56 protein-coding genes and 1 other RNA gene (1 of these 57 running past the window's edge) are annotated in these 57,671 nt (G+C 34.4%); 27 read left to right on the top strand and 30 right to left on the bottom strand.

Going from position 1 to position 57,671, the window contains the following annotated elements; all coding sequences use genetic code 11:
• A partial coding sequence (locus tag KCG49_RS02115) for an Ig-like domain-containing protein (protein WP_218544539.1) occupies positions 1-3,918 on the bottom strand: 3,918 nt, incomplete at its 3' end.
• Positions 3,919-4,303: 385 nt separating this feature from the next.
• On the opposite strand from KCG49_RS02115, the gene KCG49_RS02120 reads away from it, so the two are divergent.
• The 4 genes from KCG49_RS02120 (at position 4,304) to KCG49_RS02135 (ending at position 8,388) form a co-directional block, all read left to right on the top strand.
• Entirely contained in the window at positions 4,304-4,792 is a 489-nt protein-coding gene (locus KCG49_RS02120) for a SixA phosphatase family protein (RefSeq protein WP_218544540.1), read from the top strand.
• Positions 4,789-6,837, top strand: coding sequence for a polyphosphate kinase 1 (ppk1, locus tag KCG49_RS02125; RefSeq protein WP_218544541.1), 2,049 nt, complete (start codon positions 4,789-4,791; stop codon positions 6,835-6,837). The genes KCG49_RS02120 and ppk1 overlap by 4 nt, the downstream gene beginning before the upstream one ends.
• 6 nt (positions 6,838-6,843) lie before the next feature.
• Positions 6,844-7,749 carry a Ppx/GppA phosphatase family protein gene (locus KCG49_RS02130; RefSeq protein ID WP_218544542.1) on the top strand — a complete coding sequence of 302 codons (906 nt, stop codon included), beginning with the start codon at positions 6,844-6,846 and terminating at the stop codon, positions 7,747-7,749.
• Positions 7,750-7,857: 108 nt separating this feature from the next.
• The gene (locus KCG49_RS02135) at positions 7,858-8,388 is read left to right on the top strand and encodes a porin family protein (RefSeq protein WP_218544543.1); all 531 of its coding nucleotides are present in this window, start codon (positions 7,858-7,860) and stop codon (positions 8,386-8,388) included.
• A 54-nt stretch (positions 8,389-8,442) separates the two neighbouring features.
• Here KCG49_RS02135 and KCG49_RS02140 read toward each other — a convergent pair whose 3' ends face one another.
• The 3 genes from KCG49_RS02140 to KCG49_RS02150 all read right to left on the bottom strand — a co-directional run bounded on the left by KCG49_RS02140 (position 8,443) and on the right by KCG49_RS02150 (position 11,434).
• Positions 8,443-9,024 (bottom strand): MiaE family protein, encoded by a 582-nt coding sequence (locus KCG49_RS02140; RefSeq protein WP_218544544.1) that lies wholly within the window; start codon positions 9,022-9,024, stop codon positions 8,443-8,445.
• A gap of 2 nt (positions 9,025-9,026) precedes the next feature.
• Positions 9,027-9,596 carry a hypothetical protein gene (locus tag KCG49_RS02145; RefSeq protein ID WP_218544545.1) on the bottom strand — a complete coding sequence of 190 codons (570 nt, stop codon included), beginning with the start codon at positions 9,594-9,596 and terminating at the stop codon, positions 9,027-9,029.
• A gap of 101 nt (positions 9,597-9,697) precedes the next feature.
• Complete coding sequence (locus tag KCG49_RS02150) at positions 9,698-11,434, bottom strand: DNA polymerase III subunit gamma/tau (protein ID WP_218544546.1); 1,737 nt, start codon at positions 11,432-11,434, stop codon at positions 9,698-9,700.
• A gap of 101 nt (positions 11,435-11,535) precedes the next feature.
• On the opposite strand from KCG49_RS02150, the gene rnpB reads away from it, so the two are divergent.
• Positions 11,536-11,873: RNase P RNA component class A (gene rnpB / locus KCG49_RS02155), an RNA gene on the top strand.
• Positions 11,874-11,915: 42 nt separating this feature from the next.
• Here rnpB and KCG49_RS02160 read toward each other — a convergent pair.
• The 4 genes from KCG49_RS02160 to KCG49_RS02175 all read right to left on the bottom strand — a co-directional run bounded on the left by KCG49_RS02160 (position 11,916) and on the right by KCG49_RS02175 (position 14,905).
• Positions 11,916-12,686, bottom strand: coding sequence for a hypothetical protein (locus KCG49_RS02160; RefSeq protein WP_218544547.1), 771 nt, complete (start codon positions 12,684-12,686; stop codon positions 11,916-11,918).
• 144 nt (positions 12,687-12,830) lie between these two features.
• Positions 12,831-13,370: a 16S rRNA (guanine(966)-N(2))-methyltransferase RsmD gene (rsmD, locus tag KCG49_RS02165; protein ID WP_218544548.1), complete on the bottom strand. Its 540-nt coding sequence runs from the start codon at positions 13,368-13,370 to the stop codon at positions 12,831-12,833.
• A complete protein-coding gene (locus KCG49_RS02170; protein WP_218544549.1) occupies positions 13,370-14,176 on the bottom strand; it encodes a DUF3822 family protein in 807 nt (268 codons plus the stop codon). Before KCG49_RS02170 ends, rsmD begins: the two co-directional genes overlap by 1 nt.
• Positions 14,177-14,179: 3 nt before the next feature.
• Positions 14,180-14,905 (bottom strand): PH domain-containing protein, encoded by a 726-nt coding sequence (locus KCG49_RS02175; RefSeq protein ID WP_218544550.1) that lies wholly within the window; start codon positions 14,903-14,905, stop codon positions 14,180-14,182.
• A 145-nt stretch (positions 14,906-15,050) separates the two neighbouring features.
• Between KCG49_RS02175 and KCG49_RS02180 the strand changes: the two genes are divergently transcribed.
• The 5 genes from KCG49_RS02180 (at position 15,051) to KCG49_RS02200 (ending at position 19,707) form a co-directional block, all read left to right on the top strand.
• Positions 15,051-16,493 (top strand): ATP-dependent DNA helicase, encoded by a 1,443-nt coding sequence (locus KCG49_RS02180; RefSeq protein WP_218544551.1) that lies wholly within the window; start codon positions 15,051-15,053, stop codon positions 16,491-16,493.
• Positions 16,494-16,605: 112 nt separating this feature from the next.
• Positions 16,606-17,334 (top strand): 3-deoxy-manno-octulosonate cytidylyltransferase, encoded by a 729-nt coding sequence (gene kdsB / locus KCG49_RS02185; protein WP_256259834.1) that lies wholly within the window; start codon positions 16,606-16,608, stop codon positions 17,332-17,334.
• A complete protein-coding gene (locus KCG49_RS02190; RefSeq protein WP_218544552.1) occupies positions 17,325-18,038 on the top strand; it encodes an HAD family hydrolase in 714 nt (237 codons plus the stop codon). Before kdsB ends, KCG49_RS02190 begins: the two co-directional genes overlap by 10 nt.
• 36 nt (positions 18,039-18,074) lie before the next feature.
• A complete protein-coding gene (locus tag KCG49_RS02195) occupies positions 18,075-19,157 on the top strand; it encodes an iron-containing alcohol dehydrogenase family protein (RefSeq protein WP_256259835.1) in 1,083 nt (360 codons plus the stop codon).
• Between the two features lies 1 nt (position 19,158).
• Positions 19,159-19,707, top strand: a complete 549-nt coding sequence (locus KCG49_RS02200; RefSeq protein WP_218544553.1) for a 1-acyl-sn-glycerol-3-phosphate acyltransferase — start codon at positions 19,159-19,161, stop codon at positions 19,705-19,707.
• 219 nt (positions 19,708-19,926) lie between these two features.
• On the opposite strand, the gene KCG49_RS02205 is transcribed toward KCG49_RS02200, so the two are convergent.
• From KCG49_RS02205 to KCG49_RS02225, 5 genes are all read right to left on the bottom strand, one after another.
• The gene (locus tag KCG49_RS02205; protein WP_218544554.1) at positions 19,927-20,400 is read right to left on the bottom strand and encodes a nuclear transport factor 2 family protein; all 474 of its coding nucleotides are present in this window, start codon (positions 20,398-20,400) and stop codon (positions 19,927-19,929) included.
• A gap of 128 nt (positions 20,401-20,528) precedes the next feature.
• Positions 20,529-20,981 (bottom strand): hypothetical protein, encoded by a 453-nt coding sequence (locus KCG49_RS02210; RefSeq protein WP_218544555.1) that lies wholly within the window; start codon positions 20,979-20,981, stop codon positions 20,529-20,531.
• A 51-nt stretch (positions 20,982-21,032) separates the two neighbouring features.
• Entirely contained in the window at positions 21,033-21,995 is a 963-nt protein-coding gene (locus KCG49_RS02215) for a sodium-dependent bicarbonate transport family permease (protein WP_218544556.1), read from the bottom strand.
• 57 nt (positions 21,996-22,052) lie between these two features.
• Positions 22,053-22,364 carry a hypothetical protein gene (locus KCG49_RS02220; RefSeq protein ID WP_218544557.1) on the bottom strand — a complete coding sequence of 104 codons (312 nt, stop codon included), beginning with the start codon at positions 22,362-22,364 and terminating at the stop codon, positions 22,053-22,055.
• A gap of 27 nt (positions 22,365-22,391) precedes the next feature.
• Positions 22,392-22,619, bottom strand: coding sequence for a hypothetical protein (locus tag KCG49_RS02225; RefSeq protein ID WP_218544558.1), 228 nt, complete (start codon positions 22,617-22,619; stop codon positions 22,392-22,394).
• Positions 22,620-22,726: 107 nt separating this feature from the next.
• On the opposite strand from KCG49_RS02225, the gene KCG49_RS02230 reads away from it, so the two are divergent.
• The gene (locus tag KCG49_RS02230; RefSeq protein ID WP_218544559.1) at positions 22,727-23,650 is read left to right on the top strand and encodes a LysR family transcriptional regulator; all 924 of its coding nucleotides are present in this window, start codon (positions 22,727-22,729) and stop codon (positions 23,648-23,650) included.
• Here KCG49_RS02230 and KCG49_RS02235 read toward each other — a convergent pair.
• A complete protein-coding gene (locus KCG49_RS02235) occupies positions 23,647-24,738 on the bottom strand; it encodes a heparan-alpha-glucosaminide N-acetyltransferase domain-containing protein (RefSeq protein WP_218544560.1) in 1,092 nt (363 codons plus the stop codon). The two genes, KCG49_RS02230 and KCG49_RS02235, sit on opposite strands and share 4 nt — an antisense overlap.
• 427 nt (positions 24,739-25,165) lie before the next feature.
• Here KCG49_RS02235 and KCG49_RS02240 point away from each other — a divergent pair, with 427 nt between their 5' ends.
• The 13 genes from KCG49_RS02240 (at position 25,166) to KCG49_RS02300 (ending at position 39,852) form a co-directional block, all read left to right on the top strand.
• Positions 25,166-25,990, top strand: a complete 825-nt coding sequence (locus KCG49_RS02240; protein ID WP_218544561.1) for a hypothetical protein — start codon at positions 25,166-25,168, stop codon at positions 25,988-25,990.
• A gap of 109 nt (positions 25,991-26,099) precedes the next feature.
• The gene (locus KCG49_RS02245; protein WP_218544562.1) at positions 26,100-27,479 is read left to right on the top strand and encodes an alanine/glycine:cation symporter family protein; all 1,380 of its coding nucleotides are present in this window, start codon (positions 26,100-26,102) and stop codon (positions 27,477-27,479) included.
• Positions 27,480-27,573: 94 nt separating this feature from the next.
• Entirely contained in the window at positions 27,574-27,993 is a 420-nt protein-coding gene (locus tag KCG49_RS02250) for an IS1/IS1595 family N-terminal zinc-binding domain-containing protein (protein WP_218544563.1), read from the top strand.
• Positions 27,994-28,204: 211 nt separating this feature from the next.
• Positions 28,205-29,446: a hypothetical protein gene (locus KCG49_RS02255; protein WP_218544564.1), complete on the top strand. Its 1,242-nt coding sequence runs from the start codon at positions 28,205-28,207 to the stop codon at positions 29,444-29,446.
• A gap of 12 nt (positions 29,447-29,458) precedes the next feature.
• Positions 29,459-29,719 carry a DUF4212 domain-containing protein gene (locus KCG49_RS02260; RefSeq protein ID WP_218544565.1) on the top strand — a complete coding sequence of 87 codons (261 nt, stop codon included), beginning with the start codon at positions 29,459-29,461 and terminating at the stop codon, positions 29,717-29,719.
• 24 nt (positions 29,720-29,743) lie between these two features.
• On the top strand, positions 29,744-31,510 hold the full coding sequence (locus tag KCG49_RS02265; RefSeq protein ID WP_218544566.1) for a sodium:solute symporter family protein: 1,767 nt from the start codon (positions 29,744-29,746) through the stop codon (positions 31,508-31,510).
• 140 nt (positions 31,511-31,650) lie between these two features.
• Entirely contained in the window at positions 31,651-31,845 is a 195-nt protein-coding gene (locus KCG49_RS02270; RefSeq protein WP_218544567.1) for a hypothetical protein, read from the top strand.
• The gene (locus tag KCG49_RS02275; protein ID WP_218544568.1) at positions 31,838-34,528 is read left to right on the top strand and encodes a sensor histidine kinase; all 2,691 of its coding nucleotides are present in this window, start codon (positions 31,838-31,840) and stop codon (positions 34,526-34,528) included. The genes KCG49_RS02270 and KCG49_RS02275 overlap by 8 nt, the downstream gene beginning before the upstream one ends.
• A 20-nt stretch (positions 34,529-34,548) precedes the next feature.
• Positions 34,549-34,911, top strand: a complete 363-nt coding sequence (locus tag KCG49_RS02280; RefSeq protein ID WP_218544569.1) for a response regulator transcription factor — start codon at positions 34,549-34,551, stop codon at positions 34,909-34,911.
• Between the two features lie 67 nt (positions 34,912-34,978).
• Entirely contained in the window at positions 34,979-35,206 is a 228-nt protein-coding gene (locus tag KCG49_RS02285) for a hypothetical protein (protein WP_218544570.1), read from the top strand.
• Positions 35,203-37,116, top strand: a complete 1,914-nt coding sequence (locus KCG49_RS02290) for an acetate--CoA ligase (protein WP_218544571.1) — start codon at positions 35,203-35,205, stop codon at positions 37,114-37,116. The genes KCG49_RS02285 and KCG49_RS02290 overlap by 4 nt, the downstream gene beginning before the upstream one ends.
• The gene (gene acs, locus KCG49_RS02295; RefSeq protein WP_218544572.1) at positions 37,109-39,016 is read left to right on the top strand and encodes an acetate--CoA ligase; all 1,908 of its coding nucleotides are present in this window, start codon (positions 37,109-37,111) and stop codon (positions 39,014-39,016) included. Before KCG49_RS02290 ends, acs begins: the two co-directional genes overlap by 8 nt.
• 179 nt (positions 39,017-39,195) lie before the next feature.
• Positions 39,196-39,852 carry an HAD family hydrolase gene (locus tag KCG49_RS02300; protein WP_218544573.1) on the top strand — a complete coding sequence of 219 codons (657 nt, stop codon included), beginning with the start codon at positions 39,196-39,198 and terminating at the stop codon, positions 39,850-39,852.
• 24 nt (positions 39,853-39,876) lie between these two features.
• Here the strand turns inward: KCG49_RS02300 and KCG49_RS02305 are convergent, their stop codons facing one another.
• Complete coding sequence (locus tag KCG49_RS02305) at positions 39,877-41,355, bottom strand: helix-turn-helix domain-containing protein (RefSeq protein ID WP_218544574.1); 1,479 nt, start codon at positions 41,353-41,355, stop codon at positions 39,877-39,879.
• Between the two features lie 119 nt (positions 41,356-41,474).
• Between KCG49_RS02305 and aceB the strand changes: the two genes are divergently transcribed.
• On the top strand, positions 41,475-43,073 hold the full coding sequence (gene aceB / locus KCG49_RS02310) for a malate synthase A (RefSeq protein ID WP_218544575.1): 1,599 nt from the start codon (positions 41,475-41,477) through the stop codon (positions 43,071-43,073).
• 128 nt (positions 43,074-43,201) lie between these two features.
• Positions 43,202-44,833 carry an isocitrate lyase gene (locus KCG49_RS02315; protein WP_218544576.1) on the top strand — a complete coding sequence of 544 codons (1,632 nt, stop codon included), beginning with the start codon at positions 43,202-43,204 and terminating at the stop codon, positions 44,831-44,833.
• Positions 44,834-45,131: 298 nt separating this feature from the next.
• On the opposite strand, the gene KCG49_RS02320 is transcribed toward KCG49_RS02315, so the two are convergent.
• From KCG49_RS02320 to KCG49_RS02385, 14 genes are all read right to left on the bottom strand, one after another.
• Positions 45,132-45,794, bottom strand: coding sequence for a 3'-5' exonuclease (locus KCG49_RS02320; RefSeq protein WP_218544577.1), 663 nt, complete (start codon positions 45,792-45,794; stop codon positions 45,132-45,134).
• Position 45,795: 1 nt separating this feature from the next.
• Entirely contained in the window at positions 45,796-47,685 is a 1,890-nt protein-coding gene (locus KCG49_RS02325; RefSeq protein ID WP_218544578.1) for a DUF294 nucleotidyltransferase-like domain-containing protein, read from the bottom strand.
• Positions 47,686-47,790: 105 nt separating this feature from the next.
• A complete protein-coding gene (locus KCG49_RS02330) occupies positions 47,791-48,162 on the bottom strand; it encodes a hypothetical protein (protein ID WP_218544579.1) in 372 nt (123 codons plus the stop codon).
• On the bottom strand, positions 48,159-48,662 hold the full coding sequence (locus KCG49_RS02335; protein WP_218544580.1) for a thermonuclease family protein: 504 nt from the start codon (positions 48,660-48,662) through the stop codon (positions 48,159-48,161). Before KCG49_RS02335 ends, KCG49_RS02330 begins: the two co-directional genes overlap by 4 nt.
• Positions 48,663-48,755: 93 nt before the next feature.
• On the bottom strand, positions 48,756-49,664 hold the full coding sequence (locus KCG49_RS02340; protein ID WP_218544581.1) for a hypothetical protein: 909 nt from the start codon (positions 49,662-49,664) through the stop codon (positions 48,756-48,758).
• Between the two features lie 5 nt (positions 49,665-49,669).
• Positions 49,670-50,932: an ABC transporter permease gene (locus tag KCG49_RS02345; protein ID WP_218544582.1), complete on the bottom strand. Its 1,263-nt coding sequence runs from the start codon at positions 50,930-50,932 to the stop codon at positions 49,670-49,672.
• 2 nt (positions 50,933-50,934) lie between these two features.
• The gene (locus KCG49_RS02350; protein WP_218544583.1) at positions 50,935-51,327 is read right to left on the bottom strand and encodes a hypothetical protein; all 393 of its coding nucleotides are present in this window, start codon (positions 51,325-51,327) and stop codon (positions 50,935-50,937) included.
• A gap of 6 nt (positions 51,328-51,333) precedes the next feature.
• Positions 51,334-51,636 (bottom strand): excalibur calcium-binding domain-containing protein, encoded by a 303-nt coding sequence (locus KCG49_RS16385; protein WP_256259836.1) that lies wholly within the window; start codon positions 51,634-51,636, stop codon positions 51,334-51,336.
• Between the two features lie 4 nt (positions 51,637-51,640).
• Positions 51,641-51,889, bottom strand: a complete 249-nt coding sequence (locus KCG49_RS02360; protein WP_218544584.1) for a DUF4236 domain-containing protein — start codon at positions 51,887-51,889, stop codon at positions 51,641-51,643.
• Between the two features lies 1 nt (position 51,890).
• Positions 51,891-52,349: an SH3 domain-containing protein gene (locus KCG49_RS02365; RefSeq protein WP_218544585.1), complete on the bottom strand. Its 459-nt coding sequence runs from the start codon at positions 52,347-52,349 to the stop codon at positions 51,891-51,893.
• Positions 52,350-52,439: 90 nt separating this feature from the next.
• On the bottom strand, positions 52,440-52,622 hold the full coding sequence (locus KCG49_RS02370; protein WP_218544586.1) for a YegP family protein: 183 nt from the start codon (positions 52,620-52,622) through the stop codon (positions 52,440-52,442).
• Positions 52,623-52,719: 97 nt separating this feature from the next.
• Entirely contained in the window at positions 52,720-53,388 is a 669-nt protein-coding gene (locus KCG49_RS02375; protein ID WP_218544587.1) for a response regulator transcription factor, read from the bottom strand.
• Positions 53,389-53,397: 9 nt separating this feature from the next.
• Positions 53,398-55,038 (bottom strand): tetratricopeptide repeat-containing sensor histidine kinase, encoded by a 1,641-nt coding sequence (locus KCG49_RS02380; protein ID WP_218544588.1) that lies wholly within the window; start codon positions 55,036-55,038, stop codon positions 53,398-53,400.
• Between the two features lie 71 nt (positions 55,039-55,109).
• On the bottom strand, positions 55,110-55,304 hold the full coding sequence (locus tag KCG49_RS02385) for a hypothetical protein (RefSeq protein ID WP_218544901.1): 195 nt from the start codon (positions 55,302-55,304) through the stop codon (positions 55,110-55,112).
• Between the two features lie 354 nt (positions 55,305-55,658).
• Here KCG49_RS02385 and KCG49_RS02390 point away from each other — a divergent pair, with 354 nt between their 5' ends.
• Complete coding sequence (locus KCG49_RS02390; RefSeq protein WP_218544589.1) at positions 55,659-56,345, top strand: hypothetical protein; 687 nt, start codon at positions 55,659-55,661, stop codon at positions 56,343-56,345.
• A gap of 12 nt (positions 56,346-56,357) precedes the next feature.
• Here the strand turns inward: KCG49_RS02390 and KCG49_RS02395 are convergent, their stop codons facing one another.
• Positions 56,358-57,671, bottom strand: partial view of a TonB-dependent receptor gene (locus KCG49_RS02395; protein ID WP_218544590.1) — the 3' portion only. The gene runs 1,170 nt beyond the window's last position; the window shows 1,314 of its 2,484 coding nt (coding positions 1,171-2,484); its start codon lies off the right edge, out of view; it ends in the stop codon at positions 56,358-56,360.

Consider the following 57,671-nt stretch of genomic DNA (forward strand, 5'->3'; position numbering starts at 1 on the left):
TGTGTCCTCAACGGTAATGGTTTGTATTGTTGTTGCAGTATTGCCACAATTGTCAGTTATTGTAAATGTTCTTGATACTGTGATTGGACAATCATTAACAGACGTAATTACATCTACGTAAGTTATGCTTTCAATATTAAAGTCATCTGTTGCATTGTAATCAGGATTTAAATCAAAAACTGTTTTTACGTCATCAGATTGTGTATTGCTGTATGCAAATACAGCATTAGAAGTTATAATATCTAAAACCGAGCAGCCTTCAATAGTTATAGTTGAGGGTACTGAAATTTCAGGACTTTCAGTGTCATCTGTATCAATAGTTCCATCCACTCCAAAGGTACATCCGTTGGCATCAGTAATTAAGATCGTATAGTTTCCAGCGGCTAAGTTTTCAAAAAGTCCACTAGCTTGAGACGTAGCTCCGTTATCAATAGAATAGGTGTAAGGCGGAATTCCACCTGAACCTTCTGCTGTTAAACTACCAGTACTTTCGCCTAAGCATTCAACATTTACTATACGTATCATTGATCCGGCTACTACTTCAGCAGGTTCTTGAACAGTAGATTGATTGGTTGCTGTACATCCATTTGCATCTGTTATTGTAACAGAATATGTACCTGCAACAACATCAATTAAATCTTCAGTTGTATCGCCAGTATTCCATAAATAAGTGTAAGGTGAAGTCCCTCCATTAACTGTTAAATCGACAGAACCAGTACTGTCTCCTCTACATAAAATATTTGTCACTGCTATACCAGTGCTTAAGGCATTTGGTTCGTTTACAGTAATAGTTGTACTCTGTGTGCATAATGTTGTTTGATCTGTAACTGTCACTGTATAGCTTCCTGCTGGCAGGTTAGAAACACTCGGAGTCGTATCCGATAAAGTATTCCAAGCATAAGTGAATGGGCCAGTACCATTTGATACTACAGCTGTTACGCTACCATTACTTTCTCCATTACATATAACTGGAGTTGATGTACCTGAGATTGATAAATTGTTACATGTTCCAGGGTTAACCGTTACCGTAGCAGTATCTGTACATCCATTTGCATCTGTTACTGTTACCATGTATGTACCAGCCGATAGTCCGGATATGTTTTGAGTGGTTTCGCCATTCGGTGACCATAAGAACGTGTAAGGCTCTACGCCACCAGTAGCTGTAGCACTAGCAGTTCCGTCATTTGTATTTGGACCAAGTTCGTCTGTAGAAGTTGCTGTTATGTTTAAAGCATTGATTGGTTCTGTAATAGAAATTGTTTCTTCTACGGGTTGACATACCGTACCATCAATAGTTACACTAACATCATAAACACCAGCAGTAACTCCAGATAAAGTACTAGATGTAACTCCAGTATCCACTTGACCATTACTCCATGTGAATGTAAATGTAGCACCAGGATTAGCATTAGAATTTGCCGATACGATACCAGAACCTGTTGCATCACCGACGCAAAGTACGTTAGTAATAGTTTCGATTGTAATTTCTGCATCACAAGTATTTACACAGACGATTACAATGCTTTGAGTAAGCTGACAGCCATTTGCATCTGTTACAGTTACAGAATGAGAACCAACAGGAAGGTCGGTAGCTGTAGCTGCAGTTTGATTATTAGCAGAAGCACTCCATAAGTATGTGTAAGGAGCTGTTCCACCAGAAACATTTGCTGTTGCTTCACCATTTGTACAACCTTGGGCTGTGTTAGCATCAACTTTACTAATATTTAAGCTCAATGGACTAGCTGGCTCTGAAATTGTTGCATTTGCAGATACTGAACATCCATTGTCATCCGTAACCGTGACTGTATATGAACCAGCCAACACGTCAGTTAAATTCTGACTTGTAGCGGAATTACTCCAGGAGTAGCTGTAAGGTTCCGTACCGCCTGTAACGGTAATGGCAATATCTCCAGTAGCTTCACCAGAACAATCTACATTGTTCACATTTGCTATAGATACTCCAAGTGTATTAGGTTCTGTAACTGTTGCTTGTAACGTAGTTATACAATTATTATCATCAGTTACCAAAATATCATAAATACCTGCTGCTAAATTTTCGAACAGTCCAGCACCTTGATTTGTAGAGCCATTATCTAAAGAATATTGATATGGACTGGTACCATTAGAAGCTTCTACTGTAATACTTCCTGAAGAGTTTCCGTTACAATCTACGTTAGTAATATTGGTAACATTTGCAGATAAAGCTTCAGTAGGTTGATTTATAGTTGTTTGATTTGTTGTTGTACAGCCATTGGCATCTGTAATAGTGACATCGTAGTCTCCAGCAGCTAAATCTGATAAATCTTGATCAGATGAGCCGTTGCTCCATAATACTGTATAAGGTGCCGTACCACCAGAAATGGTTAGGTCTATAGCACCAGTATTCTCTCCATTACATAGTACATCTGTTGTTGCGCTAATTGTGGATGTTAATTCTTCTGAAGGTTGATTTATTGTAAAATCACGGGATATGCTACAACCATTAGCATCAGTAACAGTAACAGTGTATGTCCCTGAAGCACTATTTGTTAAATCTTCATCAGTAGTTGAGTTACTCCATGTATAAGTGTAAGGAGGTTCACCACCAGATACTGTGATATCAATAGACCCAGATTCATCAGGATTACATAAAACATCAGTAACATTTCCTGTTAACTCTAAATTATCTATAACAAACGCTGTTGGGTTTGTGTTTTCACATCTGGTGAATGAACTTCTAACTGATAATATATAAGAACCTTCAGATAAATTATTAAAATCTGGTGAACTTTGGTAAGTACCATTATTAATGGAATATTCAAATTCTGCACCTAAAGGACTGGTTACAGATATGGTAAAATCATCGCTGTTTGAGTCACAACCAATGCTAGCTTCGGGTATAGATGGTAAATCCACAAAACTTATGGTTGCAGTCGCTCTATCACACACAGAAGTGTTTGGTGCTGGTAAACAAACTTCATACTGAAATATTACATCACCAGTATAATCATCGGCTGGTACGTAGCTATATGTTCCATCAGAGTTTAATGTAAAAGATTGCCCTGCTGGTGAAGGACCAGATACTAAACTATAAGTTGAACTGTCAGGGACATTATTGTTAATGCTTAAATCTCCACTGTATTTTGTATCAACACAATTTAAGTTTTGTTGGTCTACAGCATATTTTTGAAGTATAAAAAATTTACCGTCACCATGATCTCTGGTAGCGGCAATAAATTCAATTCTGGTTATTTGTGAACCAGTTGGTGCAATATCATCCAAATAAAATAAACCAATAGCAATCGTTTGTCCATTTTCATTACAACGTCCGGATTGCCAATAATCAGAACCAGCTACAGGAGGCGCAAAAACACAATTTCTGTAGTTACCAACGTTTCTAACAAAAGTTTCTCCCAACTTTTGTTCTGCACCACCACCAGCAGGTATTCCCCATACTTCAATATAGAAACAGTTGTTACCACCTCTTTCGGTAACCGCTAATACAGCACCTTCATTTGAAGGAATTGCAGGGCTATAAAAAATGGTTTGCTTTTGAGCATCAGTTGTTGATGCTGCACCAAAGTTTGAACAAATATTTCTACCATTAGGGTTAGCAGTGAAATAATGATTTAAGTTTTTATCCTGAAAAGCCGCAGTGGCATTAGTAATCCAATTAGCTTGTCCGCTATTACCACCAACATTGCCTCCATTCTGACGAATTCTGTTTGGGGTATGGCCGTCTGGTCCCAAACGCGTCATCTCATAACTTGTAGGTACAACAAAAGTATTGTAAAGTGTCCCGCCTATAGTTACAGATTGAATAGTTGCCGGCTGATTATTATTGGCTTGCGTATCTGACCACTGAAAAGTCACACCAGTTTGTATTGAAGGTGATTGCTGAGCCATTAGCATATTAGAAAGCATAACAAATAAAGCCATAACTATAGCTTTTGTTATTCTTACGACTGAAATACAATTGTATTTGTTTTTCATATTGTACATGATAACTTATAATATCTTCAATGCTGTTAAATCGTAAATGTTACAATACCTTTAATTATATGGTATTGAGAATCATTTAGCACATAACAACATTTTATATTCGTTAATTGCAAAAAAAATAGAGGGAAATATTATTAAAGTAAATGAAAAAATGGATGTCTTAATATATTTTTGATTTGGGGTCATTTACATTAATTTTACAAAAACAAAAGAACTTATAACTAAAATTTTATACAAACATTAGAGTTAAAGTGGCAAAATAATCGTTAAAACGGAGATATGCAACATTTTATCGAAAAAAAATGTATTTAATCGAAAAAATATGAAAACAATTACACTCGTAAGACACGGAAAATCTTCATGGGAATATGATGTTTCAGACAGAGAAAGACCTTTAAAATCTAGAGGAAGAAATGATGCTAAATTAGTTGCAAATCAATTCATTAAGAGCAATACTGTGCCAAAGAGAATCTTTTCTAGTCCAGCTAGAAGAGCTTTTGAAACCTGTAAAATTTTTATGGAAGTATTTGATTTATCAGAAAACGCTGTTGCAATTGAGGAGAGTTTATATGATTTTGGTGGTAATGATGTTATTAATTTCCTGAAAAATTTACCCGATAAAATTAACGATGCAATGATTTTTGGACATAACCATGCATTTACTTCAATCACTAATATATTTGGTGATAAATTTATAGATAATCTTCCTACAAGTGGTTTAGTAAAGCTTAATTTTGACATTAAGAGTTGGCAAGATTTAAAACCAGGACAAACAGAACTTATAATTATTCCAAGAGAGCTAAAAAAATGACCAAAGAAAAAAATGTATACATAAACAGGGAACTGAGCTGGTTACAATTTAATGCACGTGTATTGCAAGAAGCTGCAGATGAAAACGTTCCATTAATTGAGCGCTTACGATTTTTAGGTATTTTCTCTAACAATTTAGATGAATTTTTTAAAGTTAGATATGCTACTATAAAGCGAATTTATGATGCTGGAAAAGGAGGTAAAAGTGAATTGGGAGGTATAAAAGCTGGGGAATTGCTCGAAGAGATTACCAAGGTTGTTATTGACCAGCAGAGTGAAAGCGTAGATATTTTAAATGGTATTGAAAACGAGCTGGAGAAAGAGAACATACATATCATTAACGAGACCGAAATAGATGAAGATCAGCATCATTTTATCAAAAATTATTTTTATCAGGAGGTCAGTCCGGCTTTGGTAGTCATTTTTCTAAGCGAAGATGTCGATCTACCCGAACTCAAGGATAGCTCTGGTTATTTAACTGTGAAGATGTCTAACTCTAATGGCTCAGATCAATATGCGCTTATTGAAATATCCAAAGCCATGGATCGCTTTATCGTACTGCCCCAAAAAGGGGATGCTAGTTTTATCATTATGGTCGATGATCTTTTACGATATTGTTTGGATGATATTTTTAACATTTTTAGTTATGACAGTATATCTGCTCACATGGTAAAGATTACAAGAGATGGTGAGCTCGATTTTGACAGTGATTTAAGTAAGAGCTTTATAGATAAACTATCTGAAAGTGTAAAGGATAGAAAAAGTGGTGATCCGGTACGTTTTGTTTACGATAAGAGTATTGATGATGATACTCTAAACTTTCTTTTAGAACGTATGGAAATTGATTCGAAAGATAGTATGATACCAGGAGGGCGCTATCATAACAGAAGAGATTATATGGATTTTCCAAGTTTGGGGCGTACTGACTTGTTATATAAAAAAATAAAACCATTAGCAGTAAAAGGTCTAAGTTTTGAAGAAAGTATATTCAAAACCATTGCTAAAAAAGATTATTTGGTTTACACACCCTATCATGCATTTTCCTATATCGTAAAGTTCTTAAGAGAAGCTGCACTAGACCCAAGTGTAAAGACTATAAAAATTACGATATACCGACTGGCACAAATCTCGCACGTAGCCAGTTCATTAATAAATGCTGCTAAAAATGGTAAAAAGGTCACCGTGTCTATTGAGCTTAGAGCACGTTTTGATGAAGAAGCCAATATCAATTACGCAGAGCAAATGCAAGATGCCGGAGTAAATATGCTTTTTGGTGTGCCAGGTTTAAAAGTACATTGTAAAATGTGCGTTATCGAACGTGAGGAAAATGACAAATTAGTCCGCTATGGGTTTGTAAGCACTGGTAATTTTAATGAGTCTACTGCAAAAATTTATACAGATTTTACTTTATTGACAGCAAATTCAAAAATCTTAAAAGATCTCAATAAGGTATTTAACTTTTTTGAAGTCAATTATAAGGTCAACAGATACAAGCATATCATTACTTCACCTCATTATACCAAGACAAAACTTTTTTCATTGATCGATGATGAAATAGATAATGCCAAAAACGGAAGACCTGCTTATATTAAGTTAAAAATGAATAGTATCAGCAGTTATAAAATGGTAGATAAACTCTACGAAGCCAGCAGAGCTGGTGTAAAAATACAAATGATAGTTAGAGGACTGTGCTGTTTGGTGCCAGGGGTTAAGGATATGAGCGAAAATATAGAAATTATAAGTATTATTGATAAGTTTTTAGAGCATACTAGGCTCTATATTTTCTGTAACAACGAAGATCCAAAAATTTATATTTCATCAGCAGATTGGATGACAAGAAACATTGATAATAGAGTAGAGGTAAGTTGCCCAATTTATGACAAGGATATAAAACAAGAGCTACAACGTTTGTATGATATTTGTTGGAACGATAACGTAAAAGCTCGGATAATTAATGAAACCCAAGATAATACCTATCGAAGGAATGATTTACCCAAAGTGAGAGCTCAATTCGATACCTATAACTATTACGCAAATAAATTATAAAGATTCATGCTGAAAATTCAGAAATATGCAGCCATAGATATTGGGTCTAATGCCGTTAGATTATTAATATCCAATATTATAGAGCAAGATAACGAACCTGTAATTTTTAAGAAAAACTCTTTGGTTAGGGTTCCGATTAGATTAGGGGCAGATGTTTTTATTAATGGGGATATATCTGAATATAATCAATTGCGAATGATAGATACTATGCAGGCATTTAGTTTGCTAATGAAATCCCATGGTGTAGTGCGTTACAAAGCTTGTGCCACTTCTGCAATGCGAGAAGCAAAGAATAGTCTGCCACTTGCCAAGAAAATACTGGACACTTGTGGAATAAATATCGACATTATTGATGGTGAGGAAGAAGCAGCAATAATTGCAGAAACAGATCTTCACCGGTTTATCGATCCCAATAAAACATATCTCTATGTAGATGTGGGTGGCGGCAGTACAGAATTTTCGATTATTAACAATGGAAATAAAATTAAATCTAAATCCTTTAGAATAGGTACGGTAAGACTGCTTAATGATATTGTTAAAAATGAAACTTGGGTTGAACTCGAGCAGTGGATAAAAGAAAACACCAAGCAATATTATAAGATTGAGTTGATAGGTTCTGGTGGAAACATTAATAAGATCTTTAAAATATCTGGTAAGGATATAGGTAAGCCATTGACTTATTTTTACTTAACTAGCTATTATAAAATGCTGCAAAACTACTCGTACGAAGAGCGTATTACCAAATTAAACCTTAATCAAGATAGAGCAGATGTTATTATTCCTGCTACTCGAATATATTTATCGGCAATGAAATGGAGTGGTGCAAAAGATATATATGTTCCAAAAATTGGTTTGTCCGATGGCATTATAAAAAGTATCTACCATGAAACCGTTTCTAGCGTAATGGTATAACTATAACATATTAAAACTTTCGTTAATCGGGTTTTTTCGTACAAAAAACGGTAAATTAATGTTTAGTTTACAATTAAAAATTATATTCGCTATCTCAAATTTATGATTATGAAAAAGTTTTTACTTGCTTCTGTATTTATTGCTATGGCCTTGGTTGGCTCGGCACAAGATATAAAATATGGTGTTAGAGGTGCACTGAATATTTCAAACCTAGATTTTGATCCAGATGCTACTTTTGAAAACAAGCATCGCAATGGTTTCGCTTTTGCAGGTTTTGTCGAATTTGGTTTTTCTGAAGAGCTATCGCTTCAAACCGAGCTACAATGGTCTGCTGAAGGTGGAAAAGATGAAAGTATTAGAGCAGATTATATTCATTTACCCATTATGCTTGAGTTATCTATATCTGACCGCTTATCCTTTGGTGCAGGACCACAAGTTTCATTAAAAACATGGCAAAATGAAGATGCATTTTCAACCTTTGCTTTTTCTGGTGTGGTTGGTGCAGAATATATGATTACCAGTGAGTTGTTTGTTGATGCCAGATTCTCTTATGGATTGACTAATATCTTAGATGAAGATTTAACCGATGTTGAAGCCAAAAACCATGTCTTGCAATTTGGTTTTGGTATTAAGATCTAAAAGAAAACTCTATAATATATTAAAAGCTTCAACTCATGTTGGGGCTTTATTTTTTTAACCATGTACGGTTTCCTTATTCCCTAGTCCTTTAATTATTTCAGCTTCATAATCAAGGAGTTGCTGCCATTTTTTATCAACTTCTTTTCGTTCCCCATATTGGCGTGCAAAGTTTAAAAACATGGTGTAGTGGCTTGCTTCGCTAATCATTAGTTTTCTATAGAATTTGGCAAGTTTTTTATCTTCAAGCTCTTCAGAAAGCAGTCTAAAACGTTCACAACTTCTGGCTTCAATCAATGCTGCGTATAAAAGGCGATGCACTAATTGTGTGGTTCTGCTGCCTCCTTTTGGAAAAAACTTCAATAATGCAATTACATAATCATCTTTGCGATCTCTGCCGAGTATCCAACCACGTTCAAGAATAAGATCGTGTACCATTTTAAAATGGCTCATTTCCTCGTTGACAAGCTCTATCATTTCCTCAACAAGTTCTGTGTACTCAGGGAAACTAACAATTAGAGAAATTGCTGTACTGGCTGCTTTTTGCTCACAATACGCATGATCTGTGAGGATTTCTTCAATATTTTTTTCTACGATGTTTACCCATCTTGGGTCAGTAGGTAATTTTAATCCCAGCATATTTAGTTGGTTTCTATACGTTCTACTTTTAAGGTTCCTTTATTGTCAATAGATAGCGAATGTAATGATGTTTTATCTGTTTCGGGAATAGTATACATGACTTCTATTTTAACCCTATCAGAAAAAGATAGATCATCATTGATTTCTATTGATTTTAAAACTCCAAGTTCATCAAAATTATAATCTTTTATAGTATAAAATTTAAAGAAAGAATTTACCTTGTCTTTATTAAAGTACTGATCAAAAATGCGCTTACCGTTTTTTTCTATGAGAATATCAAACCTAAAGTTTCTATAGTAAGTTTGATAGTTAACTGTATCTTTAATTTTGGTGAAAAGTACAGCGTTATCCATGTCAGAGTAAGTTTTTATTTTTACTCTGTAACCATTGTGCAATAACGTATCCACCTCACGTTCCATATAAGTTTCTGGCTCATAAACAATTTTTTCAACTTTAACTTCCTTTTTAAACTCTTCTATGTCCTCAGATAAAGCCTGACTTTGCGTTTTACGACCTTCGCAACTCGTAAAACCTATGATTAGAATAGCCAATAAGCACAACAGTTTTTTCATCTATTTAACTTTTTTTTATTCATCCGTTTTTTTAATCATATTGTTATGTCAACTGGTTTTGACTATTGTCTGCCAAATGCTCAATATGGGCTTTCTTGATTTTAGATATCTAAGCCAAAGGTTTTTTTAAGTAATTCTATATTTGGATTTTTCTCTTTTAATTTTTCGTATTTCTCTTTAGGCGTAAATGCATACTTTTTTGCAACTTCTTCATTTACTGTTATATCCAAGTGTAAGTCAAAATTTTTAAGTGCTTTACGCAGATACGCCAATAATGGATATTGGGCGCGCTCAAGTTCAATTTTATTAGTGTTGTTGGAGTAGGTGAGATGTATCGCTGTACCTCTTAATTTGGGTTTATCCATTTGCAATATGGAAGCCATTATTTTTTCGCCCTTTTTATCCATTGCATTGGTATAGGCATTCCAAGCTTCCGTTAAAGCTTCTTGTGTAACAGGTTCTTTTGGTAAGTCTTCTTCATCAATAACAACATCTAGTTGACGAATTTGGTGTTCTTTTTTCTCTTTGATGCTTTTTAGAGATAAGCCAGAAGTTGATTTCTTTGCAGTGTCAATCGATATTTTTGGAATTCTTACCGGTTTAGGTTCAGCAACTGTACTAACAGTCTCTTTTTCTACAATAGTATTTGTTTTTTGGGTTGTAGCTTCTACTTGAGTTGCTTGTAGTTGTTCTTTAGGTTTTTCAACTGGAATAGGCGTAATACCTTTTGTTTTAAAGTAAGATGGTGGAATTATGAAGTGCTTACTGTTTTTTTTTTCTCCATCAAAAGTGATAGAGGCTAATTGCATAAGTGTTAATTCAACAAGTAAGCGTTGATTTTTACTGGTTTTATACTTTAGATCACAGTCATTGGCAAGTTGAATGCCTTTCATTAAAAACGCATTGGATGTTTTTAGGCATTGCTCAACATACTTCTGTTTCGTTTCTTCACCAACCTCTAGCAGTTCTATCGTCGCTTGGTTTTTACAGACCATTAAGTCTCTAAAATGAGATGCCAAACCAGCAATATAATGGTGGCCATCGAAACCTTTTGACAATATAGAATTGAATTGTACCAACAACTCAGGTATTTTATTCTCTAAGATTAAATCCGTACTTTCAAAATAAGTTTCATAATCGAGGACATTAAGGTTTTCGGTAACAGCTTGCCGTGTTAGGTTTTTTCCAGAAAAGCTTACTACACGATCAAAAATGGAAAGTGCATCACGCATGGCACCATCTGCTTTTTGTGCAATGATATGAAGTGCATCATCTTCAGCAGTAATACCTTGTTCTTCAGCAATATATTTTAAATACTCTTTGGCATCAGAAACAGTAATGCGCTTAAAGTCAAATATCTGACAGCGCGATAAAATTGTTGGAATAATTTTATGTTTTTCTGTAGTAGCCAGGATGAAAATACAATGTTTGGGTGGCTCTTCCAAGGTTTTGAGAAATGCATTAAAAGCCGCTTGCGATAGCATATGTACCTCATCTATAATATAGACTTTATATTTGCCAACTTGAGGTGGAATTCTAACCTGATCGGTTAAATTTCTTATGTCATCAACAGAATTGTTTGATGCGGCATCTAGCTCAAAAATATTGAAGGCAAAGTCTTCGTCTTCACTTGTATTGCCATCGCTATTTATCATTTTAGCCAAAATACGAGCACATGTGGTTTTACCTACCCCGCGAGGCCCTGTAAACAACAAGGCTTGTGCCAAGTGATTATTTTCAATAGCATTAAGCAAAGTATTTGTAATGGCTTGTTGGCCTACAACATCCTTAAAGGTTTGTGGTCTGTATTTACGTGCCGATACTACGAAGTGTTCCATTGAAAAATAACTGAATTACAAATTTAATAATAACCTCTAAATAGCCATTTGTGAAGCCTGAAATTTAATAGGAGTTATTAACAATTTGATTACTTTTGTCGAAAGTAAATCGCCTTATCGATTCTAATTTTAGAGTAGGAAAGTCCGAACACCATAGTGCAATCATAGTGGTTAACAGCCACCAGTCGCAAGGCTAGGAAAAGTGCAACAGAAAGTATGTACAGGTAATGCTGTAGTGAAATCAGGTAAACTCTATGTGGTGCAATGCCATGTAAACTAACGTTTGAGCGTGCACGCGCGATTGTTAGAGGGTAGGCAGCTAAAGTTTGCTGGTAACAGTAAACGCAGATAAATGATAAGGGTATTTTGTTCTTGTTATGAAGAGATTCTAAAACAAGTTCAGAATAAACAGAATTCGGCTTATAGATTTGCTTAAATACAAAAAACCCTTTACAATTTCTGTAAAGGGTTTTTATTTTATTTAGTTGGGATAGTAACTTAGGTCTGGTCTAACGCTGGCTTCTAACTGATCGTATTTTGTGGTCAGCTTAATGACATTCCAGAATGTAGCATCTTTCTCATCGCCTAAGATTTTGTCATTTTCCTCACCGCCTTGAGCAATATCCATTTCGGATGATCCCGCTATGGATACCATATAGTAACTTTCTTCACTACCAAAGCCACTGTGATATACTTCGTAACCATTTTTGACACCTTTGGTTTTAAACATTTCTTTTACTTTGGCCATAGCTTCACCCATTTCTTTACCATTTTTTGGCGAGTAATAAAGAAAATGGTATTCTCTTTTGTTTTTGCCTTGGGTACTATAGTCTTCTGGCATATAAGAAAGTTCTGGCATAAAATGAACAATGGCATCGCTATGAGAATCATAACATTCATCCATGCCATCAAACATTTTGTTCATTTCTTCTTTACCTACTTTTTTAGCCAAAGATTCCATAGGATTTTTATCTAAGTCTGCCATACTAGATATTGGGCTTACATAAACGTAGCGACCATCTTCCACACTAATAGTTGTCCAAGTCATATCTTTAATATCGTTCTCTTCACATACGGTTTTAAATTTCTTGCTTATCTCTTCGTACTTGGGCATCATTTCAAATTTTACATTGTCCGTATGTACAACAAACATTGTTGGTTGTGTCTCTTCTTCCTTTTCTTGTGAATTGGAAAAGTTGACAGCAAATAAAGAAGTTAATAGAATTAGAATTCCTTTTTTAAAAATTTTCATAATTGTTTGGTTTTGGTTAATAGCTTTATTAACCATATCAAAAATAGAAGTGCAAAACTTGTAGAAATAAAACAGAGGAACTCTGCAAAGGCTTATAAAGATAGTGAAAATATTTTATTCGGAATTAACTTACAATACTGTTGATCAGTTTTTTACAAAAAAACTAAATGCATTTCCTCCATAATTTTTTGAATATGAATAATATTCTAAATGACTTAAGTCTGTATGCTTTGAGTGTTCGACTACAAGAGTTCCTTCCGCTTGCAATAGTTTGTTTTTAAACACTAACTCCGGAATCTTAGCAAATAGGCTCACTTCAAAATTATAAGGCGGATCAGCAAAGATAATAGTATGTTGTTGTTTAGAATTTTCTAAAAACTTGAATACATCACTTTTAACGGTATTTATCGGCATTTTAAAAGCTTCAGAGGTTTCGTTTATAAACTTAATGCAGCCATAATTGGCATCAACAGCAGTTATTTGTTCTGTACCCCTGGATGCGAATTCATAACTTATGTTTCCGGTTCCAGAAAACAAGTCTAAGACCGAAATATCATCAAAATAATATTGATTATTAAGTATATTGAACAGGGCTTCTTTGGCCATATCTGTGGTTGGCCTTACAGGAAGCTTTTTTGGTGCCTGTATTTTTCTGCCTTTGTATACACCAGAAATAATACGCATTAAAATGAGTTTAAGATTAAAAAGTGATGATGAAGGTTTTTGTCTTTAATGATTTCTGAAAACTTATAATTAAAATCTGTGCCGATGATATCTACATGTCTTACATAGGTATAAAGCATTTGGTACAACTCGTCGTCTTTTTCTATACGGCCACTTAGTTTAATTTCAGTAGTTTCTACATCTAATTTTAACTGCTCGAAAACAAATAGAACGTAATAGATAAAATCTTCTTTACTGCGATATTCAAAAACATTAAATAATTGTAATTGGCCTTTGTCTAAAACCAGTACTTCTATTGTAGAACTGTTGACTTGTACGTAAACTTTTGTCTTTTTATCGCTACCATTTTTTTGTAAAATAGTATCAATTAATAAGGTTGAGGAATGCTTGTATGTAAACTCACCAAAGGTTTCGAAAATATAGTTGTTGATGTTTACATAAGGTATATAGACATTTACGCTATCGTTGATTAATATTTCATCGTGCGTAATAAAATCGGTCTTTAAAATTTTAGCATTAAACTTTAGGTAATCTGCTTTTAGGTTTTCGCTATAGAGTGCTTTTGGAATAAGTGTAGCCAATTCGTTTTGATGAATAACTACAACAGAATTAAATTCGTCAGAAAAAACCGTATTACTGCTCATCTCGGCCTTGATACGGTTGAGCGTATCAAAAGGTGTGAGTTTTTGCTCAAAGGCAATATGCTTAAGAAACTCAATAGTATTCGAAGTTCTATTTAGAATACAAAAAGAAAGCCCATTCAAATTTACTTGAATGGACAATGCTTTAATATTGTTTTTGGTCAAAACTTACTCTTTTTTTGAATAGTTTTTAGGCCAGTTACCTGTAGTATTAACTTCTTCTAGAGAGCCCACTTTTAAAGTTGGTCCGTTAACACCGTCTACAGAAACAACTTGCTTTTCTTTTTTTACTAAGTACTTATCTTGATCGTGTAAAATAACTTCCTTATCTACTGTGACTTCAAAAACTGATATATCATCTAATTTATCTGTCTTTAAAGAAAATTTCGCACCTTCTTCACCAATACCAACATCTGCCATATTTTTATAGCGATTATCACCTTTAAATATAGAATCCTTAACAGTATAATAACTTAAAGTATCAATAAGAGTAATGGTTTTCATGGTTTCAACACCCCCAAAAGCAAGTGTTCTTTCTTTATCCAATACCAATGTGTCACGTCTTTGTGTGATTGGTACTTGTCCATTTTCAACAAAGTCAATTAACTTGTCAAAATCACCTGCATATTCGCCGTGTACTTCTTTATATGCCAATTGCGAGTCTCTAATATCTATTAAACGATCAATAACAACTTCATAACGTTTAACTTTTAGTTTGTTAAACTGAATTTCTTTATAAACAGACATAAACGTTATATAACCCAAATAAACAATCAATCCCCAAAGCACAAGATGTATAACTGGCTTTAATTTCTTTGGTACAAATTTGTCAATTAACCAAACAATGGCTATGGTTAAGATAATAATAACTACAACTGCAATAATTATGTTCATATCGATGATTTATTAATTAGGTCTCTCGCAAATCTACAATTTTTTTTTGTTGGTAAAAACTATCTAAATAAAAAATAAAGAAGCGAGTTAAATTATCCATTACAAAATACAGAATAATGCTATATTGCTTCATATTTGTTTCTGTATGATCACCAATGCTTCTGCATTCTATTCGTTATTAAAATCCAAGTTTCCGTTTCAGCCCACTTCTAAACAAGATATGGTGCTGATGCAGTTGTCGGAATTCATTTTCAATAAATCATCTAATTCTATTTATTTGCTTAGAGGTTACGCTGGTACTGGTAAAACTAGCATTATCGGAACCATAGTTTCTAATTTGTGGCAAGCTAAAAAAAGTGCCGTACTACTTGCACCAACAGGAAGGGCGGCTAAGGTAATTTCCAATTATTCAAAAAAAGAGGCTTTTACAATTCATAAGAAAATATACTTTCCAAAAAAGGATAGAGGAGGAGGTGTTAAGTTTGTGATGCAGCCCAATAAACATAAGAACACCATTTTTATAGTGGATGAAGCTTCTATGATACCAGACTTACCTTCAGATTCTAAACTATTTGAAAATGGCTCACTCTTAGATGACTTAATGCAATATGTGTATTCTGGCCATAACTGCAAATTATTACTCATAGGTGATAAAGCGCAATTGCCACCTGTGAAGTCTGATTTAAGTCCTGCATTGGACAAAGATAAACTCAGTTTAAACTATAATAAAGATGTTACAGGTATAGAACTTGATGAGGTGGTTCGCCAAGAACAAGACTCCGGCATCCTGGAAAATGCTACAGAGCTGAGGGCCGTTTTAGAAACTAGCTTTTATGAGAGCTTTAAGTTCAATGTTGATGCCTATAAGGATATTGTAAGACTTGTTGATGGTTATGAAATCATGGATGCAATAAACGATGCTTACAGTAATGAAGGTTATGAGGAAACAGCCATTATAGTGCGTAGTAATAAGCGTGCCAATCAATATAACAAGCAGATAAGACAGCGTATATTATTTAATGAAAGTGAATTGTCTTCCGGCGATTATTTAATGGTAGTTAAGAATAACTATTTTTGGGTAAAACCAACAACTGAAGCAGGTTTTATAGCTAATGGAGACATTATTGAAGTTCTGGAGATATTTAGCATAAAAGAGCTCTACGGTTTTAAATTTGCCGAAGTAAAAGTAAAAATGGTAGATTATCCTCGTATGCGACCTTTTGAAACCGTTTTGTTACTCGACACAATTGATGCAGAAAGTGCCTCTTTGAGCTACGAAGAATCTAACCGTTTATATCAAGAAGTATCTAAGGATTATGCAGATGAAACTTCAAACTACAAGCGTTTTTTAGGTGTAAAGAACAATACCTTTTTTAATGCACTACAAGTAAAGTTTTCGTATGCCATAACATGCCACAAATCGCAAGGTGGACAGTGGAATACTATTTTTGTAGAACAGCCTTACTTGCCAAATGGCATGGATAAAGATTATATACGATGGCTTTATACGGCTGTGACTAGAGCCAAAGAAAAGTTATATTTAATAGGATTTAAAGATAATATGTTTACAGAAAATACTTTAAATTAGAAGCATCACAATGAAACCAATTTCAGATAAATGCTTCAGATATAAAAAACTGTAATCTAAAACCTATAAATCATCCTAAAACCGTATTTTTGAGATGGTCTAAACTAAATACATGAAGATTATATCCATGATACCTGCACGCTACAGTGCATCACGTTTTCCAGGTAAGCTCATGCAGAACCTAGCAGGTAAATCTGTTATTCTAAGGACTTACGAAGCCACCGTAGCCACAGAACTTTTCAGTGAAGTCTATGTGGTTACAGATAGTAAAATTATTTATGATGAAATTGCAAATAATGGAGGTAAGGCCATAATGAGTAAAACTGAACATGAATCGGGTAGTGATAGGATTGCTGAAGCCGTTGCCGATGTAGATTGTGATATTGTTGTAAATGTACAAGGTGATGAACCGTTTACAGAACGTGAAAGTTTATATAAAGTTTTGGAAGTCTTTAAGGATGATGTCAAAAAAGAAATCGATTTGGCTTCTTTAATGGTAGAAATTACAGATTGGGAGGAAATCAACAATCCCAATACAGTTAAGGTCATTGTAGATCAAAATAATTTTGCGTTATACTTTTCACGCAGCCCAATTCCATTTCCAAGAGACAAGGAAGCTGGCGCACGTTATTTTAAGCACAAAGGCATATATGCTTTTAGAAAAGAAGCTTTGCTGGATTTTGCTGTATTGCCAATGCAGTTTATTGAAGCCACTGAGAAAATTGAATGTATTCGTTACTTAGAATATGGTAAACGTATAAAAATGGTGGAAACAGAAGTACAAGGTGTAGAAATAGACACGCCTGAAGATTTAGAAAGAGCAAAGCGTTTATGGAAGTGAATTACAAAAATGTAAAGGTGATTGGCTTTGATGCAGACGATACGCTTTGGGTCAATGAAACCTATTTTCGTGAAGCAGAGGAGGAAGTAGGTCAACTATTGTCACATTATGAAACACCAAATAAAATAGACCAAGAGTTGTTTAGGATGGAAATAAAAAACCTACCAACTTATGGATATGGCGTTAAAGGGTTTGTACTTTCTATGGTAGAGTTGGCGTTAGAATTATCCAACGGAACAGTTTCCAATGCTATCATTGGAAAGATGCTTCAAATAGGTAAGGACATGATTAATAAGCCCATAGAGTTGCTCGATGGTGTAGAGGATGTCTTGAGTACTTTGTCAAAGGATTACAGATTAATAGTTGCGACCAAAGGAGATTTGTTGGATCAAGAACGGAAGTTAGAAAAATCGGGTTTATTACAGTATTTTCATCACATTGAGGTACTAAGTGAAAAACAAGAAGCCAATTACAAGAAGCTTCTAAAGCATTTAGATATAAAGCCATCAGAATTTTTAATGGTAGGTAACTCATTAAAATCCGATATTTTGCCATTAGTAAATATTGGTGCTAAAGCTATCCATGTGCCATTTCATACTACTTGGCAGCACGAAAGGGTGACTAAAAAAGATACAAATGGCGCAGAATATAGAACCGTAAAAAATTTAAATGAAATTTTAAATTATTTTAAAACTAATAAATAAACTAAGTTTTTATTTTTGTTAAAGATTACTGAGTAAATGATATATAAGAATTATCCAATGGTGTCCAGAGTTGTATTCGGGCGCGGCAGTTTCAATCAATTAGATGAAATACTCGCACCTAAGCGTAAGGGACGTAATGCACCATTTATATTTTATGTTGATGATGTTTTTAAGGGCAATCATTGGTTAACTTCGAGAATAACTTTGTCTTACAAGGATAAAATCATTTACGTGCCAACCAAGGAAGAACCAAAAACTTCACAAATTGACCAATTGGTCGAAGATATTATACTAGAGCATAGCGAATTGCCATCTGGTATTATAGGTATTGGCGGAGGAATAGTTATGGATATTGCTAAGGCAGTATCGTTAATGTTGACCAATAAAGGTGAATCTAAGGATTATCAAGGTTGGGATTTAGTTAAACACCATGGTATATATCATGTGGGCATACCTACAATTTCTGGTACAGGGGCTGAAGTGTCTCGTACCACAATATTAACAGGGCCAGAACGTAAATTAGGAATCAATAGTGATTATACGCCTTTCGATCAGGTTATTCTGGATCCTGAATTGACTAAAGATGTGCCAAAAGATCAATGGTTTTATACTGGTATGGATTGTTTTGTACATTGTATAGAATCGCTTAATGGTACATTTTTAAATGCATTTAGTCAGAGTTATGGAGAAAAGGCATTTGAGCTGTGTAAAGAAATTTTTCTTGAAGATACCTTAACGAAAGAAGATGCGCAAGATAAATTGATGATGGCATCTTGGCATGGTGGAATGAGTATAGCCTATTCGCAAGTAGGTGTTGCACATGCTATGAGTTATGGCTTAGGGTATTTATTGGGAATAAAACACGGTATTGGCAACTGTATTGTTTTTGATCATTTGGAAGAATATTATCCAGAGGGAGTAGCCATGTTTAAGGCAATGAAAGCTAAGCATAACATTCAGCTACCTCAAGGCCTATGTGCAGATTTAGATGGCCATCAATTTGATGCTATGATAGATGTTGCCCTGAGCTTAGAGCCTCTGTGGGAAAATGCTATCGGAAAGAACTGGAAATCTGTAATTACACGTCAAAAATTGCTAGAGCTCTACCAAAAGATGTAAGATGCACTGGTTAGCTAAATTCATTTACTTTAGACTTCTGGGTTGGAAAATTGTAGGAAATACAAATTTTTCAAAAGACACAATTAAAAAGGCTGTATTTATTGCTGTACCACACACGAGTTGGCACGATTTCTACATCGGTATTCTATTGCGAAAAGTCACAAGAGTTAAAACTAATTTTGTCGGAAAAAAAGAATTATTTATCTGGCCTTTTGGCTATTATTTTAGGGCAGTGGGAGGAAAGTCTTTAGACAGAACCTCTGGGCAGAACAAAGTAGAAGCCATTGCTAAATTATTTGATGGTGAAGAAGAATTCAGACTTACCTTAGCGCCAGAAGGCACACGTAAAAAGGTAGAAGAATGGAAAACGGGTTTTTACTATATTGCTAAAGCAGCCAATGTGCCTATTATTATGTTTACGCTAGATTTTAAGAATAAACAAAATAAGGTATCCGAACCGTTTTATATAACGGATAATAAGGAAGCTGATTTTAAATTTATGAAAGCATTTTATAAAGGAGTAGAAGGCAAAGTGAAAGCTTACAGTTGATTTAACCGATGGTTTTTTCCTGTTATAGTGTTTCCGCTTATCTCATCGTACTTTTTTGCGGATAAAGAGAATAAATTTTCCATCGCTTGCTAATAGCTTAAATTTATAGAACAACTCTTGGCATAAGAATTGTATTTAATCTAAATGCAATGAAACATAAAGTAAACTTATAAGTCCCTAAAAAGAAACATTGCAATTATAAAAAAAGCTATCTCAGCATTAACTAGATAGCTTTTTTTCTATGTACATGTTCAATAGTCTGTTGGTTTGTGACCTTAGTTTATTTTTAAAATAACGTGTTCTGCCCAAAACCATGCCTTTAAAACCAAGAGCTTGTTTAGACCAGCTATGTAGATTGAAACTATCAATATGACTAATAATTAGACCATCTTTAAATTTAAATTCCGCATCGATTTTATTATGCACTTCCCTACCTGTTTTGCTGAAAGTATAAAAAGCTTCCCAGTGAGCAGAACCCTCATTTTCATTGGCTTCAATATTTGAAACCTCGATTTTAAAGTCTTTTCCATTTTGTGATTCGCAAAGCATTTGCCACATGGCTTTAGCTCTAATTCCCTTTAACACCCCAAACGCAGGATCCTCAAAGATTATATCATCATGGTAATAAGAAGTCATTGTATTGGCATCTAAATCATTAAATGCTTTGTAAAAATTGATAATAATATTCTTCATCTTAAAATAAATTTGAAATTATAAAGTCATAGAGCAATGCAGATAATTTCTGTAATTCATCAATTATATTAGGGTTAAATCAGTGGTTAGCTATAAAAGCAAAAGACTTCCTTTGAGGGAAGCCTTTTTTATTCCAAAATAATTTTATTTCTAAAACCTATATCTGTACGATCATCAAATTTAAAATCAAAATAACCAGCATCATCTTTTTTGCCACTAACATTTGCTTTTGCTCTACCGATTTCAAGACCGTTTTTGTTATAGGCTTTTGCTGTAACATCACTATCAAAATCTTCATTGAAGATAAGATATATTGTTAATTTATTGTTCTTTCCAATAGGTTGATTTTCAATATTGTAAATACCATTTTTCAAACCTTTGATTAAAAGGTTTTCGGACAGCACAATTTCACATTCAAGTGTTTTATCTACGCCTTCAGAAACACCTTCAAAAAATTCAGTAGCGGTTTCGCCTACAACTTCGCCACCTTTGTTAATACCTTCCTTGGTTTTATTGGCTACTCCATTGCATGATACCAATACTAAACATATCATGCACAGGATCCATATATTTAATTTCATTTTTTAATATGCTAATAATGCATTATAAAAATACATTAAAAATCAATAAGATCAGCACATTTGAATGACACATAAATATAAGGGCATTCCCAGAGTAATGTTAAATGGAAACGTAATTGCCAATGCCATTGGCAAATACAAACTCGGATTCGCCTTTGGTACAGCCAGGCGCATTGCAGCCGGTACAGCGATGTAAGATGCACTAGCGGCTAATATGGCAAAAAGCAATCGATTACCAACACTTTCCGTAAATGTTGAGCTTATAAAAGCAACGGCAATACCGTTAATAATTGGTACCACTATGGCAAATACAAGTGCAAACCAACCTTTTTTGAGAAAGGCACCCAGCTTTTTTCCGCTAGTGATTCCCATATCCAGTAAGAAGACAGCCAAGAATCCTTTAAAGAGGTCGGTTGTAAATGGCTTAATACCTTGCGCTTGTTCTTCACTTGCTAAAAAGCCAACAACTAAGCTCCCTAAAATTAGTAATACACTTCCGTTGGTGAGTGCGTGTTTGGCAACCTTGCCCATAGATATTTTAACAGGATTGTCTTTGTCGTATATTGATATTAAAAGTAGCCCAACGATAATAGATGGGGCTTCCATCAATGCCATAACAGCCACCATATGGCCACCAAACGTTATTTGCTCAATTTCTAAAAAGGAAATGGCCGTTACAAATGTTACAGCACTAACAGAACCGTAAGCCGCAGCAATGGCCCCTGCATTTGCGACACTAAATTTTCTTCTCAAAATGTAGTATGAATAAATCGGTACTACGACTGCCAGTAAAATCCCAAATAAAAGCGACCATAAAATTTCTAAATTTAGGTCGCTATGAGAAAGCTCTTGCCCACCTTTAAATCCTATTGATAATAGTAGATAAAGGGAAATAAATTTTGAGGAATTGGGGGGGATTTCTAAATCACTCTTAAGTTGTACTGCGATAATACCCAGAAAAAAAAACAGGAGGGCTGGGTTAGTTAAATTATCAACTAACAAATGTAAATCCATATGTTATAAGTCTAGATTGTAATAGGGTTGGTTAGATATTAAGTAAGCTTCTGATTCTTACTTTTTAATAAACGTAATGTCTAAAGTACCGTTAATAACGATTTCGTAGTTTTCACGTCGTGCAGTATCAATATACCCTTTGGCTACTTCTTTTTCCTGCTTTAATTCTTGTATACGTGAATTTTCGTAAGTAGTGTCACAGTTTTCATTACCTTCACACAGACTTAGACGCTGTATTTTGTGATAGTTTATTTTTTGATCTATCAGAGCATTTATAATGTGAGAGGCCTCAGAAGGCTTAAACATACCCTCAACTAGATTAATTTTTTGTTCGGTCTTTTTTTCGACTTGCTTTACAGTATTTTTCATAATTCTATAGTTTTAATAAATGTTGTTTTATCTTTGATTAGTTTCCATTAGTTTAATGATTGCGATGCACATAATTATAAAAGCACATATAGCAATATGTTCTATAAAAACGTTGTCATTCATGTAAGAAAGTGTGAGTAAACCCGAAACTCCTAACAAAGTTAATGCTGCCCAAACCTTATTTCTTAAAGTAGATTGCTCAGAGTCTGTATCTCTTAATCTTTTGATTGTAGTATTAGATTCTAATCTAGCCATATTTAAATTGTATTATTAATTATTATAATTTATTCACAGTGCAAAGTTGAAACAAAAAATTTATTTATTTTTATATATATTTTTTATCATACATATAAATATTATTTATGAACTATACTTTGCATCAACTACAAATCTTCTTGAAAATCACGCAGTTAAAGAGTATTACCAAAGCATCGGAAGCGTTATTTTTGAGTCAACCTGCAGTTTCAATCCAGTTAAAAAAGTTTCAAGATCAGTTTTCAATACCATTGACCGAAGTTGTCGGCAGGCAGCTTTACGTTACAGATTTTGGTTGGGAAATAGCAGAAGCGGCAGAGAAAATACTTAATGAAGTTCAGGCCATTAACTACAAAACGATGTCATTTAAAGGCCAGGTAGCAGGACGCTTAAAAATTTCGGTTGTTTCTACAGGAAAGTATGTTATGCCTTATTTTTTATCAGATTTTATAAATAAAAATAAAGGGGTTGATTTGGTAATGGATGTTACTAACAAAGGAAGTGTTGTAAACAGCCTTGAGAAAAACGAAGTAGATTTTGCCTTAGTTTCTGTAGTGCCTAACCAATTGAATTTAGACCGCATTGAGCTTATGGAAAATAAGTTATTTCTAGTGGGTGGTACCAATTTAAAACTAAATAAAAAGACATCTCCCAAGAAGCTATTTGAAACTTTTCCATTGATTTATAGAGAAGACGGATCTGCAACCAGAAATGCCATGGAAGCTTATATTGCAAGTCACGATATTTCAACCCGAAAAAAAATGCAACTCACTTCCAACGAAGCTTTAAAACAAGCTATCGTAGCTGGACTTGGGCTTTCTATAATGCCGTTAATAGGTATTAAAAACGAACTTAAAAATAACGATCTGCAAATTATTCCGTTTAAAGATCTGCCAATAGTGACCAACTGGAATTTGGTATGGCAAAAATCAAAAAACCTCTCACCAGTTGCCATGGCTTATTTAGAGTTTTTAAAATTTGAAAAAGATAGGATTATTAAAGAAAATTTCGACTGGTATGAAGAGTATTAAATACGCTTAATCTTATCTATAATTTTACGTATACCGGAATACACAAATGCATTCGTCCTAGCATAGTAAAACGAAATAAAGCATACAGTTGTGAGAAATGTTAAAGCACCAATTAATGCCTGCCAAGGAGTAAGCGTTTTTCCTACAAGTTGATGCAAGCCAATACCAGTGAAACTGCCGTAGATGACTATGAAATGAATCACGTATATGGATAGCGTCTTTTGTCCTATCCGTAAGATTAAAGGTTGTTTGATGTACTTCTCCAGGAGATAGAATACAGAAAATAAGATTAAAACATTGCCAAGTCTAATAAATAGATAGTTGTAATAAGCAACATCCTCAAAAAGCTTAACATTAAGCAAATAATAGAGCTGATTAAATAGCCAAGACGATTTAAAAATTAAAAACAAACCACAGACAAAAAAACCAATGACAATAGCCAATTTAAAACGTGGTCTCTCTAAATATCTATAAAATAAAGTAGATATAAACGCCCCAAAAGCCATATAGCCAAGCCATGGTAAAATGGTAAATACAGAACCGTTTGCTTTAGTTAAATAATTTGAAAACAACACTGGTACGTTTGGGTATTCTAAATATCTATATAATGGTTCGGTCAAAAAAATTGATAAACCAAGCACTAGCATTAAGATTGAAAACACCAAGGTTTTCTTTAATGTTAGTTTATAAATAATTACAATTATTATTAATGATATACCTATGCATTGTAGCACATCTACAATTAAGAAATAGCTACTAAACTTTCCAATTAACCACTTAAAAATGGGCACACGCAATAAGTAACCTATGCCTATGAGCATTAAGCCTCTATTAAGACCTTTACGCATACGTTGCTGTAGGTTTCCGTTATTTTTTGCACGTATTAATAAGTAAGAAAATATAAGTCCAGAAATAGTAAAAAATGTTGGAGCTGTAATTCCTCTAAAATACTTCCATATCCAAAAAATAGTTTTGGATTCGTCTCTGTAAGATACATCCAATAAGGTATCTATAAAGTGCCCTTGCAGCATCATTAATATGGCAAATGCTCGGATTGCATCAATAAAATATAGACGTTTTTTATTCAATTTAGAGAATGGGTTGGTATACAAATGTACTCTTTAGAGCATAAATATTTAGAAGAAGTCTTAATTCTATTTGTAAATACTAATGCTATTTTCATTAAAAAGGCATGTTATACTTCAATCTTTTTGCATAGACATCTATGGTTTTCTTTATCAAAATCTAAAAAAATGCATAACGATTATAAGAAAAAATCTTAGTAATTATTACATATTCTTACTAAGAATATCGCCATATAGCTCTTAATCAATGACTTTAATCGAATAAATAATGCTAACTGAGGTATTTTTAATTATTTGTCGGTCTATTATTGCAATTTGTATAATAGTGAATTCATTGTGTTATGTATTATTTGTATCAAAAATCTAAAACACCTACAGTACAATATAAGCATGCGCTGATAATGATAAAACAATTAAACCAAATCGAACCATGACCATTTCTGATAAATTTAAATTCTCTTTGCTTAAAAGTCGCTTGGGCAGACTCATAAGGGATATTGAAAGTAGGCTAATAGTACTGAAAATGATGTTTTCTAATTCAAAAAAAGCCAACCGAAAGACTGTTTATTGTATTTCTCCCTACAAAACCGGCACTACGTATTTATCAAGTTCTTTTAACCCAGAAATATCTCAACACGAACCCATACATTATACATCTTACAAAGTCTTGGATAGGGATTTCGACAAGTATTTTGCCAAACGATTAAATTACTTGGACTTAAAACTAGAATGTTCTGGATCGTGGAGTGCTTATATTGAAGAGATGGCAAACAATAAAGTTGCCAAGGATTTAGAATATATATGTGTTTTGAGATCTCCTTCATCATGGATAACTTCAGTAATTAACTATTGGAATAAAACCAACATGCTAAAGTTTCATTTCGATATACCTCTCGAATTCTTTTGGAAACATAAAGTAGGTGTAGATTTACGTGCTTTTGATTTTAAGAAGGACAATAAAGAGAATCAAGAAATTATAGATAAACTGATTAAGTTTTATTTTGATTTTACTGAAAAAACTAAATTGCTAAAAAACGTAACCTACATTGATTTAAAAGATATCGGCGATAGTATACCCAAGGTAGAGGAATTAATAGACGAGAAAGCTGCCGTTAAGGATAGCTGGAAAAGAGAAAATAAAAAGAAGCAATTTATTTATAAAAACGATTCTATAGACGAAGCTTATAATCAACTTACTGCTGGTCTTGTGGAGAAAAAAAAACATGAGCCAATGGTAAGACGGCTTGTGTCTTAGCTTAAATGAACTAATGAAGACTAAATAGAAAGCTATAATTCACTTTTCAATTTTTTAAAACTGCTATAAAATTATCATAAGTTTCATGGGTTTAGTACATTTATAACCTATGGAGTTTCTTAATCAACTGCTCAAAGACTTTTCTGCTTTAGCTTGGAGTTTCCCATTCATGATATTGTTCATTGGTGGTGGGTTATACTTACTTATTCGTTCTCGGTTTTTGCCATTTCGATATTTGGGGCACGCCATTTCTGTATTGAGAGGAAAATACGATGACCCAAATGATCCAGGGCAGATTTCACACTTTCAAGCTTTAACTACAGCTTTATCTGCAACTGTTGGCATGGGCAATATTGCTGGTGTGGCTGTGGCTATATCTATAGGTGGTCCTGGAGCGGTATTTTGGATGTGGATAAGTGCAGTCGTTGGTATGTCCACTAAATTTTTTACCTCCACATTAGCAATACTATACAGGGGAAAAGATAGTGCTGGTGAAATTCAAGGAGGACCAATGTATTTTATTACGGAAGGGTTGGGTAAAACATGGAAACCTTTAGCCATATGCTTTAGTATTTGTGGGTTAATTGGTGCGTTGCCTGTATTTAATGTTAATCAATTAACCCAAGCTTTAAATGATATTTTACTAATACCCAATGGTTTTGAAGTAAGCTTTACATCTAATCTTTGTATAGGTTTAGTATTGATAAGTGTAACGGCTATAGTTATTTTAGGCGGAATAAAACGTATTGGTAATGTAGCATCACGCTTAGTACCTAGTATGGTTGTTCTTTACTTTGTTTTGGTCATCATAATTTTAGTGGCCCATAATGATGTTCTACTACATTATTTAGAACTTATAATTACGGATGCATTTGCGGCGAACTATTATCAAAAAGATGATACTATTTTTGGGGGAGTTCTTGGAGCCTTGATATTACATGGTGTAAAGCGTGGTGCGTTTTCTAACGAAGCTGGTATTGGCACCGCACCAATGGCACATGGTGCTGCAAAAACAGACGAACCCGTAAGAGAAGGTTTGGTGGCAATGTTGGGACCTGCGATAGATACTTTAATAGTATGTACATTAACGGCATTGGCTATTTTAGTTACTGGTGTATGGGAAACTACTTCAGATAATGGTGTGAGTCTTACGGCTTCTGCATTCGGAAGCGTTATGCCTTCTTTTGGTAAATACGCTTTATTGATCTGCATTGCGGTATTTAGTATGAGTTCTTTATTTTCATATTCGTATTATGGCACAAAATGCATGTCGTTCCTTTTTGGTGCAGATAAGAAGCACTACTATAACTATTTCTATATTCTAAGTATTTTGATTGGTGCTACAACTAGCCTCAGCATGATGATTAATCTCATTGATGGTGTTTTTGCAATGATGGCAGTTCCAACAATGACCGCTACAATAATTTTAGCTCCAAAAGTCATTAAAGTTTCTAGGATTTATTTTCAAAAGCTTAAAAACAATAACTAGATTTTGTTTAGCAGGTTTTAACTATTAATCAAACAAAACGACTTCATTTGTATATATTATGCTAAATTGATATATTTATGCTAAATTAATATATATGAAGATTGATCTTTGCCCTAATTGTAATTCAGAAGACTATATAAAGAGTGGTATAGTGAATGATAGGCAGCGTTACAAGTGTAAATCCTGTAACTATTATTTCACCGTTAACAAGCTGGGCAAGAAAATTGATGATTATTATGTTAATAAGGCTTTGCAGTTATATTTAGAAGGTCTAACCTATCGTGAGATTGAACGAATTCTGGGAGTCTCTCATGTTAGCATTATGAACTGGGTGAAAAAATATAATATTAAGCGGCCATACAACTCAAAGTATCACCCCACGTATAAAATTTTAAATGCTGAAGAGCTTTCTCGTTTCTTTTCAAATGCTGAAAATTTATCAGGAGCTGGAGCTTTGGTTACAGAACTTGGCGATAAGTTCATGCTAATTAAATGGGAACGTTTTAGGGATTAGTCATATTGGCTAATCACTGTTATTGCTTCTGTTACCTGCTTCATTTTACCTTGAGTTCTGCATCAGTTTTTAAATTGATTCTTTAGAGTTTATAGATCAAAACTATAATAATTTAACAAAAAAATATATTAACTTTTTTTTAAGGCTTACTTTTTTAGAGTTTAGTAGTGCACACAAAACCAATGTTTAACTAACTAAATCTCTAATTTTTATGAAGAAAACAGGTCTCATGCTGATAGGATTATTCTTTTCTTGTCAGCTTTTTTTTGCCCAAGGTGCCCCTGATTACACAGGAGGTATGAAGGTAAAACTAAATGAAGACGGTACAAAGTATTTTCGTATCATCTCTTGGGCTCAATTTTGGGCACAACACAATTCTGACCGTCCTGCAGATGAAAACGGCAACGATCAGAGCGACACTAACTTTAGTATAAGACGCGCTCGTGTTTTAATGTATGCGCAACTAAACAAAGATTTTTTAATCCTTACACATTTTGGACTCAACAGCTTAAATGCAGATAACATGTCTGCCATAGGAACTGGAGATAGATCACAATTGTTCTTTCATGATGTTTGGGGACAATACCGATTAAGTAACGACCACGCCATAGGTGGTGGTTTGCACTATTGGAATGGTATATCTCGTGCCAACAACCAGAGTACACTTAATATGATGACCTTGGACAATACCCGTCAGGCTTGGGCTACAATTGGTCTATCCGATCAGTTTGCACGTCACATGGGGGTTTATTTAAAAGGTAAATTCGGTAAACTTCAGTACAGAGTTTCTGTAAACGATGCCTTAACTGATAATCTACAAAGTTCTGCAACACCAATTAATGGTGGGGCGGCTATTTATTCTGGTAGAAGATTGCTGGGTTCTAAAGATGCCGGTAGGGTTTATGCAGGTTACTTCGATTATAACTTCTTGGATCAAGAGTCAAACTTTTTACCTTATAAAGTCGGAACATACCTTGGTGGTAAAAAAGTGTTTAATGTGGGTGCTGGTTTCTTTTTGCATCCTAAAGGCTCTGTTTCAGCTGATAGCTCTGGTGAGCTTTCTGGAGAAGATGTTTCAATCTTTGCGGTAGACGCTTTTTATGATGCTCCACTTGGGGATAATGGATCTGCAATAACGGCTTATGCTTTAGCGCAGTTCAATGATTATGGCGAAGATTTTACACTGGGTCAAACCTATGAAACAGGTTCTATGCTACATGCACATGTAGGCTACGTGCTTCCAGGCGGAAACAAAACAAAGTTTCAACCTTATTTGCATTATACCAATAGAAGTATAGATGCTATAGATGATAGTGCCAACCAATTCGGAATTGGTGGTAACGTTTACTTCAGTGGTCACCACTCAAAACTAACCTTGGAATATCAGAACACGAAATACGGCGACAACGATGGTGTTGGAACTGTTACGCTTCAAGCGATGATATATCTGTAAAAATTAATAATTATGTCAGAAAAACAAAAACACGCATCAGCATATTGGAAAGAAAATGTCAAATACCTTTCCATCTTATTGACCATTTGGTTCATCGTATCCTATGGCTGTGGTATTCTTTTTAAAGATGCCTTAAATGAAATTAGACTTGGAGGCTTTAAGCTCGGCTTTTGGTTTGCGCAACAAGGCTCAATCTATGTATTCGTCATATTAATCTTCGTGTACGTACGCATTATGAACAAACTAGATAAAAAATACGGTTTCGACGAATAGTCAACCACTAAAATCAAAAATATTATGAGTGTACAAGTATGGACATGGATATTAGTAGGTGTGACATTCGCACTATACTTCGGAATCGCAATTTGGGCTAGAGCAGGCTCAACAAAAGACTTTTATGTTGCTGGTGGTGGTGTTTCGCCATTAGCAAATGGTATGGCTACGGCTGCTGATTGGATGAGTGCCGCTTCATTTATATCAATGGCAGGTATCATTTCATTTACGGGTTATGATGGCTCGGTATATCTTATGGGCTGGACAGGCGGCTATGTACTTTTGGCATTGCTTTTAGCTCCTTATCTCAGAAAATTTGGAAAATTTACGGTGCCAGATTTTATAGGTGATCGTTATTATTCAAACGTCGCAAGAACCGTAGCGGTAATTTGTGCTTTAATCGTTTCATTTACATATGTGGCTGGCCAAATGCGTGGTGTTGGTGTGGTATTTTCACAATTTTTGCAAGTGGATATTACATTAGGTGTTGTCATTGGGATGGCTGTTGTATTGGTATTTGCATTTTTAGGTGGTATGAAAGGCATCACATACACGCAAGTAGCGCAATATTGCGTATTGATTTTTGCATTTATGGTACCAGCATTCTTTATCTCTATTCAAATGACAGGTAATGTTATCCCACAATTGGGAATGGGAGGTACCGTTGAAGATGGTACCTATTTACTCGACAAGTTAGATCAGCTTCACACCCAACTGGGTTTTAAAGAATACACAGATGGCAGCAAATCTACTTGGGATGTGTTTGCCATAACACTTGCGTTAATGGTTGGAACTGCAGGGCTACCACATGTTATTGTACGTTTCTTTACGGTACCTAAGGTAAAAGATGCACGTAAATCTGCTGGCTATGCTTTATTGCTTATTGCAATTCTGTACACAACAGCTCCAGCAATTGCAGTTTTTGCAAGAACTAATTTAATCGAAACCGTAAGTGACACTAAGTACACAGATGTTCCTAGTTGGTTTAAAAATTGGGAAGATACAGGCTTAATTGCTTGGTCTGATAAAAATGGGGATGGCAAAATTCAGTATGTAGCGGGTAGTGCTATAGAAGGTAAAAAACCAGTGTATACAGACGTAAGAGGAGAATATGGCGAGCGCTTAATTTCTAACGCTAACTCAGCAACAAATGAGCTATATGTTGACAGAGATATAATGGTATTGGCAAATCCTGAAATTGCAAAGCTGCCAAATTGGGTTATTGCACTTGTGGCTGCTGGTGGTTTAGCAGCAGCTTTATCTACTGCAGCAGGGTTGTTATTGGTAATTTCTACTTCAATTTCCCATGATTTAATTAAGAAACAAATCAAACCAGACATTTCGGATAAGGGTGAATTGATGTGGGCACGTATTGCTATAGTTGGTGCGGTAATGATTGCTGGTTACTTTGGTATCAATCCGCCCGGATTTGTCGCCGCTGTAGTCGCGTTGGCCTTTGGATTGGCAGCAGCGTCCTTTTTCCCTGCAATTATTTTAGGAATCTTTGATAAGCGCATGAACAAAGAAGGAGCCATTGCAGGTATGGTAGTGGGCATAACGCTGATGCTATTTTACATGATGAAGTTTAAACTCGATTTCTTTGGAGGCGGAACACAAGAGGATTGGTGGTTTGGCACATCGCCCGAAGGTTTCGGCACCATAGCCATGTTGGTCAATGTTGTTATTTCTATGGTAGTTTCTAGGGTAACGGCTGCACCACCGCAACATGTTCAGGAAATTGTGGAAAATATCCGAATACCGTCCGGAGCAGGAGAAGCACAGTCGCACTAAGTGTGATATGTTTTAGTTAGTAAAAACAGTGTTGTGTAAAAACAGCACTGTTTTTTGTATTTTAGAATGCTTAAAATAATGCTGAGTGATTCATTTATATATTAATCACGTTATTAGAAGAATATACATTTTGAACTAAAATGAAAAAGAGACACGAACAGAAACTGATTATCCTTTCTATTGTAGCATTTATTGTTATGAATATTCCATTTTTATTGGTTTTCAATACAGAAGGTGCTGTCTTTGGAATCCCAACATTGTATTTCTCAATTTTTGGTATTTGGTTAGTTGTCATAATAATATCCTATGTAGTTTTAAAGCGCCATTATGAGTAACTATGTTCTGTTTTTAATTATTATCTGCTATCTTATAGCCCTATTTTTCATTGCTTTTATTGCTGAAAAAAACTCAAAAAGCAAATGGGTAAACAATTCTGTAGTCTATACTTTATCACTTGCCGTATATTGCACAGCTTGGACGTATTATGGCAGTGTAGGAATTGCAGCTAATTCCGGAATTGATTTTTTGCCCATTTATCTCGGGCCAGTAATAGCTGCACCACTTTGGATAATATTACTAAAAAAGATAATACGTATATCGCGGCAACATAAGATCAGCTCTATTGCAGATTTTATTTCATTGCGATATGGCAACAACAGGTTTCTGGGAGCATTGGTTACTGTAGTCTGTTTATTGGGCATTGTGCCTTATATATCATTACAGTTAAAAGCAGTATCAGAAACATTTCAAATTTTATCAGATGACACAAGCTATGTGTCAACTTCCGTATATGATGATTCTACATTTTATATTGCCGTTTTATTGGCCATATTTGCGACTTTTTTCGGAACCCAAACAACTGACGCTTCCGAAAAGCACAAAGGTATAGTTGTGTCCGTGGCCATAGAATCTATTTTAAAACTGGTGTTTTTTCTTTTTGTTGGCATTTACGTTACTTATGTTTTATTTGATGGCACGGAGGATATTTATTCCAAAATGTCACAATCTGCCAATTTTAAATCGTTGACCACAATCAGCGGGTTTGAAAAAGGTTTCAATTGGTTGTATACCATTATGTTGTCATTCATGGCTATCTTTTTATTGCCGCGTCAATTTCAAGTTTCAGTTGTGGAAAACGTTAGAGAAAAGCACTTAAAAAATGCCATTTGGATGTTTCCTTTGTACCTATTACTGTTTAATATCTTTGTCATTTTTATAGCTTGGGCAGGTAACTTAACTATTGGCAATGCAGATCAAGCCGAATATTATGCATTGCTCTTACCATTGAAAAACGGCAATACGTTTTTATCGGTTTTAGTATTTCTTGGTGGATTTTCGGCTGTTATCTCCATGGTTGTTGTAGCCACTTTGGCACTCTCTACAATGGTAAGTAACAACTTAGTGATTCCGTACGGTTTTCTAGATCGTTTCGTAAAAAGCCATCCAGAGCGTAATGCTAAGTATATTAAAAATATCAGGCGGATTTCCATATTTTCCATCATTCTAATAGCTTATGCGTTTTATGTTAATTTTTCTTATGAGCTGTCATTATATTCTATTGGATTAATGGCATTTGTCATTATTGCACAGCTGGCACCATCATTTTTTATAGGGTTGTTTTGGAATCGTGGGTCGTCAAAGGCGACGATTATTGGAATTATAGCTGGGCTGAGCGTTGTTTTTTACACTTTGATATTGCCATTTTCCATTCAGGCATTTACAGGTTCCGCAGATTTTATGCAATATGGACTCAATGGCATTGAAGCTCTACGGCCACATGCACTTTTTGGCATTGATTTTTTAAGTCCGCCAACACATGCGTTCTTTTGGAGTTTGTTGGTGAATCTTATTTGTTATGTGACGTTTTCTGTTATTGTAAAAGGTAATTACCGTGAACGTAATTATGCTGAAATGTACGTAGATAGTAAAAATTATACAGATTTACAAGATGGAGCTCTGGTCTGGAAAGGTGAAGCTTATGTTGCTGATATTAAAAAAGTGCTTGTAAAGTTTCTAGGGGAAGCCAGAACGGAACGTGCATTAAATCTATTTTTCAGAAAGTACAACTTACCGTTAGACACACAAATGGCAGATGCCAGATTGATAAATTTTTCTGAAAAATTACTTACGGGAAGTATAGGTAGTGCCTCTGCTAAAATATTAATTTCTAGTGTGGTTAAAGAAGATGAAGTCAGCTTAGTTGAAGTTTTGAAAATTCTTGAAGAATCTAAAGAAACCATTGCTCGTAATAAACTGCTCAAAGAAAAATCTGAAGAGTTGACTAAATTAACCGATCAGCTTCAAGAAGCCAATGAAGAACTTATAGAAAAGGATAAACAAAAGGATGAATTCCTAGATACTGTAGCTCACGAACTAAAAACACCAATCACAGGAATAAGAGCAACAACAGAGTTATTAATGGATGATGAAGACGATATGCCAAGTGAAATAAAAACTCAGTTTTTAAAAAATATGTTGCAAGACAGTGATCGCCTATCTAGATTGATTCATAATATTTTGGACTTTGAAAAGCTTTCTACGGGAAGAACACAGCTAAACATTTCTAAGTACAACATTAGAAAAACTATTAAAAAGACAATAGATAGCTTTAACCACATGGCTCAAAAAAGAGGAGTGAAAATAGTTCACTCTAATAAAAGTGATTTTTATGCTGAGTATGATGAAGACCGCATTGTACAGGTATTGACCAATCTAATTTCAAATGCCTTAAAATTCACTGAGCCAAAAAAAGGTAAGATTATTGCAGATTATAAGTACGACGAAGGCTTCTTGGAAATCTCAATAAAAGACAACGGTAAAGGAATTCCAGAAGAAGATATACCTTTTGTTTTTGATAAATTTTATCAATCAAAAAATCAAAATACCATAAAACCTGAGGGTAGCGGATTGGGTTTGGCCATTTCCAAGAAAATAGTAGAAAACCATAATGGTAAAATTTGGGTAAAAAATAATCAAAAAAGTGGTGTAACCTTTGGTTTTAAGCTACCTTTTGAGTAAATTGTAATTGTGTTTGAAAAATGAAGAAAATTGTAATCGTCGATGACGAGCCCAACATAGTAATGACATTAGAATACACATTCAAAAAACATAATTTTGAAGTGTATATTGCAAGAGATGGAAGTGAGGCTCTAGAGATTTTAGAAGATGTTGTTCCAGATGTTGTAATGCTAGATGTTATGATGCCTAAAGTAGATGGTTATCAAACACTTAAATTAATTAAAGAAAACAATAAGTTAAAGAATACAAAAGTCGTATTCTTAACGGCAAAAAATAAAGCTTCAGATATTGAAAAAGGCTTAAAACTTGGAGCAGATAAATATTTAACCAAGCCGTTTTCAGTAAAAAAAATAGTTTCAGAAATTAAAGAGCTGATCGCTTAATAATTTCAACTTTAATAAATATTGGTTTTGTGTGCAAATAAACAATGTTTAATTAAAGTATATTAAAATGAAACGTCTACAAATTAATGCATTAACGTCTGATATCATTATCAGTCTATACGTTATTGTTACCTTATATTTCCGTTTTAAATTAGAAAGTGAAACTGCAACAGGTGCATTAGAGTCTCTTGTTATTGGTGTATGCTTTGTTGTGATAATCTGGGCCTTGATAAAGCTCAAAATATTGAATCCGAATTGGTTTGGATTGTTTAATTCTAAAAAATCGAAGTCATGAATTACCAAGGATTATATCAAAAAAGTATTACTGACCCAGAATCATTTTGGAAAGAGCAAGCGGAGAGATTAGCTTGGTATAAACAGCCATCAACGATTTTAGGAGTTGACAAATACGATTACCCGCAATGGTTTCAGGACGGAAAACTAAATGTTAGCTATTTGTGTATAGACAAACACATAGAAGATGGTTTTGGCAACCAGAATGCTATAATTTACGATTCACCAGTTACCAATACAAAAGAGCATATCACATTTTATAAACTTCATGAAGAAGTTTCTAAACTTGCAGATGGTTTACAAACTTTGGGTTTAAAAAAGGGCGATACCTGTATCATCTATATGCCAATGATTCCACAGGCTTTATATGCAATGTTAGCTTGTGCAAGGCTAGGTGTTGTTCATTCCGTAGTGTTTGGTGGATTTGCTCCACACGAACTGGCAATTCGCATAAACGATTGCAAACCTAAAGCAATTATTACTGCGTCTAGTGGTATAGAAATTCAACGTATTATTCCGTACAAACCATACGTAGATGAAGCGATTGCCTTGGCGAATCATAAACCAGAACATGTTATAGTTTTTGATAGAAATTTAGGTGTGGACATACCATATCAGTCTTACGATGTTGATTACACGGAATTGGTATCTAAATCAGTAGCTATTGAGCCTGTAGCTGTGACATCCAATCATCCATTATATATTTTATACACATCAGGAACAACAGGAAAGCCAAAAGGTATTATTAGAGATTCTGGTGGTTATGCTACGGCATTGAAGTTTTCTATGAAACATGTTTATGGTGTTGAAGAAGGGGATGTATATTGGGCTGCTAGTGACGTGGGTTGGGTCGTTGGGCACAGTTATATTGTGTACGGTCCACTTTTAAATAGAAATACAACTGTGCTTTTTGAAGGTAAACCAATTAAAACACCCGATGCTTCCACATTTTGGCGTGTCATTAGTGAACATAAGGTCAAAGTAATGTTTACTGCGCCAACAGCGATTAGGGCTATTAAAAAGGAAGACCCAAATGGAGAATTCATTAAGGTGTACGATCTGTCATCACTCAAGTATCAGTTTTTAGCAGGTGAACGTTGCGATGCCGCTACTTTGAGTTGGACAAAACAACATCTAAAAGTACCGGTTATTGACCATTGGTGGCAAACTGAAAGTGGCTGGCCAATGTTGGCCAATATGGTAGGTGTTGAGCTTATGGAAGTAAAGCCGGGCTCAGCTTCCATGCCTGTTTGTGGTTACGATATTCAAATTTTAAACGAAGAAGGCATAGCGGTTAAAGCTGGAGTGGAAGGTTACGTTACCGTGAAATTGCCATTGCCACCAGGATGTCTACTAAATCTTTGGGGAAATCCAGAACGATTTAAATCGGGCTACCTAAGCAAGTTTCCGGGATTTTATTTTTCAGGTGATGGAGGTTATAAAGATGAAGATGGTTATGTGTTTATTACAGGTCGTGTTGATGATATTATCAATGTTGCAGGGCATCGTTTGTCTACGGCAGAAATGGAGGAAGTCGTGGCATCTCATAAAGCAGTAGCAGAATGTGCTGTGTTTGGTGTGCATTGCGATCTAAAAGGTCAGAAACCCTTAGGGTTGGTGGTGTTAAAAACAGGTGAAAACCATGATGAATCCTTAATTTCAAAAGAAGTGATCAAGGATGTACGTCATGAAATTGGTGCAGTAGCTTCATTAAAAGATGTCCTCGTTGTGAAGCGTTTACCAAAAACACGTTCTGGAAAAATTTTGCGTAAATTACTGAGGAATATTTCAGATGAATTAGAATATAATGTGCCATCTACTATTGATGATGCTACCATTATTTCAGAAATTGAATCTGTCTATAAATCGAATCAAATAGGAATACATAAAAATATAATCAATCATGAGTAATTATCATATTAAACACTTTGAGGAATATTTTCAAGTGTACAGAAAATCAACATCTAATCCAGAAGTATTCTGGGAAGAAATTGCCGAAGAGCATTTTTATTGGCGAAAAAAATGGAATAAAGTTTTAAGCTGGGATTTTTCCAAGCCTGAGATCAAGTGGTTTGAAGGTGCTCAGCTTAACATTACAGAAAATTGCTTGGATAGGCATATACATGCGCGCGGTGACAAAACAGCAATTCTTTTTGAACCTAACGACCCTAACGATCCTGCTCAACATATCACTTACAAGCAATTGCACGAACGCGTGTGCAAGTTCGCAAATGTGTTACATGATAAAGGTATAAAGAAAGGAGATCGTGTCTGTATTTATTTGCCGATGATACCCGAATTGGCAGTGTCGGTATTGGCTTGTGCTAGAATTGGGGCGATACATTCGGTAGTCTTTGCTGGTTTTTCAGCAACAGCATTATCAACCCGAATTAATGATTGTGATGCCAAAATGGTGATTACATCTGACGGCTCATATAGAGGTTCAAAAACTATTGATTTAAAAGGTATTGTAGATGAAGCATTACAGGATTGTCCTGGTGTGGAATCTGTATTAGTGGCTAAGCGCATTAATTCTGAGATTAATATGAAGAAAGGAAGAGACCATTGGTTGCAGCCTTTATTGGATGAGGCCTATAAGGATTATAGTGCCGTCGTAATGGATGCAGAAGATCCCTTATTTATTTTATACACTTCAGGATCTACGGGGATGCCAAAAGGTATGATGCACACTACAGCAGGTTATATGGTCTACACGGCTTATACATTTAAAAATGTTTTTCAGTATAATGAAGACGATATTTATTGGTGTACTGCGGATATAGGTTGGATTACAGGGCATAGTTACATTGTTTATGGGCCGCTAATTAACGGTGCGACAACTGTAATGTTTGAAGGTGTGCCGAGTTATCCAGATTTTGGACGCTTTTGGGATATTGTAGAAAAGCATAAGATCAATCAGTTTTATACAGCGCCAACAGCGATTAGAGCCTTGGCAAAGCATGGTACTGAATTAGTGGACAAATACGATTTATCGTCATTAAAGGTTTTAGGATCTGTTGGTGAGCCAATAAATGAAGAGGCTTGGCATTGGTATAATGATAATGTGGGGAAGAAGAGGAGTCCGATTGTAGATACATGGTGGCAAACCGAAACAGGTGGTATTATGATAACACCAATACCATTTTCTACTCCGACAAAGCCCACTTATGCTACACTACCTTTTATCGGAATTCAGCCTGCATTAATGGACGAAAATGGACAAGAAATAAAAGGGAATCAGGTAGATGGTCGTTTATGCATTAAGTTTCCTTGGCCTTCTATGGCTAGAACAATTTGGGGCAATCATCAACGCTATAAAGACACATATTTTTCTGCCTATGAGAATATGTATTTTACTGGTGATGGTGCTTTGCGTGATGAAGTTGGTTATTATAGAATCACAGGTAGGGTGGACGATGTTATTATTGTTTCGGGTCATAATTTAGGGACTGCACCAATTGAAGATGCTATCAATGAGCATAATGCGGTTGCAGAATCTGCCATTGTTGGCTTTCCACATGATGTTAAGGGAAATGCGTTGTACGGTTACATTACATTAAAAGATGTTGGTGAAACTAGGGATCATGATAATGTGAGGAAGGAAATCAATCAATTGATAACCGACCGTATAGGGCCCATTGCGAAACTTGATAAGATTCAATTTACAACAGGGCTGCCAAAAACACGATCTGGTAAAATAATGAGACGTATTTTAAGAAAAATAGCATCAAAAGATACCGGTAATCTAGGTGATACCAGTACATTGCTAAACCCAGAAGTGGTAAAGGAGATTATGGATAACGTTTTGTAGTATTTTAACTCATATTTCAACATCGGAAGTTGATCTCTAGAACGCTATTGGATTTCAACTTCCGATTATTTATGATTATTGGGACTTCCTAATGTCAGCGTACAATAACCATAACTTTTATTGTATTTTCTAAGCACTTACGACTATAACACATATTTTAGCATAAAATTCCAAGACTTATGCTAAAAGCCGTTTTGTTTGATATGGATGGTGTTATTGTAGATACAGAGCCACTGCATCGAAAAGCCTACTTTAAGATGTTCCATGATGTGGATATCAGTGTAGATGAAGACCTTTACACGTCGTTTACTGGGCAATCAACGATCAATATTTGCAGACGAATTGTCAATCATTTCCAGTTAAATTACACACCAGAATATCTTGTAAAACAAAAACGATTGCATTTCAAATATTTATTTGATAACGATACAGACTTGCAGCTCATTGATGGGGTTTTGGATTTGATTAAGAATTATTTTAACAATGGTTTAAAGCTTGTTGTGGCGTCTTCGGCATCCATGCCTAATATTGATCGTATTTTTGAGAGGTTTGATCTCAACCAATACTTTATGGGGAAATTCAGTGGGGCAGATCTAAAAGAATCAAAACCACATCCCGAAATTTTTGAAAAAGCATCGGAGCATACAGGGTTTTCTAAGTCTGAATGTATGGTGATTGAAGATTCCACCAATGGAATTTTAGCTTCGCACCGAGCAGGTATTTTTTGTGTGGGCTTTAAGAGTCCGCATTCGTCAAACCAGGATTATTCTAAAGCAGATATGGTGATTTTAAACTTTAATGATATTTATTTTAATGAGGCCTTGCATTTGGTTTAATGTTCTACTCTGGTACACAATATATTAAGAGCTATATTTTTTTGTAATCCCTGCAACTACATTTGCGGTTTTATCCTCTTTTTGTTTGGCTTGCAATACTATGGGTTCTATTTTTCTTAATTCACAATCCAATATTGGGCAACGTTCACAGGTGACGCCAACATCAATGGTTTTTATGCTTTTATGCTTTATGAAATTTACTTTACGCTCTAATTGCGAATTTAATTCAATACCGATCGAAATGCTTCTGTAGCGATTGTCTTTAAAAGGATCTTTTGTTGCTGACGCCAAGACTAAGTATTGCTTATGTTCTGAGGTGTAATTTGATATTTGAATACCAAACTCGTGCTCGGATTTGTGCTGGTCAATAGCTTCGAGGACTTTTACGGAAATCCATCTTCTACAATAAAATTCGTTGGTTTCACTAGCTCTCGGAGATTGCTGTTTGGTTAAATGCAATTCCTTGTTTAAAGAAAAATGATCTGTATCCGCCTTGTATGAGAATCTTAAAAAGAATAGATTTTTTAATTTGAAATCCTTAGGGAGAATGTTGGTTAGTCGTTGATAAACACTTTCAGGCGAAGCGTTATATTTTTCCAATAAAGATTGAAAGCTCTTAGTTTCGAGACGCTTTTGGGAGAATAACTGTTTTAAATCTTTAACTAGGCTTTCCCTTGGTATAACCAGTGCGCCAGCAAAATAGGACGCATAAAAATTGTTCAGGACTTCGTCGAAACTATCAAACTTAATCCATGAGAATGTATAGAGTCTCTCGGTTATTTTCAAATAATTGTAAGCCAGCTCTTTGGCGTAGATAAAGGCACGTTGCGAATCGTCAATGCTTTTTGTAATCAACAGTGTTCTTGATTTGGGAATGTAAATAGATCTAAGATTTTCCAACTCACTATGGAGTTCTAGCTCATCATTATTTATGGTGTAATTGTATTCTTCAATCAGGATATCCTCTAAATCTTGGGTTTTAATTTTCTGTGATAAATCGATTTGATACTCTTTTGCAAACGTTAGAACTGACGATTCCAAATCACTGAAATAATTATTGTTGGCTTCTTGAAAAGACCTTACAGATGCTAAATAAAAACTTTCTTTACTAAAGTTGTAGTTCTTGGCAATTTCTATGATCGTACTAATAAAAGCTGTTACTTTCTGAGGTGCGTTAGAAATAATATCTATAAGGTTGCTTTCTTGAATACCAAATAACTCCAAGGGAATTTCCTTTAGTAATTTCGATTGTAAAATTTCACCAATAGGAGCTAGGTTTTTATCTAATTTCAGAGATACCAAATCATCATATTCTACTTCTAGGTGCTCGGACAATGAAGCAATTTTATCGGGTTTAGGATATTTTTTTCCCTTTTCAATTTCATTTAAATACGATTTAGATAATCCCGATAGCTTAGATAGCCCAAATAGTGATAGCCCACGATCTGTACGGATTTGCTTCAATTTTAAACCAAATATTAGCTTAATATAATCTTGTTCCATATTTACAAATATAACATTATTTGCGAATAAGTGTATTTTGCGAAAAATAATATTTAGCGAACGTTCGCTTGTTTTTTTTAAAAACTTGTTGTAATATTGTTTCATCAAAATAAATTATTATGGAATTCATTATCACAACACCAGATCAAGTAACGTTTTCAAAAGAAGTTAATCGGTACTACCCAAATATTCTAACAGAAGATGCCTTACAGTTTATTAAAGAACTTCATATAAAGTTCAATGAACAACGACTAGATTTATTAGACAGACGAAAAAAGCAACAGGCTTATTTTGATAAAGGTAACTTCCCTGAATTTTCTAGAGAAACTGCGGATGTGAGGATGGGTGATTGGTCTGTGGATAATATTCCTGAAGACCTGCTAGATAGAAGGGTGGAGATTACTGGTCCTGTGGATCGCAAAATGGTAATCAATGCTCTAAACTCAGGTGCCAAAACATTTATGGCCGATTTTGAGGATAGCAATGCGCCCAGTTGGTCTAATACTGTTGAAGGTCAACAGAATTTGTTGGATGCAAATGCCAAAAACATAGAATTAATTGACAAAAAAAGAGGAAAGCACTACAAGTTAAATGACGATACGGCAGTACTTTTAGTTAGACCCAGAGGGTTGCACTTAAATGAAAGACATGTTTTGGTAGATGGAGAGGAAGTTTCTGGTAGCCTTTTCGATTTTGGTCTGTACGTATTTCATAATACAAAAATTCTAATGGAAAACGGTACTGCACCTTATTTCTATTTACCAAAATTAGAGCATTATCTGGAGGCAAGATGGTGGAATACCGTATTTGAATTTGCCCAATCATATCTCAAAGTGCCCAATGGTACTTTTAAAGCCACATTATTGATTGAAACAATTACGGCGAGCTTTCAGTTAAACGAATTTATATATGAGCTTAAAGACCATATCGTTGGATTGAATTGTGGTCGATGGGATTACATCTTCTCTTACATTAAAAAGTTTAGAAATCATAAAGGGTTTATCGTGCCCAATAGAGATCAGGTGACGATGACGACACCTTTTATGGCAGCATATTCAAACTTGGTTATTCAAGTGTGCCATAAGCGTGGAATCCATGCTATGGGAGGTATGGCCGCACAAATTCCAATAAAGCATAATCCCAAAGCAAATGAAGAGGCTTTGGAAAAAGTTCGCTTAGATAAGGAACGTGAGGCTAAAAATGGGCACGATGGTACTTGGGTTGCGCATCCTGCATTGGTGGAGGTCGCAATGAAAGAATTTGATAAGTACATGCCAACCCCAAATCAGATGTTTAGAAAGCGAGACGATGTTAATGTTACAGAAGCTGATTTGGTACGATTACCAAAAGGAACCATAACAGAAACGGGTATTAGAAAAAATATTAATGTGGGCATTCTGTATATAGAAGCTTGGCTGAGGGGTTATGGTGCTGTAGCACTTTATAATCTTATGGAAGATGCGGCCACCGCAGAAATTTCGAGAACCCAGATATGGCAATGGTTAAAGAATGAGGCATCTTTGGAGGATGGTCGTGTTTTCAATAAAGCACTTTTTGATGAGCTGTTTAATGATGAGGTTGAAAAACTCATCACTGAAGTGGGAGAGGAGCGTATGGAAAGCACTAAATTTTCAGAAGCGATTGGTCTTTTCGAGCAATTGGTGACACAAACTGAGTTTGAAGAGTTTTTAACCACATCGGCGTATCGGCAATTATAAGCTAGATCTTTTTTGAATACTCTCATTGTATTCAGATTGTAGAAATAAAACAAAAAATCCCGCTAATGCGGCAACATTATACGGGATTCATATTAAATCTAATTACATCATTAATACATTTCAAAATTATGAAAAATTTACCACAAGGCAACTATGCCTCAGCTTTGCAAACTGTAAAAGATCTCAAGGCAAAATATGGTGACACTTGGGCAACCATCAATCCTCTAAACGCTGCAAGAATGGCGACCCAGAATCGTTTTAAAACAGGGTTGGATATTGCTAAATATACGGCAGCTATAATGCGTAGGGATATGGCAGAATACGATGCCGATAACTCAAAATACACACAATCTCTTGGGTGCTGGCATGGCTTTGTGGCACAACAAAAAATGATTGCCGTTAAAAAATACCACACCACCACAAGTAAACGTTATTTGTACCTTTCGGGGTGGATGGTAGCAGCGCTACGCTCAGAATTCGGGCCATTACCAGATCAGTCCATGCACGAGAAGACTGCTGTACCTGCATTAATTGAGGAAATTTATGATTTTTTACGTCAGGCTGATGCAACGGAATTGAATGATTTGTTTAGGAGATTAGAGAGTGGGGAAGATGTACAGGATCAAATTGATAATTTTGAAACACACGTTGTTCCGATAATTGCAGATATAGATGCTGGTTTTGGAAATGAGGAAGCCACCTATTTATTGGCTAAAAAAATGATTCAGGCTGGTGCTTGTGCTATACAAATTGAAAATCAGGTCTCCGATGCCAAGCAATGTGGTCATCAAGACGGTAAAGTCACTGTTCCGCATGAAGATTTTATTGCAAAACTCAATGCTGTGCGTTATGCCTTTTTGGAATTGGGTATTGATGATGGAATTATTGTAGCACGTACAGATTCTGAAGGTGCAGGTTTAACCCAAAAATTACCAGTAAGCAAAACACCAGGTGATTTAGCTTCTCAGTATTTAGCATTTGTTGATGCGGAGGAAATTACTATTAATGAAGCCAGAGAAGATGATGTGTTATTAAAGCGCGATGGTAAATTAATGCGTCCAAAGCGTTTACCAAATGGTCTATATAAATTTAGAGATGGTACCAATATTGATCGTGTGGTGCTCGACTGTATTACCAGTTTACAAAATGGTGCCGATTTACTCTGGATTGAAACACCAACACCAAACGTAAAGCAAATTGCACTTATGATGAATCGTGTAAAAGCTGTGGTGCCTCATGCCAAACTGGTTTATAATAATTCACCATCATTTAATTGGACCCTAAATTTCCGTAATCAGGCTTATGAAGAGATGCTTGCTGAAGGAGAAAATATGACGGCTTACGACAAAAATGATTTAATGAATGTATCTTACGATACTACGGAATTAAGCTTTCGTGCTGATGAAAAAATTAGAACCTTTCAGCTCGATGGTGCTAAGGAAGCTGGCATATTTCACCACTTGATTACTCTGCCAACATACCACACAACAGCATTACATATGAACGATTTAACCGAAGGTTATTTTGGTAAAGAAGGTATGCTGGCTTATGTAAAGGGTGTGCAGCGCCAAGAAATTCGAAAAAGTGTATCCTGTGTTAAACATCAGCGTATGGCGGGATCTGATTTGGGTGATGACCATAAAACCTTCTTTGCAGGTGAAAAAGCTTTAAAAGCCGGTGGTGCCAAAAACACATCAAATCAGTTTGATACAACATCAAAAAACAATACGGTAAAAAAGAAATTAAGCGTAGTGGCTTAATCGGATAACACGTCCGTTGCGATAGACAATAATCTGTTTTGTTTATTAATTTTAGTTAGTAGAAAACACACTCAAATTTGGGTGTGTTTTTTAATACAAAACCCCTTGGGTTTTAGATTTGTGTAAAAGTCTTTTTCCGTTCTCTTTCGGATAGACAATATATAAAATAACTTTTGTTTTTCTGGCAGAAACACAACCGTTATGTGAGTTGGAGTGATTATAAAATACGAAAATTTTATTTCTGGCTATGGTTAAAATTAAAAACAGGAGTTAGCTGAAACGTAACTCAAGAATAATCTTATATCAACCCAACACGATTATTTGGACGTTCTAAATGTCTCAATGTTAATTCAGAGTTTGTATTTAATTTAGATAATAACTTCAAAAATAATAACGCCGTAATATAAGCATCACCAGAAGCCGTATGCCTATCGTGCAGAGGAATATGAAAACGTTTTGAAAGTTCATCTAAACTGAAATGTGATTTACTGGTGTCTAGCTTTGTTTTTTGAAATAAATGTCCTGTATCCAAGACTTTGTTTTTCAATTTTGGAAGATTCAATCTTTTTAAAGCATTATTAATCATAGCGATATCAAATGCCGCATGATGAGCAACTAAAACTGCATTTTCTATATAGGCTAGGAATCGTTCCATAGCTTCAGATTCTTCAATTTTAGTAAGCTTTCCTTGTTTAAGCAATCCATGAATTTTTACTGTTTCGGCATTAAACTGCTCTTGCTTTAAATAGCACTCTAATTGATCGGCTACTTTTATTTGAAGATTTTCTATGGCTATACAGCCTATAGATAATATTCTATCATTTTTAATATGCAACCCTGTGGTTTCGGTGTCAAAAACCACAAATCTTATGGCTTTGGGGTTTTGCTCTTGTAACTTTGAAAAATGAGACATATATACATCCCAAAATCTTGGATATGATTTTTGTTTAAACCAGTTCATACTATAGTAATTGAGATAGTTTAAAACGTGTTTTAATCAATTCTTGTACAGATTTAACCGCTTTAAAACTTCGCTTTAATCGTAGTCGGTCTCCTTTGTTCAAGGATTCTAAATCTATAAACCTTCCTGAATCGTTAGTGGCCAAGCCCTGTTCCGTCCTAAATCTCAGCAAGTTTTTGAAGGATTCTATGCAAAACTGATAGATGTCTTTGTTTTGCGGTTCTAACTCCGCTAATTTTTCATAACGTCCCAAGGTGTTATTTACGGACTTTATATTGTGTGAAAGTATCAATAGCCTTGCCGCATCTACTAAAGGCATCATGGCACGTGCTTTAATATCAAATTGGTCTTTGTGTTCGCCATTATCTTCCACCAAGAACTGTCTAAAGAAACTCAACGGAGGTGGATTTTGAAGGGCGTTTCTACCCAAATAAGTTAAAAAGATGTCATGGGCATAAATGGTGTTAAAAATACTTTCTGAGAGTTGATTCACCAGATCTTTATCACCATAGACGTGTTCATAATCAAAAAAAATAGTGCAAAGCATAAGATTGTCCTGATCTGGTGTTGTAATCCAACGCTTAAATTGTTGCGACCATTCCGATACAGAAAGGCACCATTTGGGATTACTGCCCATCATTTCCGCTGGGCAAAGCTCAAAACCGACGGTTGCCAATGCCGAATTGATTTTCTTTGATAGATTTAAAAAATAGGTTTTGGTCTGTTCATGGTTTTCTTTTGGTACATCCTCAAATACCAAGGCATTATCTTGGTCGGTCAATAGCAATTGCTCTTGTCGTCCTTGGCTGCCAATGGCCAACCAGGCAAATCTAGTTGTAGTTGGTGTTGGCATTTGCAATAATTCGAGCGTAATGATTCTCTGTGCTATAGCATCATTGATGGCGGAGATAAGTCTTGATACAAAATCTATGGGAATATTTTGTTCGAGGTAACGCTGCAAGAGCTGTTCTGTACGCTGCCTTATAGCTTTTAGTTGCTTGGCAGAATGACTGCGTTTAATTTCTTTAATCAGTGCAGAGGCATTGTTTTCCCGTAGGACAATAATATCGTGTTCTGATAAAATACCAGTCAGTTCAGAAGTATTGGTGCCATCTTTTGTAATGCATAGATGTGTGATTTTATTTTTGAGCATGGCAATTTGAGCTTCTGCAATGGTGATGTTTTCTGGAAACGTCTTTACGGGTGACGACATAATGGATGATACCAAATCCTCGATGTGGTACTTTCCTGTGGCGATTTTGGTTCTAAGGTCCTTATCCGTTATAATGCCTATAGGTTTAGCCTTATCAACAATGACGATAGAACCTACATGTTTGCCCGTCATAATATGTGCTGCCTCCTTAACTGTAGTGTTGGGAGTACAGGTTATGGGATTTTTAGAATAATCAGCAGTTTGCAAATAAGTATATTCTGTTGAGCGATTAAGGGTATCGATAAAATCTTCATTGTCAGCGCTTTTTACCCTAGTATTGGAAGCAAAACTTGCCATTAAAAACTGACTGGCATCTGCATTTGTAGTGATGTAGGTGTCCAACAATTCTGAGGAAATACTATACACAATACTTTCTTCTATGGCTTTAGCATTGAGTTTATAGACACCTTGGCGGAGTAGGGCACGTAAGCCAAAAATATCGCCCTCGTCGCATTCATCCACTAAGCTTTCATTGGCTCTAAATAGCCCAATCGCACCATCGCGCACCACATAAAAATGATTTTCAACAGATTGGCCAATTTCAAAAAGGTATTGGTCTTGCTCTAAATATATGACATCCACAGCTTGAGAAATTGCTAAGAGCTGTTCCCTATTAAGCAAGTTGAACGGAGGAAAGGCCTTTAAATAATCGTATATACGCTCTGCAATGGTATTCATTGTAGCAATTTAACTAAAAAATGATGGTGATTATATGAGAAAGGTCATATAGTTGGTAAAATGGTATAGTTATTTGTTTAGTTATAAAATTATAAGAACTATTTGTCAATGCTGATAACATCGACCACTTGCATTTTTTGTTTTTCGTTTACATTGTTTGCCGGCTTTTGTTTTTCCAGTGCATTGACTTGCGACTACTTTTTTTGAAGTAGCGGTTTTGCTTTCTTTTTTTGAAGTTAAAGAGGTATTATTTGATTTCTTTTTTGTGTTACTCTCTGTTGGTTTACATACTTTGCAAGCGCTAAAGCCCAATGCTTTGGCTTTATCTAATTTGATTTCCTTCTTTGAATATTTTAGATAGTGGCAATTACTTTTATGGTATTTCTCACCAGTTTTAGTTGTGTAAACTGTTTGTGCAGATATACAGTATCCTAGAGAGAATATTATATACAGAACAACTATTTTAAGCGATTTCATCCTTTAGATTTTTTCTTCTTTATATCTCGCCATTCCCAAGGTGCCACAGCATTTTTATCTTGCCAAAGTCCTAGCTTATTCTTTCTGGCATTATCTTCCAAAGCTTGTAAAATAGAATCCTTTGAATACTTTTTATAATGCCAAGCCAAACCATTTTTTACAAGCTCATGACATAGGCTTAAAGAATCATCATATATAACGTTGCTGATATAACGTCTATACCTGTCCTTTTTTAGTATATTTAATTTTACAATTTTACTGAAGATAGCTTTAGATACAAATTGCTTGGCTTTAGTTGAAAAGGGTTGCTTACGTTCTGGGCAGTCAATATTGGCTAATCTTACTTTTATTAATATGGAGTCTTTAGTTAGAAGTTTGAAGGTATCACCATCTGTTATCCCAACCACTTTACCAATGATAGTTTCTTTTTTAGTTGATTTATAAGTACTACTAAATGTGACAATTATTAGAAATAAGAAAACTAACCAGTATTTATACATACAATTACTCTACAGGAACTCGTATCTGAGTTTCATTAATATTCATTCTTGTTTTTTGTAAAGTTACGTATTCTCTAATTTGCATCTATTTTATTATTCTTTAAATATATACTCTTTTATTATTTTATCCATGTTCGCAGGTAAACTAGCAGTTTTGATTTCAAAATCTTTTACGTTCATTTTAGTTAACCAATCTGTCCAATATCGAAGTATAACATCTTGTTCGTATGGATTTTTTGAATCAGGATTAATTCCCAAAACTAAGACTTCTAATTCCTCTAAGTTGTCTCTTGTAGCTATAAAGCCAAAGTTTTTATTTTTTATTTTATCCTCCCAATCAAGTTTGTTTAATTGAAAACTTCTAATATTCTGAGGAGTTAAATATGATGTTAGGTTACCTTCTTTTAGTTTAGAGTACTTGTGGTATAGATAGCCATCAGTTAATATTACTAGAATATTACGATAGTTTTCTTGTATACAGAAATCTTCCACATTTGTTTTAAAAAAGCCCCATATATCTGAGCCTACATAATTGTTGTCTTCAATTGCAGAATTATAAATTTGCTTTGAAATACTATCATATAAGGCTGAGGTTTTCATTATTAGTTCTCGCTTAGCATTGTTTTTTGTGAAAGTTATATTTAAGGAATTAATCTTTTCGTTAAGATTACTATCAGATGGTTCAGGATCTATGTAAAGTTGAATATGGTCATTGATTTTTATGCTTCTCTTATTCCTAACATGCCATTCAAAGCTTTTAGCAATAGAATGTATATAACCTAGATCTCTTTCAAAATATTCCATAGCTGGATTGGGATACTTTTTTGGATTGATTCTATCTGATAAATCTAGTAGAATACTAATGTTTAAGTTAGGCCTTTTGGGTGAGAGTTTTATTGTTTCTTCTTCAATGGTTATTGATTTACCCTTTGTTTCGTCTTCGTCACTTTTGCAAGAAGTGAGTATTAGAGTTAATGATATTAATAAGTGGAAAAATTTCATAATTTTCAATTTACAAGTTTGTATAATCTGCCTTCGTAATCTTCATTATCAATATTATGTTCTTGTAAATGTTTTAGTTCCACTTCTTGGCATTTTGACAACAATTCCTCTCGTCTTTTTAATGCATCAAAATTATCAGTAATAGCTAAAAACCATCCTTTTACATATTCTGCATGGTAGGTTAGGTAATGCTTATTTGAAAATACGAAACCATCAATCGTTCTTTGTAAATCGTCAATTTTGCCTTCAATGCCTGAAATTTCTTCCTTTAATGGACTAAGTTTTTGAGTTATTTTTGAAATATTAGATTGACTATTCATAATATCTTCACGTTTGGTTTTTATAAAAGACTTTATTTTATCAAAATTATCATACTCTTTCATAATGAAGTCAAATACTAATCCCCAGATTATATAAACAATAAAACCCGCAAAAATGATTCCCCAAAACTCGACTGATGAAAAAGCTATAGATAAGTTAAACGCTGGCGAGTCAGGTGTTTTTTGAATTTCATAAATTTTCTTTTCTATTTGATATGCTAGAATTGCATCAAATATGAATGTGACAATAAATAGCGTAGCAATTTTGAAATAAGAAAGCCAATTTTTATGCTTTTGAAACATATGAATTAAGTAACCTAACCCCATAAAAGCAAAAGGAATTGTAGCTACAAACACACCTTCTAACCAACCATCTTGAATTGCCTTTGAAAGTGCATGCCCATCAAATATAGCAGACGTTAATTCGTCAGTATCGAAGTTCTTAAAGAAAGCGGAAAATGATGCAGATATATAAAAAACTAAAAGATAAAATGTAATTGGCACTAGTACTATTAACCCTAAATAGAATTGTGCTTTTGGTTTTTTATCAACTTCAAGCCCATATTTTTCAGGATTTCTTTTTACTTCTACCATATCATTTTTAAGCGATATTATTTTTTGTTCTTTTTTAGTCAACGACTCTTCAAATAGGGCTAGAGCGGTTTTACGTTTTTTTAATTCTATCTCTTGTTTTCCTTTTTCTTCAACATAAGGTGATTTTAACTCATTCTGAAGTTTTTCATTTTCTCGACACTTGCCTTTGTAATCCATGTATACATCTTGAAGACATGCTTTAAATACTCTATGATTACCTTCGGCTTGTTTAGATGAACCATAACCACTTTCAAAAAAAGTGAGTTTTATCTTTTTGATATCTTCTTCAGATTCTTTTTCGATATTCTGTGGCTTTTTGTTTTTTAGCTTGAAGATTTTTTTTAATGGGCTCATGACTATTCTTTTAAGAGTTCAAGTAGTTTTTCTTTTGGTAATTTTTCCTTGGCATTATCTAAAAGGAATTGACATAGTTCCTCTATGTTTTCTTCTATAAAACCAAATTTCAGACAGTACTTTTTAAGTGTAACCTTTTCATCATCTGTAACTACACTATCTGCCCAAATCATAAGTGCTAAATCATATAGGTACTCTATTTTTTCTTCAAGTGTTTCAGGTATACTTGGCTTATGAGAAGGGTTTAAAAGTATATTGTCAAGTTGTTCTTTGGTAACACCACGCTCTTGTGCAAACCTATAAAGCATCTGCATTTCTAGAACATCAAAATTGTCATCTGAAAACGCGATTATATATAGTCTTAAAAAATGACTTTTTAATTCAGTAGAGATCATAGGGATTTAATTTGATAAATTTTCGCAAGCAATATTATCATTGTCAGCATCTAGGTTTTCGTAGCAACTTCTATCACTATCAAATAATGATTGGGCTTCTGATTGGGTTGTAAAATCAGAGCATGTTTTACTACTACAGTCAGAGTCATCATCTGTACATGAAATAAAAACAAATAATATTAATAGCAACATGGTGGTTAAGCATCCTCCTTTACTTTTTTTACTGTAAAATTTTTTACTTCTTGAATCAACATAGTGACCTTGAACATATGTTCCATCTTTTTTATAATATCCTTTTCTGTAGCCCATATATTTAAATTTTAATTATCAATAGTATTATTGTAGAACTCATTGCTATTAGTACAAAAATTGAACAACCACTTTTAGACGATTTAGAAAATGTTTTTCTATAATTTAATCCAGGTATCCCAGTATTTATAGAATAGCCTTTAGAACTCAATGACCCCTTTTTGGTTCTGTAACTCGGTGTAATACCAGATTTGCTAATGTTAATGCCAAACCGTTTTCCTAGCTTTATTCGTTTTTGAAACCTAAAGCCCATATTAGTTTAATCTTAAGTATTTTGCATATACATATCCAATAGCTTTTGAAGTTTTAACTTTCACTTTTAGCCAAGAACCTTTGATTACTAATAATTCCACTTCTGAGTGCTTTTTTAATTTTTCTATAATTTTATACTGAGTACCTGGTCCTTCTCGAAGATTCAATGAGTTAGACATTGCATATAGAGCATCTCCCTTTTTAAAATTGAGTTTTGTATTTGTTGATGATTTATATGAGCTTCTTTTTTTTGTATTACTAGAACTACACACTCCACAAGTTCCACCATTTTTTGCACAATGCTTGCACCCTGTACAGTTTTTACACGCTGTAGAGTATGCAGAACCTTTGCATCCTCGACCTTCTTCACAACAAGAGGCAATTAATTCGGTTTTATTTGATTGACTATAACAATTTGAGTAACCTATAATTAGTAACAAAGCAAAAAAGTAGACTTTCATAATAGTTTGTTTTAGATTTCAAACATAAACTCAATAAAAAACAATGCCTCACGGAATTCCGTAAGGCTTGAAACTTCGAAGAAAATATCATTATGACTGATCATCAGTTTCTGCAATCGGGGCATTAGTTTTGACTGAGTCGATTCCATTCTCACATGCACCTTTAGATTCATACATTTCACTTGTTGCAATAACCTTTGTGTTTACTGCATGTAGATTGAAATAAAATTTTCCATTACTACTTTTTCTAATTACAAATTTCGGGTATCCCATTGTTATAAATTTTTTTATTAATAATACCCAAATCTAAAACCATAGCACTGCTATTCCTTACGGTATACCACAGTTCAATAAAATAATAGTTAATAAATTAGATTAAACCTCTGTCAATGGCAATAGCAACAAGCTGTTCGGAAGTATGTGCGTCAAAAAGTACTTTGAGCTTATTAATACGTTTTTCAATACTACTAAGGCTACGTGCAGGGAAGTCTTTTTCCTGAAAGTAATTGGCAATTTGCTCTCTTTTTAGACCTTTGGCTAAGAGTTGTAATAATAGTTCATCATATTGATCGGTCTGTGAAATATCATCAACATTACGAAGTAGCTGTTCAACATTGTAAGAGCAATATCTATTACCTTCCAATACAGCTCGAATCGCTTTTTTTAAATCATTTGATTCCTCACGTCCTTTTTCAACATAAGCATCTACATTGTGGGTGTCTATAAGGTTCTTGATTTTGCCAATACGATGCTCTACGGAAAACACAATAATCTTTAAGTTGGGTTGGATAGTTTTTACAGCCTTTATTAATTCCTCGCCAGAGGTTAATTGCCTCTCTCTATGATCGGCCTTAAAGGATAGATCTGTAATTAAAAGATCAAATGGAATATCTGAATTTATAGCTGATCTTATTTTTAGAAGTGCATCATCACAATATTGTGTGGTAACAATATTTGGAATGCTTAATTCATTTAGTGTACGTTCTACACCTTTATTGATTGTATTCTGATCTTCAGCAATTAAAACGTTTTGAAACATAAGAAGTATTTAACTATTAAACTCTAAAGTGGCTTTAAAGCCATTTCCTTTTGAAGTTGTGAAATTAAAACTACCTCCTATACCTTTTATACGGGATTCCACATTTAGCAAACCATTACGTTTAGATTTTTCCCTATCAAAACCCACACCATCATCTACATAGCGAATCTCATTTTTTTTATTACGATTCTTAAAAACAACACTAACCACTTTGGCTTTACTATGTTTTTTCATGTTTACAAGTAGTTCTTGTAGACACCTATAAATAACTACTTTTTTATATTCAGATACGTTTTGCCAATCTATTGCATTAATATCGTTGGTAACCACTTTTGTATCTTTTTTGTTATGTTGCATCAAAAGATGCTTAATGCTGTCAGGAAAATTTAACAAATCGATACTCCCAGTTTCTGTTGAGATATCTCTTGTGCGCAAATAAATATCTTCGATGTTGTCTAAAAGTAATGCTTTTTTGGTTTCAGTAACCTCAATATCCTTTTCTACAAAATTCATAAGATCGGACATGTCGTTTGCTAGCTCATCATGTACCTTTTTAGACAATTCTGTTTCTTTTTGATAAGCTTCTTTGATTTTGTCTTTTTTATGTTTGGATTTTAACCATAGCACAACAAATATCATAAGCATCAAAACAATTAAAGCAATTGATTGAGATATAATTTTTTTTGACCTCTCTTTTTCTTTTAAAATTTCGTTTCTATCTGCACGTTTTTTTTCTTTGGCAACTTCGTACTTGTCTGAGGCGAATTGATTTTTAAACTGTTGTTGTGCACTTTGAATACTATCATTTAATATTTTATATCTTACGATTTCCTTATCGTTGTTTAATGTCATTTTAAAAGCAAGGGCATTCATCTCATAGTATTCATTTTTGATAGTTTGGGATAGTTCTACAGCTTTATCGGCAAAATCTAACGCTTTTGCAATATTACCTCTATTTTTATTGTACTCGGCTAAATGTAAATAACTGGTTATTATTCCAGAAAAATGGTTGGCTTCTATTCTTATTTTTAATGCTTCGTTTAGGTTTAATATCGCATGCGGGTTATCAATTTTTGACTGTGCAGAACCTAAATTATCTAATAATCTAGCCAATTTAATTTGAGATTCATTCTCTTTGGTGTATTCTATAATACTTAAATAACCTTTTATAGCTTTTTTATATTGCCTATTTTTGGAATAGACCATTGCAAGATTTTTAATTCCGGTATTCTTATTCTCGGTTTCTTTTGCATAGGCAATTACTTTTTTGAAATAGTCAATAGCGTTATCATAATTTTCCAATTCCTTATTTATTAATCCTAAGTGATTGTTTAATCCAACATAAGCTTCATTTGCAATGGAGTCTTTTCGATTATACTTATCTAATAATTCTAAAGCTTCAATGGCATATTCTTCACTTTCGGATAGTATTCCTCTCTTTTTAAGTGCTATTGAAATTAGACGAAGATCATACACAGCTTTTATTGTATCAAACTTTTTTAGATTGTCTTCTTTTGCGTTTAAAAAGTGTCTATAACCTTTAATTAAATCTGAAGCATTTTTTGGATTTAAAATTAATTCACGATAATTAATATCATTTAACTCATCTTGAGAATGAACCTCTTGAAAGCATAGACTAAACATTGTCATTGAACAAGATAAAAAAAAGAGGAATGAAGTTTTGATTGGTTTCATTCCTCTAAAATAATAACTAATTTTTATTAACCGCCTGTTCCGCCTTGTGGATCTTGCGGATCTTGTAGATCTGGATCAGGTGGAGGTGGAGGTGGCGGAATATCTTCGCCCTCATCACAACAGGCTTGTGGTACAACTTCATCGGTTAAACTCTCAGGATTGCATGAAAAGAATGCTGTATTGAGGAAAACCGTAAACAGAATTATAAATAATTTCTTCATTTTATATGTTTTTAGAATTGAACAATAGTGTTGCTGTCCGAGATTATCTCAGATGCTTTGTTGCTTAGCAACACCAACTATGTTTGAAGAGATTGCTCCTCGCTGGGAAGTGTTGAGTACAGAAGTAAAAGTGAATTATTACTTCCCAATTGGTAAAATCATTTTACACTGTAACTCAATTTTAGAATTGATTTCGTAACCCTTATTACGCCTAAGGTGGTTAACAATTCTGAAACAAATGAAGGAAGATTGTTTTGGAAATTATGGAAATAATGAGGAAAGGTTTTGGAAAAGAATTTCCAAACTATTTCCAAAAATGATTTAGTAACTTTAAGATGTATTAATCCTAATAAAATGCATAACGAACTACTTAAAAAAGCTTTTGAGAAAGCTGAAAAAGAAACAGAGACAAATAGAGTTTCACCTAGGGCAAAGCTGCTTTCAGATTTTATTTTTGAAGATAGTAGAGAACAATATGGAGAAAAAAGCCTTAGGGATAAATACGCAGTTGCAACTAATAACCCTGAAAGTAAAATTCGATTAAAAAAGCATGCGAAAGAAGCATTAAGCCACTATTTGGGTTATGAAGATTATAAAGATTTTTTAAATGCCAATAGTGAAAGAGAAATAGTTAGCGGAAGTCAAGTGAAGTTGTTTGTAAGCAAAAACAAGATTACAATCATGATTTCTTTAGTCATTATAACAGGGTTGTTGATATATAATTCCGTAACAAGACAGCGTTGGATGGTTTGGCAAAAAGACCATTATATAGAAGTTAAGTTTGACTTAGAAAATTATGATATTATACAGCTTAAGTTATATAAAGAAGAAAGAATAAAAAATTTTAAAAAAATAAAGCCAAACTGTGATTATGAATTTTTTAACGCAGATGGAAGTGTAAGAGTTTGGTATGGTAAAAATATTAAAAGAGAGCTCGAATTCTTTACGGATCATGGTTTACACCCAGAAACAGGTAAAACACTTAAGCCCATTACACAGTACATGATTAATAAATATATTTGTAATAATGAATACAATTAAAAGCAAATTGAATTACCCCTCAAAATCAAAATCACCACTACCATTAGAACGGCCATCACGATCGCGTTGTTTTTGTTGATTAAAACGGTAGGTAAAGGCTAAATTAAAGGAGCGGACGCGCCATTGGAACTCACTATAGTTATCAAAGGTATCCGTAAAGTTATCACTACGACGTATACGGGAGTTAAACACATCGCGTATATTAAAGGCGATGGAGGCTTTATCATTAAACAAATCCTTACTAAAGGCTAAGTCCGTAGAAAAAATGCCTTGGTTTCGGCTTTGGGCAGTTTCACTAGGGCCACGATAAAACAAACGGGTTTGCCAATCGATATTACCCGGAAGTGTGTATTTATTATTTAAGCGTACAAACCAACTGAGGTTGTCGGCATCAAAATTCTGACCTTCAAAATCACCTCTGGTGCTAGAGTTAAAGAGGTTGAAATTACCGTTAAGATTCCACTTTTTGGTAGGTCGGTAGGTTAGGGTAAACTCCACGCCAAAACGGTCATTGGTGGCAAGGTTAATGGGTGTTCGTCTTATGACTGGAACCAAATCTAAATCTTCATTAAGCTGATCAAAATTAGGGTCGTTAATATTAATGGTTTGCAAGGTTTCAAAACTATAAAAATCATCAGTTGCCAATGCCACAAAATTGAAGGCATCTTTAGCACGTTGAAAGTATATGGAGGTGTTTAGGGATAACTTTCCAAACTTTTTAAAATAACCAATGTCAAAAGCATTAGACGTGGTTGGATCTAAATCTGGATTTCCTTGAAATAGGTTAACAGGACTGCTTCGAGACGGAAACGGATTTATAAAACGCGATCGTGGTCGTCTTACACGCCTGTTATAACCTAGGGTGATGTTTTCATCTTCAGACAGCTCAAAAGCTAAATTTACCGTTGGAAATAACTGATGGTATTCCTTTTTGTCAAAATCACCGCTTGTTACTTGGTCAATCGTAATTCTTGTGCCTTCGTAACGCAGGCCTAATAAATAGGAGAATTTTTCTCCGATTTTATTGCCGTATTGGGAGTAAAACGCATTGACCTGCTGTTTAAAATCAAGCGTATTACTTAGATCGGTATTCACTTCAAAGGTTTCACCTTGATCAAAGCTCGTTTCCACTAAATAATCGGTGAGCAAATCGAAAAACTCACCACGATATCCAAACTCAAACTGACCAGTGTCTTTTATAGGTTGTACATAGTCTGCCTGTAATAACAGCCTATTCTGGTTTTCATCTGTCATTACATTTTCTGCATCAAAACCATCTTGGTTAATCATGGACCGTTCTAGCTCAGAACTATCTTCGTATTGAAA

This window comes from Winogradskyella luteola (assembly GCF_019203985.1).
Taxonomy (GTDB): Bacteria; Bacteroidota; Bacteroidia; order Flavobacteriales; family Flavobacteriaceae; genus Winogradskyella; species Winogradskyella luteola.

Bases quoted from the DNA above. Each gene is read 5' to 3' on its own strand.
- KCG49_RS02285 (WP_218544570.1), top strand. From the start codon at position 34,979: ATGAAACGTCTACAAATTAATGCATTAACGTCTGATATCATTATCAGT.
- KCG49_RS02205 (WP_218544554.1), bottom strand. From the start codon at position 20,400: ATGAAGAATATTATTATCAATTTTTACAAAGCATTTAATGATTTAGAT.
- KCG49_RS02300 (WP_218544573.1), top strand. From the start codon at position 39,196: ATGCTAAAAGCCGTTTTGTTTGATATGGATGGTGTTATTGTAGATACA.
- KCG49_RS02330 (WP_218544579.1), bottom strand. From the start codon at position 48,162: ATGAAATCGCTTAAAATAGTTGTTCTGTATATAATATTCTCTCTAGGA.
- KCG49_RS02380 (WP_218544588.1), bottom strand. From the start codon at position 55,038: ATGACAATGTTTAGTCTATGCTTTCAAGAGGTTCATTCTCAAGATGAG.
- KCG49_RS02245 (WP_218544562.1), top strand. From the start codon at position 26,100: ATGGAGTTTCTTAATCAACTGCTCAAAGACTTTTCTGCTTTAGCTTGG.
- KCG49_RS02225 (WP_218544558.1), bottom strand. From the start codon at position 22,619: ATGGCTAGATTAGAATCTAATACTACAATCAAAAGATTAAGAGATACA.
- KCG49_RS02320 (WP_218544577.1), bottom strand. From the start codon at position 45,794: ATGAACTGGTTTAAACAAAAATCATATCCAAGATTTTGGGATGTATAT.
- KCG49_RS02315 (WP_218544576.1), top strand. From the start codon at position 43,202: ATGAAAAATTTACCACAAGGCAACTATGCCTCAGCTTTGCAAACTGTA.
- aceB (WP_218544575.1), top strand. From the start codon at position 41,475: ATGGAATTCATTATCACAACACCAGATCAAGTAACGTTTTCAAAAGAA.
- KCG49_RS02215 (WP_218544556.1), bottom strand. From the start codon at position 21,995: ATGGATTTACATTTGTTAGTTGATAATTTAACTAACCCAGCCCTCCTG.
- KCG49_RS02290 (WP_218544571.1), top strand. From the start codon at position 35,203: ATGAATTACCAAGGATTATATCAAAAAAGTATTACTGACCCAGAATCA.
- KCG49_RS02200 (WP_218544553.1), top strand. From the start codon at position 19,159: ATGCACTGGTTAGCTAAATTCATTTACTTTAGACTTCTGGGTTGGAAA.
- KCG49_RS02350 (WP_218544583.1), bottom strand. From the start codon at position 51,327: ATGATCTCTACTGAATTAAAAAGTCATTTTTTAAGACTATATATAATC.
- acs (WP_218544572.1), top strand. From the start codon at position 37,109: ATGAGTAATTATCATATTAAACACTTTGAGGAATATTTTCAAGTGTAC.
- KCG49_RS02260 (WP_218544565.1), top strand. From the start codon at position 29,459: ATGTCAGAAAAACAAAAACACGCATCAGCATATTGGAAAGAAAATGTC.
- KCG49_RS02390 (WP_218544589.1), top strand. From the start codon at position 55,659: ATGCATAACGAACTACTTAAAAAAGCTTTTGAGAAAGCTGAAAAAGAA.
- KCG49_RS02190 (WP_218544552.1), top strand. From the start codon at position 17,325: ATGGAAGTGAATTACAAAAATGTAAAGGTGATTGGCTTTGATGCAGAC.
- KCG49_RS02135 (WP_218544543.1), top strand. From the start codon at position 7,858: ATGAAAAAGTTTTTACTTGCTTCTGTATTTATTGCTATGGCCTTGGTT.
- KCG49_RS02130 (WP_218544542.1), top strand. From the start codon at position 6,844: ATGCTGAAAATTCAGAAATATGCAGCCATAGATATTGGGTCTAATGCC.
- KCG49_RS02255 (WP_218544564.1), top strand. From the start codon at position 28,205: ATGAAGAAAACAGGTCTCATGCTGATAGGATTATTCTTTTCTTGTCAG.
- kdsB (WP_256259834.1), top strand. From the start codon at position 16,606: ATGAAGATTATATCCATGATACCTGCACGCTACAGTGCATCACGTTTT.
- KCG49_RS02345 (WP_218544582.1), bottom strand. From the start codon at position 50,932: ATGAGCCCATTAAAAAAAATCTTCAAGCTAAAAAACAAAAAGCCACAG.
- KCG49_RS02180 (WP_218544551.1), top strand. From the start codon at position 15,051: ATGATCACCAATGCTTCTGCATTCTATTCGTTATTAAAATCCAAGTTT.
- KCG49_RS02365 (WP_218544585.1), bottom strand. From the start codon at position 52,349: ATGAAAGTCTACTTTTTTGCTTTGTTACTAATTATAGGTTACTCAAAT.
- KCG49_RS02175 (WP_218544550.1), bottom strand. From the start codon at position 14,905: ATGAACATAATTATTGCAGTTGTAGTTATTATTATCTTAACCATAGCC.
- KCG49_RS02340 (WP_218544581.1), bottom strand. From the start codon at position 49,664: ATGAAATTTTTCCACTTATTAATATCATTAACTCTAATACTCACTTCT.
- KCG49_RS02120 (WP_218544540.1), top strand. From the start codon at position 4,304: ATGAAAACAATTACACTCGTAAGACACGGAAAATCTTCATGGGAATAT.
- KCG49_RS02280 (WP_218544569.1), top strand. From the start codon at position 34,549: ATGAAGAAAATTGTAATCGTCGATGACGAGCCCAACATAGTAATGACA.
- KCG49_RS02275 (WP_218544568.1), top strand. From the start codon at position 31,838: ATGAGTAACTATGTTCTGTTTTTAATTATTATCTGCTATCTTATAGCC.
- KCG49_RS02265 (WP_218544566.1), top strand. From the start codon at position 29,744: ATGAGTGTACAAGTATGGACATGGATATTAGTAGGTGTGACATTCGCA.
- KCG49_RS02385 (WP_218544901.1), bottom strand. From the start codon at position 55,304: ATGAAGAAATTATTTATAATTCTGTTTACGGTTTTCCTCAATACAGCA.
- KCG49_RS02160 (WP_218544547.1), bottom strand. From the start codon at position 12,686: ATGAAAATTTTTAAAAAAGGAATTCTAATTCTATTAACTTCTTTATTT.
- KCG49_RS02325 (WP_218544578.1), bottom strand. From the start codon at position 47,685: ATGAATACCATTGCAGAGCGTATATACGATTATTTAAAGGCCTTTCCT.
- KCG49_RS02240 (WP_218544561.1), top strand. From the start codon at position 25,166: ATGACCATTTCTGATAAATTTAAATTCTCTTTGCTTAAAAGTCGCTTG.
- KCG49_RS02230 (WP_218544559.1), top strand. From the start codon at position 22,727: ATGAACTATACTTTGCATCAACTACAAATCTTCTTGAAAATCACGCAG.
- KCG49_RS02335 (WP_218544580.1), bottom strand. From the start codon at position 48,662: ATGTATAAATACTGGTTAGTTTTCTTATTTCTAATAATTGTCACATTT.
- rsmD (WP_218544548.1), bottom strand. From the start codon at position 13,370: ATGCGTATTATTTCTGGTGTATACAAAGGCAGAAAAATACAGGCACCA.
- KCG49_RS02360 (WP_218544584.1), bottom strand. From the start codon at position 51,889: ATGGGCTTTAGGTTTCAAAAACGAATAAAGCTAGGAAAACGGTTTGGC.
- KCG49_RS02220 (WP_218544557.1), bottom strand. From the start codon at position 22,364: ATGAAAAATACTGTAAAGCAAGTCGAAAAAAAGACCGAACAAAAAATT.
- KCG49_RS02145 (WP_218544545.1), bottom strand. From the start codon at position 9,596: ATGAAAAAACTGTTGTGCTTATTGGCTATTCTAATCATAGGTTTTACG.
- KCG49_RS02210 (WP_218544555.1), bottom strand. From the start codon at position 20,981: ATGAAATTAAATATATGGATCCTGTGCATGATATGTTTAGTATTGGTA.
- KCG49_RS02150 (WP_218544546.1), bottom strand. From the start codon at position 11,434: ATGGAACACTTCGTAGTATCGGCACGTAAATACAGACCACAAACCTTT.
- KCG49_RS02375 (WP_218544587.1), bottom strand. From the start codon at position 53,388: ATGTTTCAAAACGTTTTAATTGCTGAAGATCAGAATACAATCAATAAA.
- KCG49_RS02305 (WP_218544574.1), bottom strand. From the start codon at position 41,355: ATGGAACAAGATTATATTAAGCTAATATTTGGTTTAAAATTGAAGCAA.
- KCG49_RS02140 (WP_218544544.1), bottom strand. From the start codon at position 9,024: ATGCTGGGATTAAAATTACCTACTGACCCAAGATGGGTAAACATCGTA.
- KCG49_RS02195 (WP_256259835.1), top strand. From the start codon at position 18,075: ATGATATATAAGAATTATCCAATGGTGTCCAGAGTTGTATTCGGGCGC.
- KCG49_RS02250 (WP_218544563.1), top strand. From the start codon at position 27,574: ATGAAGATTGATCTTTGCCCTAATTGTAATTCAGAAGACTATATAAAG.
- KCG49_RS02370 (WP_218544586.1), bottom strand. From the start codon at position 52,622: ATGGGATACCCGAAATTTGTAATTAGAAAAAGTAGTAATGGAAAATTT.
- ppk1 (WP_218544541.1), top strand. From the start codon at position 4,789: ATGACCAAAGAAAAAAATGTATACATAAACAGGGAACTGAGCTGGTTA.
- KCG49_RS02270 (WP_218544567.1), top strand. From the start codon at position 31,651: ATGAAAAAGAGACACGAACAGAAACTGATTATCCTTTCTATTGTAGCA.
- KCG49_RS16385 (WP_256259836.1), bottom strand. From the start codon at position 51,636: ATGGGCTACAGAAAAGGATATTATAAAAAAGATGGAACATATGTTCAA.